Source organism: Spirochaetota bacterium (assembly GCA_017999915.1).
In the GTDB taxonomy this organism is placed as follows: domain Bacteria; phylum Spirochaetota; class UBA4802; order UBA4802; family UBA5550; genus RBG-16-49-21.
Window position 1 is genome coordinate 56,668 of sequence record JAGNKX010000014.1, and the last position, 55,582, is coordinate 112,249.

Consider the following 55,582-nt stretch of genomic DNA (forward strand, 5'->3'; position numbering starts at 1 on the left):
TGGCTGCCACACCGATCCTGACAAACCAGATCAAGAAAGTCACGACTTTCATCTACATACTGATCCTTCTCTATGTCGTCAATGTGATCTTCGTGCTCAAGTTCAAGTGGGACGTCATTCCCATCATCGTGAACGTGTACCTCTACGTGTTCTCTTTCTATCTCATCTTCAACTTTTCCATGATCGATATCGCCCCGCTGAAGGACGAGTACAAAAATATGTACCGGCGCTTCGGCATCCTGATACTGTTCGCCAAAACAAGGGTGTTCCCCTTCGTCATCGTGTACTCGACCACGGTGATATACACGCTCATCAATTACCTCGACAAGGACAATTGGCCGTGGAACCCGATCCTGGAGCTGATGGACGGACGGTTCATCAACACGGTGTTCTATTCGCTCATACTCCTCCTTATCCTGAAGTTCAACCGGCGGCCGAAGATAACGCTCTTTCTTTTCATCGGCGGCGCGGCGATCTACTTCCTGATCTACCAGCTGGTCTTCTATTTCACCCCCAGCGGGGCGGTGATGTCCGCGCTCAAGATATTCCAGATAACCATCGGCCTGATTCTGGTCATTTACGAATTTATCACCGATAAAATCGTCGTCGATACGGCGAAGATCCGCAAGGCGATCGTAACGGGCGTCCTCATGGGCCTGCTCTTCTATGCCTCGATCGTGGCGACCCTTACCGTGATGTACAGGTTCGCCTCCTTCGCTTCATATCCCCAGGCCCGGTCCGCCCAGATCCTGATGCGGCTCGGGTATTCCTTTCCGCTGGACAATTTCAAGTCCATCGTGACCGAGACCTCGAACCCGTTCTATTTGTACGACTATATCTATTATTCACGGGCTTATCGTCGACCGGTATTGATCACGCCCACGGAATGGGAAAACTTCATGCTGTCCGGATCGATGGAAGTGTCCAACATCATCGCCTTCTACATCAAGTACCTGGGTATCTCCATTCCGTACCAGCAGATGATCTCCTACGCCGAGCGCCGCTCCGTCGATTCCGGCGAGGCCCTTGTCAACTCCGCTTTTTACACGCAGTACGCGTCGCAGTACTGCGCGGACAATATCGCGGACATGGTAGAGCGCTACGGCAAGGGGAACCGCTATTTCAAGATCTGGACCATACGGGTCGCCGCGGAATCGAAGAGCCTCTCCGCGATTCCGTTCCTGGTGTCGATCCTCACGGACATCAATCCCGTTTTTTCACAGGAGGCGTACCTGTCCCTTACCAAGGTGACGGGCAATGACCCGGCGAAGGATCTGGACGACCGCGTCAACAGCCCGCGGGTCATCGCCGCTTTCATGCAGTTTTATCGGGACTCGCGCAAAGCCCGCTGACGGGGCACGCTCCGCAGAGGGGCTTCCGCGCCCTGCAGGTGGCCCTGCCGTGGCGGATAAGAAGGAGATGGGCGTGGGTCCAGAGCCGCTCCGGGATGAGGTCCGTGAGGGCCTGCTCCACCACGCGGGGATCGCGGGAGTCTGCGTAGGCGAGGCGGTTGGCGATCCGGATGATGTGGGTGTCCACAGCCAGGGCCTGTACGCCGAAGCCGATGGAGAGGATGACGTTGGCCGATTTCCTGCCTATGCCCGGAAGCGTGACCAGCTCCTCCCGTGTGCCGGGGAGCCTCCCGTTGAAATTTTCGATCACTCCCTGCGCCATGTCGACGATGTTCTTCGCCTTGTTCCGGTAGAACCCGGTGCTTCGCACGATCCTGCGCACGTCCGAAAGGCGGGCCCGGGCGAGGCTTGCAAAGTCCGGGTAGGCTTTGAAAAGCTCTCCCGTGACGGCGTTGACCTGTCTGTCCGTGGTCTGGGCCGAGAGGATCACGGCCACGGTGAGCTGGTACAGGTTGCCGTATTTCAGGTCCGGCTTCACGTCGGGGTAATGCTTTATAAGAGCCTTGAGGATTTTGTCTGATAATTGTTTTGTCATTTTCACCTCGCCCGCTCCGATAGGCGCGCAAGCGCTTGCGCGCCTATCGGAGCGGATTCGCCATCGATAACGGCGGGTTTAAACCCGCCGCTTCAACAACTCACTCATCGCCTCAAGCGCCCTGGCCCGGTGGCTGATTTTATTTTTCTCCTCCAGGGGCAGTTCCGCCATGGTTTTGCCCCTGTCGGGCAGAAAAAAGATCGGGTCATAGCCGAAGCCATGGGTTCCCTTCATGGCTTCGGTAATCGCGCCCTCGCAGGTCCCTTCGGCGGAAAAGCTCCTGCCGTCGGGGAACACTACGGCGATGACGCAGACGAAACGGGCCGTGCGTTTCCCGGCCGGAATGCCCTTCATTTCCTCAAGTATTATATGATTCTTGGCCCTGTCATCGGTCTCTGCTCCGCCATACCGGGCGGAGAGCACACCGGGCCGTCCGCCCAGGGCGTCAACAACGAGGCCGGAATCATCGGCCATAGCGGGAAGACCGGTATAAGCGGTGATGGACGTCGCCTTTTTTGAGGCGTTTTCAAGGAAGGTTACACCGTCCTCGATCACCTCCGGAGGATCGGGGAATTCGCTCAGGGGGACCAGTTCTAATCCTTCGATTTCGGAGAATTTATCCTGGATCTCCCGTATTTTATTCTTATTGCCCGTGGCAATGACCAGTTTGAGCCGGCCCTGTTTTATAATATCTGTCATAGGTGCACATTCCTGTCGGTTTTCTTGTGCCGGTGAAACCCTGTTCCGGTATCGGCGCTTTGCGTTTGTAATTTTTTACAATCCTCAAAAAAAACAGATTGAAATACCCGCCGAATTTTATCAAATATTATTTAACAGACCGGTATCGCACAGGATGGCATGAGACTCTATTTTATCAAATTCATTATCCTCGTCATTTCCGACAGCGCCGTCATAGGTGCCCTGTTTTTCCTCTATACCCGGTATCATATCATCCATAGTAAAATGGTCTACATCCTCGCCGGATGCATCATATTGATGCTCGTTGTCAGGGCATTCCTCTTTTTCATGGGTAACTGGGTCTATTACCGCAAGGCGATCAATAACATCAAGGAGATCGTCTCGGATTTCAAGAAGGGAAAGTTCGCCCAGACGTACCGGGAGGTCAAGATCGTAAGCGATCTTGATGACATACAGCGGGAGCTCGTGACAGCCGGAAGGCACCTGGACAGCATCATGACGGCCCAAAAGAAGGAGATTGATAATTTCATCGAGCTGTACAACAGCATCATCTTCTCGATAAGCTCCTATTTCATAGTTCTGGATGACGATGACCGGGTCCTCTTCGCCAACGAGGGCTTCTACAAGAAATTCCAGTTCCAGAGCGATGAAGTGTACAGCAAGAAGATCGAGGACATCTTCTATTTCGTCAATGCGCGGCTCAAGGGGGGCATCACCCAGGTGAGGCAGACCGGAAAGACCGTCGTGCTGGAAAAGACCCACCTTCTCACCCTGAACAAGATTTCCATCATAGCCGACATCAAGATATCCAACATCGTCGTCAAGGACGCGAGCCAGATCATTATCATTATCGACGACGTTACCAAGAAGCTCAGGAACGATTACCAGATATCCCTCATGAGCCAGATATCCGAATCGATCCAGAAGGACGATGAAATCGATCGGGTCCTCTTCACGATCCTGACCGGCGTCACCTCGGGGACCGGCCTTGGCTTCAACCGCGCCATGCTCTACCTCGTCGAGGACGGCGTGCTGGTGGGGAAGATGGCGGTGGGCCCCGATTCCTTTGAAGAGGCGATCGAGATCTGGACCGCGGCATCGACGGCCTCGAACGAGAAAACTTTCGTCGAGACCAAGAGCGCCGAGATGAAAGCGGGCATCAACCTGCTGACCCGGGTCCTGGCGGTGCGCTATCCCGTAAAGGCGGCCAATGTCTTCACCATTGCCCTGAACGGTAGGCGGAGCGTCCATGTCGCCGATTCGTGGAACGATGAGCGGGTGGGAGAGGATATCCGGACACTGATGGACGTCAAGGAGTTCATCGTCACGCCCCTGGTGGTCGTGAACAAGGGCATCGGCATCATCGTCGCCGACAACAAGTTCAACAACGCGCCGATCATGAAGGAGAATATAGAGCTTCTATCCATATTCGCTTCCCAGGCCGCCATGTCCATCGAGAGCTATTCGAACCTTGACACGGCGCGCAGCGAGATGCAGAAGCTTTCAGAACGTCAGGAGGCCATCGTGGAATCGGAGAAGCTCGCGGCGGTGGGAAGGATCGCCGCGCACATGGCCCACGAGATACGGAATCCCCTGGTTACCATGGGCGGGTACGCCCGGCGGATCATACAGATGCCCAAGGAAAAATCGAAGACCGCCAAAAAGATCGACACCTCCGCGGAGATAATCCTCAAGGAATGCGAGCGGCTCGAAAAGACCCTCTCCAACGTGATGGACTTCTCCCGGCCGGCGAAGTTCATCCGGGAATTCAACAACATCAATGAGATCATACGCGACACGGTCAATCTCCTCAAAAACCTGTTCCAGGAGAAAAAGGTCGAGATTTATCTGGAGCTTGCGGAGGAGATCCCCCTGGTGAAATCGGACTTCAACCAGATGAAGCAGGTCATGCTGAACCTCCTCCAGAATTCCCTTGACGCGACTCCGACCGGCGGCAGGATCACCGTCAGCTCGGCCAGCGACGGGGCTGTCATCGACATCACTATCAGCGATAACGGATCGGGTATCAGCGATGAGGATCCCAATATCGTTTTTGAGCCGTTTTTTTCTACAAAGGTCACCGGCGTGGGTCTTGGCCTGGCCATCGTGAAAAAAATCATCAAAGACCACAACGGCAGTATCCGCGCGAAAAACAGGGAAGAGGGTGGAGCTGAATTCACCATACGGCTTCCGGTACCGGGCTGATGCGCGGGGATCGCGATTCCCGCGGACGAATCAGGACCGGGCCATGAAAAATTAATTGATTGAAAAAAAGCGCCGGTGAGTGTACATTATTATTAGCACAAGGATGATACAGCGTGGAGGGGACTATGGCAAAATTGTTAATAGTCGAGGACGAAAAGCACCAGCGCGAACTGTATGCGATGGAGTTTGAGGATGAAGGCTATGAGGTGGACCAGGCCTCCAACGGAAAAGAGGCCGTCGACATGGTGAAGAACAACAAGTATGACCTGGTCATCATGGATATCCGGATGCCTGAAATGGACGGCATCGAGGCCCTTGGGAAAATTCTCTCCCGGGACAAGAAAATCCCGATCATCATCTATACCGCCTATTCCAATTATAAGAGCAATTTCATGACCTGGACCGCCGACGCCTATGTGACGAAATCCTCGAACCTGGACGAGATCAAGGACAAGGTGGGCGAAATCCTGGCCTCCCGGGCATAATACCCCGGAATCAGGCAATTTTTAAGCAAAAAAAAAGGATGCTCGATAGCATCCTTTTTGTTTCTGGTTTGAAAAAAATTACTTCTTGGCTTCTTCTTTCTTTTCTTCTTTTTTCTCTTCGCCAGCAGGTGCAGCTTCTTCAGCTTTTTGTTCTTCGACTGCGGGCTCTTCGGGTTTGTCAGCTTTTTTGCAAGCAACAAAGCCAGCGCTGAAAGCGAGAGCAAAGATAGATACGAAGATCAAAGTAAAAATTCTTTTCATACTATGTACTCCTTCTGTTTGTGTAATAAATTTTGTGCATCATGATTATAATGCCTTTAAAAAATCAATAAAAAAATAAAAAAACTTCAAATTAATATTTACCATGTAAAATAATTTGAAATTCTTTTATCAATTTTGACTTTGTCATATAAAACAAAAAAAGTATATAGCGTCAATATATTTTATTAATTTTTTTATATTTTTTTCAATGACCCTCGGGCGATTAAATAAAGCCCGCGATATTTTTCGAAATTTTTTCAACGTCCTTTCTGCTCAATGTCGGATACAGGGGCAGGGAAAAAAGCTTTTTCGAGAGGCGTTCGCTGTTGGGATACTCTGGTCCCTGGTAGCCTGCAAGCCTGTGGAGGGGACAGGCTATGGGCCTGTGCACTTCAATGCGGCTTTTCCTCCAATAGGTCTCGATTTTATCATTGGACAGGTTGAATAATACGGGAAAGGCCTGGTATGCGAATTTTTCATTAAACTGGAACGGTGTTTTATGGGGGGTTATGCGGATCGATTCGTGGTAAATTCTGGCTATTTCACGCCTCCGGTGGAGGAGATCGGGGAGCTTTGCCAGCTGGGAAATCCCCATGGCGCCCTGAAAATCGGTCATGGAATAATCAAAATGCAGGTGCTCCTCGCCATTGCCGCGGAAATCTCTCATTACGGAATAATTCTTGGAATTGTTGGTGAAAACCATCCCGCCGTTTCCGGTCGTGATTATGCCGGCCGGATCAAAGGATGCCACGGTAAAGGCGCTGTTCCTTCCGGCAGGTATCTCGTCGATCTCGGTGCCTATGGCATGGGAAATGTCTTCGATGACGGGGATTGAAAGATCTTCCAGGCCCCGAACCTGGAAATGGAAGCCAAAGAGGTGCCCGGTCACTATGGCCCTTGTCTTATCTGTTATTCTGCCCTTTATGTCATCCAGTGAAGGGAAAATTGAGTCATTTTCAATATCCACCAGGACCGCTTTCCCTCCCGTCATGGACAGGGCGCTCAGGGGAGCCTGCGAAAAGAAGGATGGCATGATGATCTCGTCGGAACCGCCGATCTCAAGGGACTTGAAAACAAGATGGTAGGCCGCCGTGAGGGAACTGGTCGCCACCGCGTATTTGAGGCCTATCATTTTCGCCAGGGAGGATTCGAAAGTTTTGACCGATTCGCCCGCCACCAGGTCGTCGTTGATGAGACAGTCCAGGACCGCCTCGAGCTCTTTCCGGGTAATGGTGGGTTTGCTGGATACGATCTTCATACCCCTGCCTTTTACGTGTGTTTCCGGTATAATAACTGATGGATTGTTCATGGGATATTCTTTTTTCTCCAATAACTAAATTTATCCAATATGGTCAAGAATGTTTTATGTCTCATTTAAAAAAATCCCTGCGGGGCTTGCAAGGGGCTCCGCCCCTTGACCTCACAGAAAAAATATTACATTTGAATCTATTGACAGGGAGCTGTCCTGCTCGTCCGCCTCGTATAACATCCTGTTGACTCGGCGGAAACGGCGACATCCATGTCGCCTTCTCGCAGGACAGCTCCCTGTCAATCATGACTTTGATAAAAATAGTTTATTTTGAACATGGAATTTTCTTATAAAGCTTATTTTTTTTATGTCCGATAAATAATAGAGAATATTATATAGTGCGGCAGGTTGGAGGTAAACCATGAGATCAATAGCGAGAAATTGCGCCTTCGGAGCGGTGGGGATTCTGGCGCTCTTTTTATACGGGAGCTGTGCAACGGACAATTCCTACGCCAAAGAGCGTGATTACCGTAATGTCAAGGCCGGCGATTCCATGGAAAACGCTGATTACGATGAAGAAAGCAATGAGTTCAGCTCCGCTGACAGTGGGAGCGATAAGGGAGTATCGAATAAAAAAGCAGGCGCAGGCGACGAGGTCGATTCTTCGTATAAAAAGGGGAAATTTTTTCAAGTCGGCAAGGCCTCATGGTACGGCCGGGAATTCAATGGAAGAAAAACCGCCTCCGGCGAGCGTTTTGACATGAATGGATTGACGGCGGCACATAAAACGCTTCCCTTCGGGACGATGGTGAAAGTGAAGAATTTTGAGAATGGTAAGATCATAACCGTCCGCGTCAACGACCGCGGCCCGTACAGGGGAAACAGAATAATCGATCTCTCCTATGGCGCCGCTAAGAAAATCGGCATGATCAAGGGCGGTGAGACACAGGTGGGTCTGCAGATAGTTAACAAAGGCGGCGGGGAGGAGATCGAACGCGAGAATGACGGCGACATTGAAGCGGTATCGGATGACACGAGCCATGAGGATTCCAGCCCGTCAGGGGGCTATGCCATTCAGGCGGGCGCCTTTTATTCTAAGCGCAATGCCGATCAGCTGAAAGTCAGAATCGAGGGTATGACCAATAAGCCCGTTACCATCATTAATGACGGGGATATGTATAAGGTACGGATTGAGGGCCTCGGATCAAAGAGTGACGTAAACAGGCTGAAACGAACGCTTTCAGATGAGGATATTCCGTCATATCTTGTAAAATAAGCATTTTGATAGAAAAAAATCAGATTAAAAAACGGCACTGCAGTGCCGTTTTTTATGTTATCAGCCATATCGGCTTGCATTTGGGGAAGCTTGGTTTTTAGAAGCACATGCCATATTTTTCATATTATTCAAAAAAATCCCAGAGTTAAGAAAATATCAAAATTTTATTGACAAAAAAAGGGTGGTTTCTATGATTTCCACCTACCTCTGCCCACGTAGCTCAGTCGGTAGAGCATTTGCATGGTAAGCAAAAGGTCACCAGTTCAATTCTGGTCGTGGGCTCATTGTGTGCGTTGATGGCTGAGCTCACAGTGTCCAAATCCGCAAGGGGTAACTCCAATTTTTTTAATAATTGGTTGACTGCAGGGTAACTGCAACTTTTTTGTAACAATTTGTCATTAAGCCGAGGAACGGGATATGCGCGAGATCATACTGTTGGCGTGCCAGGAATGTAAACGACGGAATTATTCCGTCACGAAAAACAAGAAGAACCAGACCGGCAAGCTGGAAGTGAAGAAGTACTGCAAGTTCTGCAACAAGCATACGAATCACAAGGAAACAAAGGCGTAGGTCCGACGTGAACAAGATCCTTGATCCTATCCGCCGGTTTATCGCGTATGTCCGTGACGCTAAAGATGAATTGAAAAAAGTCACCTGGCCGACGAGGGATGAGGTAACGAGTTTTACGATGGTCGTAGTGGTGGCCCTGCTGGTCATCTCGATTTTTCTCTGGGCCGTTGATGCCGGTCTCATGTATCTGATAAATTCCGTAGTGAAGTAATTTATGGCGAAAGAGTGGTATGTCGTTCATACATATTCGGGCCACGAGAACAAGGTAAAGCTTGCTCTCGAAAAGGAAGCTGAAAAGCGCGGCCTGCAGGAAAAACTGATCCAGGTGAAGATACCGACCGTCGAGGTTCCCGAGGTAAAAGACGGTAAAAAGCGGGTCAGGTCGAAGAAATTCTTTCCGGGCTATGTCCTGGTGGAGATGGAATTCGATGACGAGACCTGGGGCCTGGTGAAGGGCATCACGGGCGTCACTAATTTTGTGGGCGCCTACGGATCTAACAGGCCGAAGCCGCTTTCCCGGGAGGAGGTCAATTCCCTCTTTGACCAGATGGGCGAGCAGAAGACGAAGGAGAAGATTTCCACGGTGGTGGACTTCTCCGTTGGAGAGCATGTCAAGGTCATTGACGGGCCCTTCAATAACTTCAGCGGCGTCGTCGAGGAAGTGTATCCTGAAAAGGGGAGGCTCCGGGTGAAGGTCGAGATTTTCGGACGCGGTACGCCGGTGGAGCTTGATTTTTTACAGGTTGGCAAAATTTAGCGATATTATAATATTAATGGGTAAGTAAACGGTCTCCGCGTTGCTTTTTGCGGCCGGGATCATTAGATTCTACTATTAAATAAGAATTTTCTTTTTGGTTACTGTAGAGGAATATCATGGCAAAGAAAGTCAAAACCATTGTTACTGAAATCAAGTTGCAGATTCCCGGCGGCCAGGCGAACCCGGCCCCCCCGGTAGGTCCGGCCCTGGGTCAGCACGGCCTGAACATCATGGATTTCTGCAAGTCCTTCAACGAGAAGACGAAGGACCAGATGGGGACGATCCTCCCGATCATCATCACGGTCTATGACGACCGGACCTATACGTTTGTCATTAAAACGCCGCCGGCGGCCGTTCTCATTAAAAAGTCGCTGAAGATCGAGAAGGGCTCATCGGAGCCGAACAAGACGAAAGTCGGCACCATTAACCGGAAGCAGCTCGAGGAAATAGCAGGCATCAAGATGCCTGACATCAACGCGAATGATATTGACGCGGCCGTCAACATCATAGCCGGGACCGCCCGGTCTATGGGTGTGGACGTTGTCGAGTGACGCGGCCGCGTGACGCAGATACAAATTCGAGGTACGTAAGAAATGAAACGTGGTAAAAAAATAGCGGCGGCGAAGACCAGGGTCGACAGGAACAAGCTGTACAATGTCGATGAAGCGGTCAAGCTGATGAAAGAGTGCAAGTATTCCAAATTCGATGAAACGGTGGACATACAGATCAAGCTGATACACAAGAGCTTCCAGAATATTCGCGGCTCGGCGAGCCTTCCCGCGGGGACCGGCAAGGAGAAGAAGGTCCTGGTCATCTGCAAGGGAGATAAGCAGCGGGAAGCGCAGGAAGCCGGCGCCGATTATGTTGGCGCCGAGGATATGATCGAGAAGATCAAGACCGGGTGGATCGATTTCCAGGCGGTCGTGGCGACGCCCGACATGATGAAGGAGGTCGGCAAGCTGGGGCAGACGCTCGGCAAGAAGGGCCTCATGCCGAAGCCGAAGTCCGGGACCGTGACCGAGGACATCAAGGGCATCGTGAAGGAGCTCAAGGGCGGCCGGGTCGAGTACAAATCGGACAAGACCGGAGTCATCCACATGGGCATCGGCAAGATATCGTTCACCGACGATGCGATCATCAGCAACGTAAGCGCTTTTTTCAATCAGGTGATGAAGGACAAGCCCTCCGACGCGAAGGGCAATTACATAAAATCGGTGTTTATCAGCTCCTCCATGGGGCCCGGTATCAAACTCAACCACAAGGGGATTGAAAAATAATGGTAAAGCAATATAAAATCGATGAAGTTTCGTCCATGGTCGCCCAGCTGAAGGAGAAGGGCAACATCATCCTCACGAACTATTCCGGGATCAGGGTTAAGGACCTGAGCAAGCTTCGCAAGACCCTCAGAGGCAAAAACGCGGATTACCGCGTTGTCAAGAACACGCTTTTCAAGCGGGCCCTGAAAGAAATGGGAATCGATGGCCTTGACGAGTACCTGAAGGGGCCCGTTGCCGTCGCCTTCGCAAAGGATGATGCGGGAGAGGTCGCCAAGGCGCTTAAGGATTTCGCCAAGGACGTGGAGAAGTTCAGTTACTCCGCCGGCTACCTCGACAATGTCCTCTATAATCAGGACCAGATCAAGACAATAGCCGATCTTCCGACTAAAGAGGTCGTTCTCGCCCAGTTGATGGGCATGATCAACGGGCCGGCACGGGGCGTTGCGGTGGGCATGAATCAGATCATGGCTTCCCTGGCGCGGGGCATCAAGGCGGTAGCCGAGGTCCAGAACAAGCAGTAGCATGTGTTTTGCATAATACCGCTTTCGGGCGGAAAATTATGTTTTAAATTATTATTTTAATAGAAAAGGTTCTGTTTCCAGTGTATATATAATATGCGGATACAATGCCTTTATAGGTTTTTACGATTCATTCGTATTAACTTGAAGAAATTCACTAAGTATAAAGGAGATTCACAATGGCAAAGGTTCAAGAATTACTGGACGCGATCGGCTCTCTGACTCTTATCGAAGCCGCTGAGCTGGTCAAGGCGATGGAAGAGAAATTCGGCATTTCTGCCGCGGCGCCGGTCGCGGTGGCCGCTGCAGCGGGTCCCGCTGCCGCCGAGGCAGCCGACGAACAAACCGAGTTTGACGTGATCCTCGCGGGTTTCGGCGACAACAAGGTCGCGGTCATCAAGGAAGTCCGGACCATAACCGGGCTCGGCCTCAAAGAAGCGAAAGAACTCGTCGAAGCCGGCGGCAAACCGGTCAAAGAAAAAGTTTCCAAGGAAGAAGCTGAGAAAATCAAACAGCAGCTGGTTGCGGCAGGCGCGACAGTTGAGGTAAAATAATCTGGCGAGTGATAATCATTTTTTTCCACAAAAAACGAGCAACAGGTTTGGTTGGCGACAATCAAACCTTTTGGCGTTTTTAAACATCTCGGTAAAGGTTTAAACATCCATGCAAGAGTCAAAAAAAGTCGTTAATTTTGGCAAGATTAAGACGGGGCTTGAGCTGCCCAATTTGATAGAAATCCAGCTGAAGTCCTATGACTGGTTTCTCCAGCCCGGTGCGGTCAAGAAGAGGTCGCAGGGACTTCAGGCGGTGTTCGAGGAGATATTTCCGATAGAGAGCCCCCACGAGGACGTGGTCCTCGAATACCTCGATTACGAGATCGGGGATCCGAAATATTCGGAGCTCGAGTCGAAGGAGCGCGACGTCACCTATGCCGCGCCCCTGAAAGCGACCATACGGCTCATCAGGAAGGACAGCATGGAGGTGCGGGAGCAGTCGGTGTACATGGGGGATATTCCCCTCATGACGCCCCGCGGCACCTTTATCATCAACGGGGCCGAGCGGGTCGTGGTAAACCAGCTGCACCGCTCTCCCGGTATCTTCTTTTTCTACGAAGAAGCCGAGCGGATCTACAATTACCGCGTCATTCCTGACCGGGGATCGTGGCTCGAGTTCGAGATGGACCCGAAGGGCTACATCATCGCCCGGATCGACCGGAAGAAGAAGTTCCCGGTGACACTCCTCATAAAGGCCCTCGGGTACGAGACCGACGAGGAGGTGGTGAAGCTTTTCTACGGCACGAAGACGATCCGCCTTAAGAGCGATGAGGATTTCGACGTGCTCAACGGCAAGCGCGTCGCCCGCGACGTGGTCAGCAAGCAGACGGGCGAGGTCATCATCGAGGTCGGCGAGCGCATCAGTATGGACATGATCGACCGTCTGAAAGAGGAGAAAGTCCATGACGTCGAGGTGATCGAGTTCCCCAACAACAAGGAAGATTCGTACCTGAGCACGACCCTTGAGGTGGAGAAGGAATTCATCAACAAGCACGTGAAATCTTCGGCCGCCGGTGAGCTGAAGAAATCGGAGCTCGCCCTCCTGACGATCCACGCCATCATGTGGCAGAGCGAACCGACCAACCTCGAAAACGCCTCGGATCATTTCAAGCGCCTCTTCTTCGATCCGAAGACCTACAGCCTGGGAGCCGTCGGGCGTTACAAGATATCGAGCAAATTCGGGATGGAGGATTTCGCCACCCAGACCCTGAAACCTGAAGACATCATTTTTTCACTGAAATACTTTTTATATCTCATCGCCGAGGCTGATGGATACGAGATTGACGATCCCGATCCGCGCTCCAAGACGCACAAGAAGATGATCCCCACGGTCGTCGACGACATCGACCACCTGGGGAACCGGCGTGTGCGTTCCGTCGGCGAGCTGATCATGAACCAGATCAAGATCGGCTTCCAGCGCATGGAGCGCGTCATCAAGGAGCGGATGACCATCCAGGACCTGGACGTCATCACACCGCAGGCGCTGATCAGCATCAAGCCGATCACGGCCGTCATTAACGAGTTCTTCGGCTCGAGCCAGCTTTCCCAGTTTATGGATCAGACCAACCCCCTGGCGGAGCTCACGCACAAGCGGAGGCTGAACGCCCTGGGGCCGGGCGGCCTCTCCCGCGAGCGGGCCGGATTCGAGGTGCGGGACGTGCACCCCTCCCACTACGGGCGGATGTGCCCCATCGAGACCCCTGAGGGACCGAACATCGGCCTCATCGTGTCCCTCAGCACCTACGCGCGGATAAACGATTACGGTTTCCTGGAGACCCCGTACCGGTACGTGGACAGCGGCAAGCTGACCGACCAGATCGAATATCTCACGGCTGACCGGGAAGACCTCTATTTCATCGCCCAGGCGAACCAGGAGCTGGACGACAAGGGTAATTTTGTGAAGACCATGATCCCCTGCCGGCACCGGGGCAACTTCCCCTACAAGCGGCCGAAGGAGATCCAGTACATGGACGTCGCACCGCAGCAGATCTTCTCGGTGTCGACCTGCCTGATTCCCTTCCTGGAGCATGATGACGCGAACCGGGCCCTGATGGGGTCCAACATGCAGCGCCAGGCGGTGCCGCTCATGATCGAGGAGGCGCCCTACGTGGGCACCGGCGTCGAGCCGAAGGCGGCCTATGATTCCGGCGTCCTCATGATATCGAACCATGGAGGCACGGTCGAGTCAGCCGATGCCGCGACCATCAAGATCAAGACGAGCGCCAGCGAGACCATCAGCTATGATATGATGAAGTTCAAGCGGACCAACCAGGGCACCTGCTTCAACCAGCGGCCCGTGGTCAAGGAAGGGCAGAAAATCAAGAAGGGCGACGTCCTCGCCGACGGCCCGGCCACCGACAACGGCCGGCTGGCCCTGGGCAAGAACATCCTGGTTGCCTTCATGCCCTGGATGGGCTACAACTTCGAGGACGCCATCCTCATATCTGAAAAGCTCGTCGAGAACGATACCTACACCTCGATCCATATCGAACAGTTCGAGGTGGAGGCGCGCGAGACCAAGCTCGGCCGCGAGGTGATCACCCGGGACATCCCGAACCTGTCGGAAAAAGCCTTCCGCGACCTCGACCAGGACGGCATCGTTCGCCGCGGTGCCTACGTGCAGCCCGACGACATCCTGGTGGGCAAGGTCACTCCCAAGGGCGAGCAGGACCTGACGCCGGAATACAAGCTGCTCCACTCGATCTTCGGCGAAAAGGCGCGGGAAGTCCGCGACACCTCGCTCAGGGTCCCCAACGGCGTTGAGGGCATAGTCATAGACGTGAAGCGTTTTTCCCGCGAACAGGGTGACGAGCTCGCCCCCGGCGTGGAAGAACTGGTGAAGGTATATATAGCCGACAAGCGGAAGATATCGGTCGGCGACAAGATGGCGGGTCGCCACGGAAATAAGGGCGTTATCTCGAAAATCGTTCCGATTTACGACATGCCCTACCTGCCCGACGGGACGCCGATGGATATCGTGCTGAATCCCCTTTCTGTTCCGTCACGGATGAACCTGGGACAGCTCCTGGAAACGGAGTTGGGCTGGGCCGCTGAAAAGCTGAATACGCTTTTCGAGACACCGATATTCGACGGCGCCAAGGAGAGCGATATCCGCGAACTTTTGAAGAAGTCCGGGCTGCCGGAGACCTCCAAGTCGGTGCTGTACGACGGCCGCACGGGCATACCCTTCGAGCAGGAGGTCATGGTGGGCCAGATCTACATGCTGAAGCTCGCCCACATGGTGGACGACAAGATCCACGCCCGCTCCACCGGCCCGTACTCCCTGGTCACCCAGCAGCCTCTGGGCGGCAAGGCCCAGTTCGGCGGACAGCGCCTGGGAGAGATGGAGGTGTGGGCCCTTGAGGCGTACGGCGCGGCCTATACCCTGCAGGAGCTCCTCACGGTCAAGTCCGACGACATGCTCGGACGGGCGCGCATCTACGAGGCTATCGTAAAGGGCATAAATACGTCATCGCCGGGCATACCGGAGTCCTTCAACGTTCTCATCCAGGAGCTCCGCGGCCTCGCCCTTGACGTCCGGATCTACGACGATAAGGGTAAGGAAATAAGCCTCTCCGAATGGAGCGAGGGCTACGGCAAGACCAAGAAGAGGATCAAGATAGACTCATTGAAGAATATCTGACCTCACCCGCGCTCTGCGCACCCTCTCCCATGATGCTCGGAAAAAAGGAGAGGGTTTCCGCACTAAGCGCTTAATCTTACCCCCTTTCCTTTCTTCAATTCTTAATGGGAGAGGGGCCGGGGGTGAGGGATGATAGATGGAATTTAGAAGTAAACAACTCTTTCAGAGGATGCAACATGAGAGATTTTAACGATTTCAGTTCAATCCAGATTAAATTAGCTTCGCCTGACCAGATACGCGAGTGGTCCTACGGCGAGGTTAAAAAACCTGAGACCATAAACTACCGGACCCTGAAGCCGGAGCGGGACGGGCTGTTCTGCGAGAAGATTTTCGGAACGACCAAGGAGTGGGAGTGCTACTGCGGCAAGTTCAAGTCGATCCGGTACAAGGGCGTCATCTGTGACCGCTGCGGCGTCGAGGTAACGCACTACAAGGTCCGCCGCGAGCGGGGCGGCCATATCGAGCTGGCCTGTCCCGTGGCCCACATCTGGTACTACCGCTCGGTTCCCTCGAGGCTGGGACTCCTCCTAGACCTCACGGTCAATACGCTGAAATCGGTCCTGTATTATGAAAAATATATCGTCATCGATCCCGGTGACGCGGCCGAGGAGGACATAAAGATCGGCGACTCCCTTGACGAGGAAGCCTTCCTGGCCATGAACGAAAAATACGGCGATACCCTGGTCTGCGGGATGGGCGCCACGGCTATCAAGGACCTCCTCACCAGGATCGACCTTGACGAGGAATCGCGTCAGATCAGGGCCACGATCCAGGCCAAGGCGAAAAAAGAGAAAGACGCGAAGATAGACAAGAAGCTGATCAAGCGGCTTGAGATAATCGAGGCCTTCAAGGAATCGGGAAACGAGACCGACTGGATGATACTGGACACCATCCCCGTCATACCCCCGGAGCTCAGGCCGATGGTCCAGCTCGACGGCGGGCGCTTCGCCACCTCAGACCTGAACGACCTCTACCGGCGCGTCATCAACCGGAACAACCGCCTGAAGCGGCTCCTGATGCTCCGCGCGCCGGAGATCATCGTGCGGAACGAGAAGCGGATGCTCCAGGAAGCGGTGGACGCCCTCTTTGACAATAGCCGGCGGAAGCGCGCGGTCAAGGGAAAGGGGAACAGGCCCCTCAAGTCGCTGTCGGACATGCTCAAGGGCAAGCAGGGCCGGTTCCGCCAGAACCTCCTCGGGAAGCGGGTCGACTATTCCGGCCGGTCCGTCATCGTCATAGGCCCCGAGCTTAAGCTGTACCAGTGCGGCCTCCCCAAGAAGATGGCCGTCGAGCTCTTCAAGCCCTTCATCATGAAGCGCCTTGTCGATAAGGACTATGTCCAGAACATCAAGTCCTCCAAGAAGATGGTCGAGAACGAACGCCCCGAGGTATGGGAAGTCCTCGAGGAAGTCATATCCGAACACCCGGTGCTCCTGAACAGGGCCCCGACGCTGCACCGGCTGGGGATCCAGGCCTTTGAGCCGATCCTGGTGGAAGGGAAGGCGATCCGCCTTCATCCCCTGGTCTGCCACGCCTACAACGCCGACTTCGACGGCGACCAGATGGCGGTGCACGTGCCGCTGTCGCCGCGGGCCCAGATGGAGTGCTGGACCCTGATGCTTTCGTCGCACAACCTCCTGTCGCCGGCCAACGGCCACCCGGTGGTGTCGCCGACGCAGGACATCGTCCTCGGTATTTTCTATCTCACCTCGATCCTCGAGGGCGCGCCCGGCGAGGGCAAGCTCTTCGACGAGGAGTCGGAACTGCTCAGGGCCGTTGATTACGGCCAGGTGAAGATGCGTTCCAAGATCAAGTTCGTCAACAAAAACAATGAAATCATTGAGACTTCGGCGGGACGCCTTATCTTCAACGGCCTGCTGCCCGCCGGCCACCCCTTTGTGAACCGCGTCATCAACGACAAGGAGCTCTCGCACCTTATTTCCGTGATCCTGCGGCAGTACGGGCCTAATGTCACGGTGAAGATGCTCGACGACATTAAGGAGGCCGGGTACAAGTATGCGACGATATTCGCGCCGACCATATCCATGTCGGACATCATCGTGCCGACGGTGAAGCGCGAGATTATCGTCGAGGAAGACAAGAAGCTCGAGAAGATAGAGAACGAATACCGCAACGGCTACATCACCAACGAGGAGCGTTACAACCGCGTTATCAATCTCTGGACCAACGCCAACGAGATCATCGCCGACAAGATGTTCGAGGAACTGTCGGCCAACACCAACGGTTTTAACCCGATCTATGTCATGGCCCAGTCCGGCGCCCGGGGAAGCAAGCAGCAGATCCGCCAGCTGGCGGGGATGCGCGGCCTCATGGCGAAGCCGTCGGGGGAAATTATCGAGGTTCCCATCAGGACCAACTTCAAGGAGGGCCTCACGGTCCTGGAATACTTCATCTCGACCAACGGCGCCCGGAAAGGCCTCGCCGACACGGCCCTCAAAACGGCCGACGCCGGTTACCTGACGCGGCGTCTCGTGGACATCGCCCAGGATGTGGTCATTTCCACGGTAGACTGCGGCACCACCATCGGCATTGACATTTACGCCATCAAGGAAGGCGACGATGTGATCGAATCCCTCGGCGACAGGGCCCTGGGACGCACCCTCCTCTACGACCTGCTTCACCCGGTCACGGGGGACGTCATCTGCAAGGCGGACGAGATCGTCACCGAGGAAATAGCGGAGCTCATAGATCAGCTGGACATCGACTCCATCGAGATTCGGTCCGTCCTCACCTGCGAGGCCAAGCACGGCGTGTGCAGCAAGTGCTACGGACGCAACCTGGCCAACGCGATGCCGGTGGACATCGGCGAGGCCGTCGGGATCATCGCCGCCCAGTCGATCGGCCAGCCGGGAACGCAGTTGACCATGCGTACCTTCCACATCGGCGGCATCGCGTCGCGGGCTGTCGAAGAGAGCGAGATCAAGCTCAGCTATCCCTCCTACGTAAAGGAAATAACGTCGAAAACCATCAGGACCGAGGATGAGAAATCCGAGGAAAAGAAGACGATCTCGGTCCGGCGTGGATATCTCATCATACAGAGGGTCGTATCCGAGATGACCCTGAAGGGCGAGCCGGAACTTCTTGTCGGCGAAAACGAGAAGGTCTACGCCGGAGTGAAGATAGCCAAGACCGAAGACGGCGAGGACATCATCGCGAAGAACTCCGGCCTGGTTAAACCCGTAAAGAACAAGGTGTACATACTGGGCGATCCCCACTCCATTCCGATCAACGTGGGAACTGAGATTAGGGCGAAAGCGGGCAGGTTCTACGACAGGAACGAGATCCTTGCCGCCTTCGACCCGTGGTTCGAGCCGATCCTGACGGAAGTGACCGGCAAGGTCGAGTTCGTCGATGTCGAGCTCAACAAGAGCCTCCGGGAGGAGATAGATCCGTCGTCGAACGTAACCAAGCGGGTCATCGTGGAGTACAAGACCGAGAAGCTGCAGCCGCGCGTTGACATCGTCGGGCCGTCGAAGCAGGTCATCACCTACCTCCTGCCGAAGGGGGCCAACCTGATGGTCAACAGCAACGACAAGGTGACGGCCGGAACTATCCTCGCGAAGATTCCGCGGGGCGCTGAGAAAACCAAGGACATCACCGGCGGTCTGCCGCGGGTCGCGGAGCTCTTCGAGGCCAGGGCGCCGAAGGACGCCGCCACGCTTTCAGAGCTCGACGGCACCATAGAGATCGGCGACACCGTGAAGAACAAGCGCAAGATCATCGTCACCGGCGAGGACGGAACGGTGAAGGAATATTCGATTCCCGTTTCCAAGTTCCTCCGCGTCCAGGACCGCGACTTTATAGCCAAGGGCGAGCAGGTGGACGACGGCGCCGTGGATCCCCATGAGATCCTCAAGATCAAGGGGCCGCGGGAGCTGCAGAAATTCCTGGTCAACGAGATCCAGGAGGTGTACCGCCTCCAGGGCGTCTCGATCAACGACAAGCATATAGAGGTCATCGTTCGGCAGATGCTCCGGAAGGTCAAGCTTACCGATCCGGGCGATTCGACCTTCGTCATAGAGCAGATCGTGGACAAATTTGATTTTGTCGATGAGAACGAGCGGGTGCTCAATGAGGGCGGGAAGCCGGCGACGGCCATCCCGATCCTTATGGGGATCACCAAGGCAGCTCTCAACACCGAGTCCTTTATCTCCGCGGCCTCGTTCCAGGAGACGACGAGGGTCCTCACCGATGCCGCGATCAAGGGGAAAGTCGATAATCTCAGGGGCCTCAAGGAGAATGTCATCATAGGACACCTGATCCCGGCCGGAACCGGTGTTCGCCAGTACGGCAACATCAGCGTATATGAAAACGAGATCGGCGACCTCGAGGGGCCGCCTCCGGGCGAGGCCGAACAGATTGCGTCCGATGAAGAGGTTGTAGCGGATAACGAGTAGGGAACAGCGGCTTCCCGGGATTCCATGGGCGCGGGAAGCCTGCCTTACACGATTAATCAAATTAATAACTTGACAAAAAATATCATAATTCGCAAATACCATTTTATCGTTCAAGAAATCCCGGCGATGGTATGAATATACGATATTATATGTAATCAGGAACAGGAGTACTAATGCCAACAATCAATCAGTTAATTCGTCAGGGACGGGAAATGAAGAGAAAAAAGACAAAATCCCCCGCCCTCAAGAACTGCCCGCAGAAGCGCGGCGTATGCACCAGGGTAATGACCTTTACCCCGAAGAAACCGAACTCGGCCCTGCGGAAGGTGGCGCGGGTGCGCCTTACCAACGGCATTGAAGTGACGGCTTATATCCCCGGCATCGGCCACAACCTGCAGGAGCACAGCGCGGTGCTTATCCGGGGCGGCCGTGTCAAGGACCTGCCGGGCGTCAGGTACCACATTATCCGGGGGACCCTGGACACCCTCGGTGTGGACGATCGTAAAAAGAGCCGGTCAAAATACGGGACCAAGCGGCCCAAGGCATAATCATTGATAGCGAGGAACTAATATGCGGAGAAGAAGACCAGTCAAGCGGGAGCAGTTACCCGATCCCAAATACGGAAGCAAGCTCGTTTCCAAGTTCATCAACTGCATGATGATGCAGGGAAAGAAGGGCGTTTCGGAGACAAATTTCTATAAGGCGATGGACATCATCCAGAAAAAGACCCAGAAGGATCCCATCGAGGTGTTCGTCCAGGCCCTTGAAAACACCAAACCTCTGGTGGAGGTCAAGTCCCGCCGGGTCGGCGGCGCGACCTACCAGGTTCCGGTCGAGATCAGGCCGGAGCGCCGTCAGGCACTGGGCATACGGTGGCTCATCACGAACTCACGGGCCCGTTCCGAAAAAACCATGTTCGAGAAGCTCGCCGGCGAATTGATGGATGCGTTCAACAACACAGGAACATCGATCAAGAAAAGGGAAGACACGCACAAGATGGCCGAGGCCAACAAGGCCTTCGCGCACTACAAGTGGTAAGTTGAAGTCAATCACATGCCCCCGCCGCTGGCGGGGGCATGTTTTGTATAATATGAAATTGTTCGAAATACCAGGCTTTCCTGGTATTTTTACATCTGGTGAATCTATCATTTTTTTGCATAAAAGGGATTCATTTGAAATGCCGCAATTGCAAACGCGGCAGATATCTCACTTGTTCCGCCTCGTAGTTACGTCCCTGTAAGACTCGGCTGTCGACCTCATCCGTGACGCTACTACTGCCAGGATGGCAGGAGTGCCGCGAAGGACAGGAGGTCCGAGAGCGGCCTCGTTGAGATATCATGCCGCTTTTACACGCAATCACATCGGCCAGGCTGCTCTGATGCTTTTCACGGCATCTACATGAATACTGAAGGTATATATGCCACGGGAACTGCCCCTCAACAGAACGCGCAATATCGGCATCATGGCCCACATCGATGCCGGCAAAACGACGCTTACGGAGAGGATCCTTTTCTATACCGGCAAGACCCACAAGTTGGGGGAAGTGCACGAAGGGACCGCGGAGATGGACTGGATGGTGCAGGAAAAGGAGCGGGGCATCACCATCACGGCGGCTGCGACCTCCTGTTTCTGGAAGAACACGATCATCAATATCATCGACACGCCGGGCCACGTCGATTTCACCATGGAGGTGGAGCGGAGCCTGCGAGTTCTCGATTCGGCCATCGCCGTGTTTGACGGCGTAGCCGGAGTCGAGCCGCAGTCGGAGACCGTGTGGCGCCAGGCAGACCACTACCACATTCCGCGCATCTGCTTCGTGAACAAGATGGACCGGGTGGGCGCCGATTTCGAGCGGTGCCTGGCCATGATCCGGGAAAAGCTTCACGCGGTTCCGCTGCCCCTCCAGATCCCTATGGGCACCGAGGACGCGCACCGCGGCGTCGTGGACCTCGTAACGATGAAGGCCCTTGCCTGGACCGATGAGCTGGGCAATGAAATCGCGGAAGCGGCGATCCCCGCCGAGTTAGCCGAAAAGGCCCGGTCATACCGGGAAGCGCTCATTGAAACCGTGGCGGAGCACGATGACGCGATCATGCACAAGTACCTGGAAGGCGAGGAGCCGGCCGAGCAGGAAATAAGGGACGTCATAAGGAAAATAACCGCTGAAACAGCGGTGTTTCCCGTGCTGTGCGGATCAGCTCTCCGCAACAAGGGGGTGCAGCCGGTCCTTGACGCCATCGTGGAATATCTTCCCTCGCCCCGTGACATCAAGCCCGTCGAGGGCCATAATCCTAAAAATACAGAAGAGATCGTCACGCGGGAGGCGAGCGACAAGGCCCCCTTCTGCGGCCTGGTGTTCAAGCTGATGAGCGATCCCTACGTGGGCAAGCTGTCCTACCTGCGGGTCTACTCCGGGCACATCAAGACCGGCGATCAGGTATTCAATGTCACGACCGGCAAGAAGGAGCGTCTCCAGCGGTGCCTCCGCATGCACGCCAACGACCGGGAGGACATCAAGGAAGTCTACACCGGCGACATCGTCGCGGTGGTGGGATTGCGGAGCGCCCGCACCGGCGATACGCTGGCCGACGAATTCAACCCGGTACTCCTTGAAAAAATGGAATTCCCGGATCCGGTCATCTCCGTGGCCATCGAGCCGAAGACGAAAGCCGACCAGGAAAAGCTGGAAGCTGCCCTGCGGCGCCTCGAAGAGGAAGATCCCACCTTCCATGTCAATGCCGACCCGGGATCGGGTCAGACCCTGATATCGGGCATGGGGGAGCTCCACCTTGAGATAATCGTGGACCGGATCACCCGCGAATTCAACATACAGGCAAACGTGGGGAAACCACAGGTGACCTACAAGGAGACCATCACCAGGGGCACCGAATCGGAATACAGGTACGAGAAACAGATCGGCGGCAAGGACCAGTTCGGCCACGTGGTTATACGCATGGAGCCGGGACAGGCCGGGACCGGCCTTGTCTTCAAGAACGAGCTCAGGGGCGATGAGATCCCGGCCGCTCTGATCAAGGACGTCGAAGCGGGCCTGGGTGACGCCATGCAGGCCGGCGTAATAGCCGGATACAAGATGGATGACGTTGCCGTGTCCCTGATCGGCGGGTCCTACAATGAGACCGCGTCGATTCCCATGGCGTACCGCATCGCAGCCAACAACGCCTTCAAGGAGGGGGCACGCAAGGCCGGGCCTGCCCTCATGGAGCCCATCATGAAGCTGGAAGTCGTCTGCCCCGATGAATACACCGGGGACGTCATCAATGACATCAATTCGCGGCGGGGCAGGATCGATAATATCAACATCAGGGGCATGCTGAAGGTCATTGACGCCTTCGTTCCCCTCTCGGAAGTGTTCGGCTACGCCACCAGCGTTCGGTCCATGAGCCAGGGAAGGGCGACCCACACATTGCAGGTTTCCCATTACGAGATCGTCCCCAAAGAAATAACTGATAGGATTATCGGGAGGATGAGCGGCATTTTTTATTGATCGTGCATGCCAAAACGGCAGAAACACGGTTTTTGGAAAAAATTTTTAAATATTCGAAAATCCGGTATTTTCATTAAAAATGCCGGAAGGGCAACACCTGAAAATAGTTTGGGTACCAGTAAACGATCTGAAATCTGATTTTTTTATCGATAAAACATTAATTTAGAATAATTTTTTATTAATTTGTTGACAGAATAAGCACATTTTTTTTAATTCTAAAACTCGCAATTTGTATGGGCAAAAATTGAACGGTACGCATAAAATTTGTATTTTTTTAATGTTTTAAATAAAAAATGCAATTTTTAACCTGATATGAGTACCAAAAAAGGAAACAACCTAATTCGTTTTGTCAAAAGTTTCCTTATAACAATTTTATTCTTTATTGTTATACATTAATATCATCCTTTTTGTGGGTAGATATTTTACTTAATGTTGTGCAGGAAAAATAATTAAGGAGTGAAATCCAATGGGTAAAGAAAAATTTCAACGGACCAAACCTCACGTTAACGTTGGCACGATTGGTCACATCGATCATGGCAAGACAACTCTGACATCGGCTATTACAAAATGCCTGTTTTTGAAATATGGTCTTGGCAAGCCTATTGAATTTGATCAGATCGACAATGCTCCGGAAGAGAAGGCGCGGGGTATAACGATTGCCACGTCACACCAGGAATATGAAACGCCCAAGCGGCACTACGCCCATGTCGACTGCCCGGGCCATGCCGACTATATCAAGAACATGATCACCGGCGCCGCCCAGATGGACGCAGCCATTCTCGTTGTCGCCGCCGGCGACGGCGCCATGCCGCAAACCAAGGAGCACGTTCTCCTGGCTCACCAGGTCAACGTTCCCTACATGGTCGTTTTCCTTAATAAAGTAGACATGATAGACAAGTCCGAGCGGGACGAGATGATCGAGCTGGTCGAGATGGAAATCAGGGAGCTCCTCTCCAAGTATGAATTCCCCGGCGACGAAGTTCCTATAATCCCCGGTTCGGCCCTCAAGGCTCTTGAGGAAGCCGATGCGAAGAAAACCGACGGCGAATGGTTCACCACGGTTATCAAGCTTGCCGAAGCCCTGGACGAGTACGTTCCCGAGCCGAAGCGCGCCACCGACAAACCCTTCCTGATGCCGATCGAGGACGTCTTCTCCATTACCGGCCGCGGCACTGTCGTGACCGGCAGGATCGAGCGTGGCATTGTCCACACCGGCGACGAAGTCGAGATTATCGGCTTCACCGAAACGAAGAAAACGGTATGCACCGGCGTTGAGATGTTCCGCAAGATTCTTGATGAAGGCCAGGCCGGCGACAATGTCGGTTGCCTCCTCCGCGGTACCGGAAAAGACGAGGTTATGCGCGGCCAGGTCCTCGCGAAGCCCGGCTCAATCACACCTCATAAGAAATTTACCGGGAAAGTGTATGTCCTCAAGAAAGAAGAGGGCGGACGCCATACTCCGTTTTTCGGGAATTACCGGCCGCAGTTTTATTTCAGAACGACCGACGTTACGGGTATAGTGACCCTTCCGTCGGGAGTCGAGATGGTTATGCCCGGAGATGATATAGATATGACGATTGAGCTTATCACCCCGGTGGCAATGGAAGAAGAACTCCGTTTCGCCATCCGCGAAGGCGGCAGAACCGTCGGCGCGGGGGTCGTTACAAAGGTTATAGAGTAGCATATTCTGTTAAGGACGCGAATATAGCACTTTATGGTCAGACCATCATACTGATGGTCTGACCTGTGTATTTTGATGATATAAAAATTATTTCAGGTAAGTGAAGTGGCAAAGTCTACTGGACAACGTATAAGGGTTAAGCTAAGATCATTTGACGCAAAGTTGCTGGATCAATCAGCCGAGAAGATCGTCGCCACCACCAATCGGAGCGGCGCCAAGGTTGCGGGTCCCATACCTCTGCCGACAAAGATCGAGAAGTTCTGCGTGCTCAAATCACCTCACGTGAACAAGAAGGCCCGTGAGCAGTTTGAGATCCGCACGCACAAGCGTTTGATTGACATCATTGATCCGAATTCTGATACGGTCGAGGCTCTGATGAAGCTGGAGCTGCCCGCCGGTGTTTCGGTTGATATTAAATCCTGACCTTGCATAGTTCTTTATCTTAGTTTCCTTATCATCTAATATTTTTTGGATAGGAATGAGTGATGAAAAAGGCGCTTATTGGCAGAAAAATCGGGATGACCCAGTTTATACATGAGGATGGTACGGCGACGCCCGTTACCGTGTGCGAGCTCGGCCCCTGCGTGGTTGTGCAGAAAAAGAACGTAGAGAAGGACGGCTACTCGGCGTTGAAGCTCGGCTTCAGGGATGTCAAAGAACAGCGGTTGACCAAGCCGATACTTTCTGATTTGAAGAAAAAGAGCATCAGGCCCCTCGGGACTTTCGGCGAGATTGCCGTATTCGACGAATCCCTTGATGTGGGCAGCGAGATCAAATGCTCCATCTTCGCCGAGAATACGGTCGTCAACGTTACCGGCGTATCAAAGGGCAAGGGCTTTGCCGGCGTTGTCAAGCGGCACGGCTTCGGCGGCGGCCGCGAGACCCACGGTTCGACCTTTCACCGCGCCCCCGGCTCCATCGGCGCCTGCGCTTTCCCGAGTGAAGTGTGGAGGGGCCAGCGCATGCCGGGAAGAATGGGTTTCAGGACCGTCACTGTCAAGAACCTGAAAATCGTAAAGGTCTTCGAGGATAAGAACATTGTGCTGATTTCCGGGGCCATACCGGGCAGAAAAAACACACTGATTACAGTGTGCGAACGATAGGCAGGCGGACGATGAAAGTTGATAAATATTCCATAGACGGCAAAGTCGTAGGCTCGATCGAGCTGTCCGACAGTGTCTTCAGCGCTGAAGTAAACGATATACTGATATACGAACTCGTTAAATCGGCAAACGCGAACCTGCGCCAGGGAACACATAAGACGAAGGAGCGCTCCGAGGTGAGCGGCGGCGGCGCAAAGCCGTGGAAGCAGAAAGGCACGGGCCGTGCCCACTCGGGATCGAGCCGGTCGCCCATATGGCGGGGCGGCGGCACCATTTTCGGGCCCGTACCGCGCAGCTACCGGATAGATCTTCCGCGCACCATCAAGCGATCCGCATACCGGGCACTTTTTTCTCTAAAGGCAAAGCAGGGAAGCATCAAGGTGGTTGAGGATTTCAAGGTTAACGGGAAAACAAAGGAAGTCGCAAAAATCGGCAAGGCCTTCTCCATTTCGAAGGGGATCATCATCGCCGACAGCGACGATATGATGCTCAAGCGGTCGGTGAAGAATATTCCATGGCTGACCTACAATAATGTTAACAGAATTTCAGGCAAGGATATCTTTTATTCGAAGGAACTCATCATTACGGAAAGCGCGGTGATGAAGCTGAATGAACGATATGCCGAGGGCGGCAAATAATGAACGCGAATGATATCATTTTAAAGCCGGTTATTTCGGAAAAGACTACCGAGCTTATGGGAATAAACAAGTATGTATTCCGGGTGTCCATGAAGGCCAACAAGCTCATGGTGTACGGCGCCGTGAAGGAGCTGTTCGGCGTACAGCCGGAGAAGGTGAATGTTCTCGTCATGCGGGGTAAAAACCGAAGGCTCCGTTACCGGACCGGCAAGAGGAGCGCATGGAAGAAGGCGATCGTAACGCTCAAGCCGGGCGAAAAGATAGAGCTTTTCGAAGCGCAATAACAGCCGGTGATGCCCGGTTTGCACAGTTGAAGAGGAACCAGATATGGGACTGAAAAAATTTAGACCGATAACTCAGACGACACGATACAAGACGGTTCTCGATTTTTCCGAGATTACGGAAACCGAACCGTATAAACCCCTGACCAGGGGCAAAAAGGAAAACGCGGGCCGCGGCAACAAGGGTCATATTTCCGTGCGGCGTCGCGGCGGCGGCCACAAGCGCCTGTACCGCATCATCGATTTCAAGCGTGACAAGCACGGCATCGCGGGCCGTGTTGATACGATCGAGTATGATCCCAACCGTTCGGCCAACATAGCGCTGATCACCTATATTGACGGGGAAAAAAGATATATCGTCGCTCCGGATACGCTCAAGGTGGGAGACTCGATAATGTCCGGCGACAATGCCGAGATCAAGGTCGGGAACGCTCTTCCCCTTAAGAGCATACCGCTGGGCACCAACATCTTTAATATTGAAATGAGCCGCGGCAAGGGAGGCCAGTTGGTCCGGTCGGCCGGCGCGTCGGCGGTAATCACCGCCAAAGAAGGAACATACTGTCTGATCAAGCTCCCCTCGGGGGAGATTCGCAAGATACACCAGGAATGCTACGCCACCATCGGCGAAGTCGGCAACAAGGACTTCGGTCTCGTGACTATCGGCAAGGCCGGCAGGTCCCGGTGGATGAATAAGAGACCCAAGGTGCGGGGGGTCGCCATGAACCCGGTCGATCACCCACTAGGAGGCGGTGAAGGAAAATCGTCCGGAGGCCGTCACCCTTGTTCGCCGACGGGCGTTCCCAGCAAGGGATACAAGACACGAAAGAAGTATAAAGTAAGCGACAAATATATTGTTAATCGAAGGAAGAAGTAATGGCTCGGTCAGTAAAAAAAGGTCCGTACGTTGACATTAAGTTGTTCAAAAAGATTGAGGACATGAATTCCTCGAACTCGAAGAAGGCCATCAAAACATGGTCGCGCAGATCGACGATTTTTCCGGAAATGATAGGCCACACGCTGATGGTTCACAACGGGAAAAACTTCATCCCTGTGTATGTCACGGAAAACATGATCGGCCACAAGCTCGGTGAGTTCGCGCCGACGAGGACCTACCGGGGCCATAGAACGAAAGACGATAAAATTGCCAAGAGGAAGTAGCAATGGAAGCGCAAGCTTTTTCGAAAAATAACAGGATTTCCGCCTCAAAAGCGAGGCTGGTCGCCAACGAGGTACGGGGCGAGGAGCTTCTGTACGCGATAGAAATTCTCAAGGCGATGCCGCAGAAATCGGCCCGCCTCATACTGAAGACGCTCTATTCGGCCGGGGCGAACGCGAAATACATCAAGCCCGATATCATGGACAAGGATCTCTACATTAAAAAGATCGTCGTCGACGTTGGGCCGACCATGAAGCGGTTCCGCCCCAGGGCGCGGGGCCGGGCGAACCGGATCAAGAAAAGAACAAGCAGCATTCGGATTGTATTATCTGACGAAAATTAAAATATAAGGGTATCCATATATGGGTCAAAAGGTAAATCCAATAGGACTGAGGGTGGGCGTCAACAGGACGTGGGATTCCATCTGGTATGAAGATAAAAAGAATTACGCGAAATATCTTCATGAAGACCTTGCTATAAAGGAATATGTCGAGAAGGAGAAAAAATCAGCCGGAATATCCAGAGTGGCCATCGACCGCTTCCCTGACAGGGTCAATGTAAATATCCACGCTTCCCGTCCCGGCGTCCTCATCGGCAAGAAGGGGTCCGATATCGAGGCCCTGAAGGAAAAGCTCCAGAAGATTGCGTCGAAAAATGTATATATAAACATTATCGAGGTGAAGAAGCCAGAAAAGAATGCGAGCCTCATCGCCCAGCAGATAGCCCAGCAGGTCGAGGGGCGGTTCCCCTACCGGAGGGCCGTCAAGCAGGCCATTACCAACGCGATGCGGACCGGCGCCCTGGGGATCAAAGTGGTCTGCTCGGGACGATTGAACAACGCCGAGATGGCGCGCCAGGAAGCTTACAAGGAAGGAAGGATACCCCTTCATACGCTGCGCGCCGAAATTGATTATGGGTTTGCCGAGGCGCTGACCACCTTCGGCCTGATCGGAGTGAAGGTGTGGATATACAACGGCGATGTTCTCACGAAAGACGTCGAGGACGAAGAAGACAAATATACCGTAAAACGCAAAACAAAGTGAGTAAGGGATAGCTGCCATGTTAATGCCGAAACGACAAAGATTCAGGAAAGTGCAGCGTGGACATATGCGGGGCGCCGCCCATCGCGGCTCCACGATAGCCTTCGGTGAAATCGGCCTCAAGGTCATTGAACCGGGCGAGATTACAGCGCGCCAGATTGAGGCCGCTCGGGTCGCCATCACCAGGAGGGTCAAGCGGGGCGGAAAGCTCTGGATCAGGATTTTTCCGGACCGTCCCTTCACCAAGAAGCCGGCTGAGACCCGGATGGGCAAGGGCAAGGGAAATCCCGAGGGTTTTGTGGCCAGGGTAAAGCCGGGCAAAATACTTTTTGAAATAGCCGGTATCGATGAAATCCTGGCGAAGGAAGCGCTGCTGAACGCGGCGTTCAAGCTTCCGCTCAAGACTAAAATTGTGAAAATAAACGAATAGCAGACGCGAGGATTGATTCATGAAAGGGAAACTGGAAGAATTGACGCTTGAGGAACTGGATCGAAGCCTCAATGAAACGAAGGAAATCCTTCGGAAAGAGCGGTTCAAGGCCGTCACCAGCAAGGTTGAGAATCCGAAGAAAATCAAGGAATTGAAAAAGCATATCGCCCGCGTATTGACCCTGAAAAAGGAATATGCCCTGGGCGTCAGACAGACTAAGGCATCTCGATAACCGTACGAAGGAAATGGTCGGACCATGGTAAAAAAAAGGAAACAGTTAATCGGAAAAGTAGTAAGCGACAAAATGGACAAGACGATCGTTATTGAGATCGAAAACCTTGTCATGCATTCTCTATATAAAAAGTCGGTACGCAGGACCAAGCGGATCAAGAGTCACGACGAGAAGAATGAATGCGCCGTCGGCGATATCGTCAAGATCGAGGAAGCCAGGCCGTTATCTAAAGAGAAGAGATACCGTTTAATTGAAATTGTAGAAAAAGCCAAATAGAGGAATAGCGATGATTCAAGTTCAAACAATGCTGGAAGTGGCTGATAACAGCGGCGTGAAAAGGGTCCAGTGCATCAAGGTGCTGGGCGGAACGAGGCGGCGGTACGCCACGGTCGGCGATATTATCGTCGTTGCCGTCAAAGACTCGCAGCCCTCATACGGGCTGAAGGATTCGATGGGGAAAAAAGTTCATGGCAAGGCCGTATTGAGGGCGGTCGTGGTTCGCACGACGAGTCCGGTGCGCCGCAAGGACGGTTCATACATCAGGTTCGACGATAATGCCGTTGCCATCATTGACGCCAAGGGCGAGCCCCGGGGTTCGCGTATATTCGGGCCGGTAGCACGGGAACTGCGCGACAGGAATTTTCTCAAGATCGTATCGCTGGCTCCCGAGGTCCTTTAAGGGTGAATTATATGAAGCAGGATACTACCACAACACGGATAAAGAAAAATGACAATGTTGTCGTGAACGCCGGCGCGGACCGCGGCAGGCGCGGCAAGGTCCTGAAAGTCGGGACTAAGTCCGGCAGGATCATCGTCGAAGGAATCAACAAAAGGAAGAAGTACCTCAAACCGGGTCCGGAACAGCCCAAGGGCGGCGTCGTGAACATGGAATTTCCCGTTGACATATCCAATGTCATGATTTTCTGCGACAAATGCAAGAAGGGAGTACGCATCGGGATCCAGTTCAAGGACAAGAACAGGGTCAGGGTCTGCAAGAAATGCGGAAAGAGCCTGGATTAGTACTACATTTGGATTAAAAAGGACAGTAGCAATGGCTGCAAGATTGAGAGAAGAATACGACAAGAATATAAAAAAGAAGCTGATGGACAGTTTCAAGTTTACGTCCATCATGCAGGTTCCTAAGCTTGAGAAAATCGTTCTGAATGTGGGCATGGGCGACGGTCATGCAAACCCGAACGGCATGAAGGCCGTTGTGGAGGAGCTTTCCAACATCACCGGGCAGCGCGCGGTAAAGACGCTTTCCAAGAAATCGATCGCCAATTTCAAGATCAGGGACGGCATGGACGTGGGCGCCCGCGTGACACTGCGCGGAGACCGGATGTACGAATTCCTGGACCGCCTCATCAACGTGGCCCTTCCCCGGGTGCGCGACTTCAAGGGGCTGTCGCCGAAATCCTTCGACAACTTCGGCAATTATAACTTTTCCGTAATGGAACAGATCATTTTCCCGGAAATAGATTTCGACAAGGTAGAGAAAATACACGGCATCAACATCACAATCGTCACAACAGCGAAAAAGAAGGAATATGCTAAAGCGCTGCTGGACGGGTTTAAAATGCCTTTTAGATCATAGGAGATACGACTGTGGCACGAACAAGCTTGTGGGCAAAACAGGAAATCGGTCCCAAATACAATGTGCGGTGGCACAACAGGTGCAAGATATGCGGACGCCCCCGCGGATACTTGAGAAGGTTTGAAATGTGCAGGATTTGTTTCAGAAAACTGGCGAGCCAGGGGAAAATTCCCGGCGTTGTGAAATCATCGTGGTAAAAAATTAATCAGGAAAAGAACACATGAGTGCTATTACAGACCCCATTGCAGATATGCTGACGAGAATCAGGAACGCCGTTAAGGCCGGTCATTTGATCGTCGATGTTCCATCGTCCAAGATGAAGGTTTCCATCGCCAAAATTTTGAAGGACGAGGGCTTTATAAAGAATTACAAGTTGAATGACGACAATCGGCAAAAGATCTTACGGATCTATTTGAAGTACTCCGAGGAAAATCAGCCGGCGATCCTGAACCTGACGCGCATCAGCAAGCCGGGCCGGCGAGTATACATCAAGGCCGAGGAACTTATCCCGATCTACAATAATATCGGGATCTGGATCATATCCACGTCAAAAGGAATAATAACCAATAAAACCGCGAAGAAGATGAACGTCGGCGGTGAAATTTTGTGCGAAATATCATAACAGGATAGTAGCGGCAATGTCACGAGTAGCTAGGAAACCGGTCATAATACCGAAAGGCGTAACAGTAGATTATACAAACAGGATCATATCGGTCAAGGGCCCCCTGGGCGAAGACAAGCTGACCCTCATGGACGGTATTGACCTGGAAGTTAAGGATAATGCTATTTCCATAATAGCTAAAAACTCCAAGGAAGATAAAAAGATTGCTGCGGCTTCGGGCCTGATACGGTCCCTCGTGAGCAATATGGTGACCGGAGTCTCCCAGGGCTTTGAAAAGCAGATGGAGATAATCGGGGTTGGATACCGGGTTCAGCAGCAGAACAAGGATGTCCAATTCCAGCTCGGATACTCGCACCCGATCCTTTTTTCCCCACCCGCGGGAATTACCATCGAAGTACAGGAAGCCACAAAGTTTAAGATAAAAGGCTCCAATAAGCAGGTAGTAGGCCAGGTCGCGGCTAATATCCGCAAGCTCAGGCCGCCGGAACCATACAAGGGAAAGGGAATCCGGTATAAAGACGAGCATGTAAGGAAAAAAGCAGGCAAGACAGGTAAATAGAAATGGATAAGATCGCATTAAAAAAGAAACGGATTACCAGAAGACGGTTCATCATAAAGAAAAAGATAGGCGTCAACAAGGACGTTCTGCGGCTCTGTATCAGCAAGTACAACAGCAATATGTACGCTCAGATCATAGATGACCGGAAGCAGCACACGGTGGTGGCCATGTCGACCCTCTCCAAGGAATTCCCCGCGATGAAGAACAAGGCCAACAAGGAAGGGGCGGCTATGCTTGGCAAGATGCTGGGAGAAAAGGCCGTAAAGGCGGGCATTAAAAAAGTTGTCTTTGACAGGAACGGCTACATATACCACGGCAGGGTCAAGGCCTTCGCCGACGCGGCGCGCGAAAGCGGCCTTGAGTTTTAGGAGACGCGATAATGAAACTGAAAAGAAAGAAAACATCTGCCACCGAACTGGAACTTTCGGAAAAAATAGTCACCATCAACCGTGTCGCCAAGGTCGTTAAAGGTGGCCGGCGCTTTTCATTTAACGCACTGGCGGTCATCGGCGACGGCAAGGGTCACGTCGGCATAGGCTTCGGTAAGGCCAATGAGGTTCCCGACGCTATCGATAAAAGCAAGGAAGACGCCAAGAAAAACATTTTCAGGGTGAATCTTCATAAAAATACGATTCCTCATCAGGTTATCGGCAAGTTTAAATCCGCCAAGGTCATCCTCAAACCGGCGGCCCCCGGTACCGGTCTTATCGCCGGAGCGTCGGTCAGGGCAGTCCTTGAGCGTGCAGGCATCAGCGATGTGCTATCGAAAGCACAGGGGTCCAGAAACCCGGTCAACCTGGTAAAGGCGACCCTTGACGGATTGCTCCAGTTACGGAGCTTTGAGGAAGCCGCGAAGCTGCGGGATGTGCCGATGAGCAGGTTGTGGGAATAGTTGGGTGATGATATGGCAAAAAAACTGGTAGTTAAGCAAATAAAGAGCAATATCGGCATCTTGCCGAAGCAGAGGGCGACCCTCAGGGCGCTTGGCCTGCGGAAGATTTCCGCCGAGCGCGTTCACGACGATACCGCGGTCGTGCGGGGCATGATCGACAAGGTGAGTCACCTGGTAACCGTCAAACATATAGATCAGTAGAGAGATGGCATTATGGAAGAAATATATTTGCTGAAAAAGCCTGATTGTATTAAGCGCAGAAAAAGGGTCGGCCGCGGCAACAGCAGCGGTCATGGCAGCCAGAGCGGTAAGGGCCATGACGGGCAGCTCTCAAGGGCTGGCAAGAAGCACTATGCCTGGTTCGAGGGCGGCCAGATGCCCCTGCAGAGGCGCATACCGAAGCGGGGCTTCAATAACTATACCAAGAAGGAATTTCAGGTTGTCAACATATCCCTGCTCGAAAAGCTGGGGCTTTCAGAGATCAACCCGGAAATCTTGAAGAAAGAAGGGGCTATCACCAGGGTAGATAAGCTGGTAAAGATCCTCGGCAAAGGTGATATCACCAAGGCTGTCAAGGTGACGGCCGATGCCTATTCCGGTTCGGCCATTGAGAAAATAAAAAAGGCCGGCGGCGAAGCAAACATCCGCAAGGCATCGGCCAAGAAAGAGAATTGATAGCAGATATTTATTTAAGGGTCCAACAAGGTAGATAATGTCCAACGTAGTCGTTAACATATTCAAGATTCCCGATCTCAGGAAGCGGATATTTTTTACCTTGGCCATATTGATCGTGTATCGGGTCGGCGCCCATATTCCCATACCGGGCATCAATGTTGACGCTCTGTCTGAATACTTCACCCAGGCTCAGAGCGCCGGCGGAATGCTCGATTTCATCGATCTTTTCTCGGGCGGCGCATTCAAGCGGTTCACGATCTTCGCGCTGGGCATCATGCCCTATATTTCGTCGTCGATTATCATAGACCTGCTGAAGGTAGTGTTCCCGGCCCTGGAGCGACTCGCCAAAGAGGGCCACGAGGGCCAGAAAAAGATCACCCAGTATACAAGGTACGGCACGGTGTTTCTCTGCGCCGCCCAGTCCTTCGGCCTGACTTTCTGGATGAAGAGCATGCGGACGACAACGGGCGGCTCGGTCGTTCCGGAAGACTCTGGTATATGGTTTGTCATCATAGCGGTCGTGACCATAACGACCGGCACCATGGTGCTGGTGTGGCTTGGCGACGTTATTACTGAGCGCGGTATCGGCAACGGTATCTCCCTTATCATCATGGCCGGAATCGTTGTCAGGGCGCCCCAGGCATTCACTGCCACCATGAAGAAAATAGGCGATTCCGGTGAGCCCATCATCGGAATAATCCTCATAGGCCTTTTCCTGGCTGTCGTGGCGGCGTCTATCCTTCTGACCCTGGGCCAGAGGAGGATACCGGTCCAGTACGGTAAAAAACAGACGAACCGCGGCACGGTGCAGCGAAGCGCCCAGTACATTCCGCTCCGGGTCAACGCTGCCGGCGTTATTCCGATCATTTTTGCCGCCGCGATTATTACGTTCCCGACGCAGATGATACACATGATCGGCGGCACCAGCTCCGGTATATTGAACAAGCTGCAGTTCTGGCTGTCGCCCGGCCAGATTCCCTATATGATTCTGTACAGCGGCCTTATCATTTTCTTTTGCTTTTTTTATACCGCAATCAGGTTCAACCCGACGGAGATCGCGGACAACCTGAAAAAGTATGGCGGTTTCATTCCCGGCATCAGGCCGGGCCAGAATACGGCTGAATATATCATGGCCATCCTGAACAAGATCAATCTTTCGGGATCCATTTTCCTGGCGTTCATCGCCATTATACCAGACTTGATACTGAGCATCTGGCCGGAACAGGTATCGGTTGAAATGGCCCACCTGTTCGGCGGGACGTCGCTTCTGATCATCGTCGGTGTGGCTCTGGATACGCTGCAGCAGATCGAGTCGCAACTTCTCATGAGGCACTATGACGGTTTCATGAAGGGCGCTCGCATGAAAGGGCGGCATTGATATCCGGAGTATTTTAAATTATATGTGGTTATATGGCAAAAGAAGAACCAATTGAAGTTGAAGGCGTTGTAGTGGAACCGCTGCCCAATGCGATGTTCAGGGTAAAACTGGATAATGGTCATGTCGTTCTCGCCCATATATCCGGTAAAATGAGAATGCATTATATCAGGATACTGGCGGGTGACAAGGTAACAGTTGAATTATCGCCCTACGATTTAAGCCGGGGCAGAATCATATACCGCTCGAAAAACTGAAAAAAGGGTGTCGGGCGTTGAAGAGAACTGAAGCCGTATAAAGAGGTACACGATGAAAGTGAGAGTTTCGGTCAGGAAAATATGCAATGATTGCAAGGTCATCAAGCGGCATGGCGTGGTGCGGGTTATTTGTACGAATCCCCGTCACAAACAGCGCCAGAAGGTGAGGACCGTTAAAAAACATTAATGTAATAGCACCACGAGGAGCATATGGCACGTATAGCTGGCGTTGATTTACCAAATAATAAAAGAGTAGAAATCGCTTTGACCTATATCTTTGGAATCGGTTTGACGACATCCAAGAAAATTCTGGCCGAAGCAAAGGTTGATCCCGACAAGCGGGTCAAGGATCTCGCGGACGAGGAGATCAACGACATACGGAAAACGATTGAAAAAACGGCGAAGGTCGAGGGTGATCTGAGGACTGAAGTCGCCATGAATATAAAACGGCTGATGGACATCGGCTGTTATCGGGGAATCCGCCATCGGAGAGGCCTGCCGGTGCGGGGACAGAATACTAAGAACAACGCCCGGACACGGAAGGGCAAACGGGGCGCCCCGGTCGGCGGCAAGAAGAAAACTCAAGCCAAGTAAGGAGTGAATAGTGAAAGGGAAAAAAGTAAAAACACGAAAAAAGGAAAAAAGGGTTATCCCCATAGGGAAAGCCTATGTCCAGGCCACCTATAATAACACCATCATAACCCTGACCGACATGCAGGGGAACGTTATTTCGTGGGCGTCCGCCGGCGGTGAGGGATTCAAAGGCTCACGTAAGTCTACTCCTTTCGCGGCGCAGATGGCGGCGAAAACAGCGGCCCAGAACGCCATTACCAATGCGGGGCTGCAGAATGTGGAAGTGTTTGTCAAAGGTCCGGGGATCGGAAGGGAAGCGGCGGTACGCTCCCTGTTCCAGTCCGGGCTGAATGTGACTAAGATAAAGGATGTGACCCCGGTGCCGCATAACGGATGCAGGCCTAAAAAGAGAAGAAGAGTATAATGGAGTGATGTGCTATGGGAAGATATACCGGTCCACGGTGTAAATTATGCCGGCGTGAAATGACGCCGCTCATGTTGAAAGGCCAGCGTTGCCTGACCGATAAATGCCCTATCAAGGGTAAGAAAAAATATCCTCCGGGACCCCCGCGGAAAAGGCGCGCGAAATTGTCCGATTACGCCGTCCAGCTACGCGAAAAGCAGAGGATCAGAAGGAGCTACGGCCTGCTGGAGAAGCAGTTCAGGCTCTTGTTCCATGACGCGATGCGCATGAAGGGCGTTACCGGCGACAATATGATGTCGCTCCTCGAACGCCGCCTGGACAACGTGATCTTCAGGATGGGTTTCGCCTCTTCCCGCAGCCAGGCCCGCCAGCTGGTCATGCATAAGCATGTCATGGTGAACGGCAGGATCGTCGATATCCCGTCCTTCAGGGTCACGGAAGGCGCCGTGGTCGCTGTAAGGGAGAATTACGCGGGCAATGTCATGGTCGAGGATTCGATTAAGCTCGCCAAGGCTATTGACTCGATACCCGGATGGATCGAAGTGGATTTTGAAAAAAGAAGCGGCAAGATTTTACGTCTGCCGTTGCGTGAAGATTTAACATCGAATTTTAACGACCAGCTTGTTGTTGAGCTATACTCGAAATAACATGTAGTGCGGGTCTATCGGTGCGCCGGAGCGGCAGCAGGCTGCAATATGCCCGGCATTATCCGATAGGCTCCGGAGGGAACACCCGTATAACAGAGAGGTTCCCTTATTTGTTTTGTACTGTAAATGGAGGTGAAAATGGCCCCACGTAACCTGCTCAAGGGCTTTAAGAGACCAAGTAAAATCACATTCGAACATGATGAATTACAGCCGAATTATGGTCGTTTCGTAGCTGAGCCGTTTGAAAAGGGCTATGGTTTAACAATCGGGAATTCCCTGAGACGCGTATTGCTGTCTTCCATAGAAGGCGCCGCAATTACAGCCATAAAAATTGAGGGCGTACCCCATGAATTTTTTACCATCCCCGGCGTGTATGAGGATGTGACAAGGATCATTCTGAACCTGAAAAAACTGCGGTTCAAGTACAGCGGAGAGCTGCAAAAGGTTCTTCATATCAAGAAAACGGGATCCGGCGATCTGACCGGTTCTGATTTCAACGTGGATCCGGAAATCGAGGTGATGAATCCGGAGCAAGTGGTCGCGACATTGAACGATTCGGCCGATATAGACATGGAAGTGCAGATCGAGCGCGGTCGCGGATATATTCCGGCCGAAGTCAACAAGTCGAACACGGAAACCGTCGGTGTCATACCGATAGATTCCATCTTTTCACCGATAAAGAAGGTGAACGTAAAGGTGGAGGATACACGGGTAGGACAGCGGACCGACTTCGACAAGCTGGTCCTCGAGATATGGACCGATGGCTCGATATCTCCCGATGACGCCCTGGCGCACGCGGCGAAGATTATCAAGGACCACATGACGATCTTCATCAACTTTGAAGAGGAAGTCGAAGCCGAGATCGAGGAAGTCGATGAAAATCTTGAGAAGATGAGAACGCTCCTCGCCAAGTCGATCGATGAGATCGAGTTGTCGGTACGGTCGTATAACACGCTTAAGAGCCAGGACGTTTCAACGCTTGAACAGCTGGTGAAGAAGACGGAAGACGAACTGAAGAAATCGAAGCACTGCAGTGATCTTGTGCTGCATGAGATAAAATCAAAGCTCGAGTCATTGCATCTTAGCTTGGGATTAAAGGATTAACGAGGACGCATATGAGGCATAGAAATAGCGTAAAACAACTAGGCAGAACCCATGCCCACCGGAAGGCGATGTTCGGTAACATGGTGACATCGCTTTTCAGGCACGAGCGCATCGTGACTACGAAAGAAAAAGGCAAGGAGCTGAAGCGGATATCTGAGCGTCTTATCACCAGGGCGAAGCATAACATGGATATTCCCGAAACCGACGGTGGCCGGAAGCTCCACAACAAGCGCGAAGTGATGAAGGTCATCAAGGACCGTGACATCCTCAAAAAGCTTTTTGAAGATATCGCGCCTCGTTTTAAGGACAGGAAAGGCGGATATACGAGGATATACCTCCTTGGAAAAAGATCGGGCGACGCGGCGGAGATGTCCATTATTGAGCTTGTTGAAAAGAAGGTTGTCGTTAAGAAGACCGAGGATAAGGAAGAGAAGAAAGATAAAAAGTCGAAAGAGAAAAAAGAATTAAAGAAAGAGAAAAAAGAAGCCAAAGAGGCAAAAGCAAAAAAGAAGAAAGAAGAAAAGTAGCTATTGCGAGCATATAAAAAAAGCCGGGTTGATGAACCCGGCTTTTTGTGTCTAATACTGCGGAGTGTTTCATCCCTGCTTGTTGCCACCCTGGTTCTTCCCGAGTTTCTTCATCTCCACCGCGTGTATGAACCTGATATTGTCGTTGGCATCGACCTTGTACTGTTCCGGTATCCTGTCGTCGAAAATCGGGATGATAGAGCCATGGGAAACATTGTACTTTACCATGCTTTTCCCGAGCTCATTCATGTTTTTAACCCTGTGGATTTCTATGCCGCATTCCTTGGCTTCCCGGCAGAGCGTCACAACATTCAGGTAACTGGTAATGATAAAGTTGATGTTCTTAAAGGTCAGGGTTGTTTTTTTTCGCAGCAGTGCTATCTCCGGATCTTCGAAAATGGTCTTTGCCTTATGATATTTCTTATAGCCTTCACGAAGGTAGGAGCTGATCTTCTCCCTGTCGTGAAACAGGTGGTATTTAGTTGCATCGTAAGGTTTCACGTCTTTCAAGGGATCATAAGGGCGGGCAAAATATGCCGCCAGCCCGCTCTGCTTGCTGTATTCAATAAGAGAGTCAAAGGTGTCCTTGGAGGTTGAGTCGAGAATCTCCTTGGTCCTCTTGAGGTACATGTCGCCGAACACTTCGAGAATGGATATGAGTTCAAGTTTAACTTTTTTGAATTTCGACGCGGACGCGGTAAAATCCTGGCCGTAATAGTTTTCACTGGCGTCCTGAAATTGCTGCCGGATATCCGCATACCGTTTTTTCAGCTGGTCATCGCCGAAGTTTTCCACCATAACACGGAGGCTCCTGAGCGTATCCAGGGCCATTGCGTAGTCTTTGTACGATTTTTCAATGGGTGATATGGGGTAAACGCTGCCGGCTCCTATGGTCAAGAGAAGCAGGGTAAATAGGGCAACATGCTTTTTCATTTCAACACCATATTCCTTGAAGATTTTACCTTTAAATACGCGTATACATTAATCTATTGAATTGCAGCGCTCAATATATAATACTTATAACCATTCATATGATCGACAATAAGCGGTCATTTCTTTATTAATATATTGCAGCCAGCTATGATGCGATGCGGATTGAATCATGATAAGGATGCGTTGCTCATCAGGCATGGGATAAGGATTTTCATCGGGATTAACATGGACGGTATTCGGCTGCGATAATATGGGACGGCATGTCATGGTTATTAAAAGAATTAATGGTATCCGGCAAAAATAATAAAAAAGGTTATTGATTTTTTTTTAAATAAATCAAAACATGAGGCAAATGTCCAATGTGGGAAAAATTCGGAGATGGTCATGGATAAAGATCTAAAGGTATCATACCGCCAGAAGAATGTTACAATCTGCCCCGTGTGCTCCTTTGAATTCCACCGCGAAGAACTCTTTACGGGCGGTGGAAGATTGATAGCGGGCAAGTTGACCGATGAGCTGAGAAGAAATTATGAGGCCAGCAAGAAATTCGGCACAATTCATCCCCTCATATATGTGCCGACGGTATGCCCGAGCTGTCTCTATACGGCTTTCCCGAAAGACTTTGAGAGTCTGGAGGAATCCGAAATTGATAAAATGCGCGAGCTCACAACTGCCCGCAAAAATGTCATAAAAAAATTTTTCGGCAATCTTGATTTCAACGGCGATCGCGACCTGAACACGGGGGCGGCATCGTATATGCTTGCGGTGGACAGTTACGGATACCGCAATAAAAAAGTCGCTCCCACGTTCAAAATGGCCCAGGCGTCGATTCGGGCCGCGTGGCTCTTCACGGACCTGGCGAAGGAGAATCCCGAGACTCCATACGGTAAAATTGCGACCTTTTTTTATAAGAAGGCCTACCAGACCTATGTAAAGGTGCTTGATCTGATGCAGACCGGCGGGGAGCCGATCGAGGCCGTCGGCAACATGGGGCCCGACACGGACAAGAACTGGGGATATGAGGGTGTACTGTATCTGACTGCCATATTGACCGTCAAAATCGGATCAAAAGAATCCGATCCTGCTAAAAGGATGGAAAACCTGGAGAAATGCAAGCGGTATCTCAGCAGATTGTTCGGGTCAGGCAAAACTTCAAAATCAAGGCCATCGGAGCTGCTCGATAAAACAAAAGATTGCTATGACAAAATCAACGAGATGATCGAAGAATGGAACAAGGAACATGCGCCCAAGACAGAAGAATAGCTCTCGAGGTGCAGTATGACGGGACCCGGTTCAACGGCTGGCAGATCCAGAATGGCGGCACGACGGTGCAGGGGGAGCTTGAAAAGGCGATCGAAGTTTTAACACGGCACCAATCGAGGACCATTGCCTCGGGAAGGACCGATTCCGGTGTCCACGCCCTGGGGCAGATCGTTCATTTTGATATACACAGCGCCACTACCCTCCAGCGGATCTGCATCGGCCTCAACGGAATTCTACCCCGGGATATATCAATTATAAATGCCTATGAGGTCGATGGCGGGTTTCACGCGCGTTTTGACGCGGTGGAGAGAACGTACCGGTATTGCATTTACAACCATCCGTCGCGGTCGCCCTTCATGATGTACCGGGCCATGTGGGTCCATGAACGGCTGGACGTCGAATATATCGACCGTGTCATGCGGCTGCTGATAGGTGAAAAGGATTTTTCATCGTTCTGCAAAAAGCGGGAATCAAAAAAAATCAACACCGTAAGAAGGATCATGGATGTTTCGGTGCGGAAGGTCGGCGATCTGATTGAGATCGAGATATCCGGCAACGCGTTTCTCCATAACATGATCAGGATCATCGTGGGTACTGTTGTGGAAATGAACAGGAAAAAGACCGATCCGGACGCGCTGGTTGATATTATAGCGAAACGGGACCGCGATTGCAGCGGCGTCACCGCCCCCCCCTACGGCCTGTATCTGGTCAAGGTTCGATACGAACCGAGCCTTGACACGGTCAGGTCGGCATTTTGATTGCCCCAGGATCACGGAACGCGGCGTCATATTTATTTTATTGACATAAATGTGATGGAATAATCTATTTACACTAATCTTCTGTAACAATATTGATATGCATATTTCAAATAGATAATACATTTTATATGAAACTATTTTCCCTCTATTGTGCAATTATCGGCCTGGCTCTTCTGCTCGTCACGGCGAATGCCTTTGCCTACAAGGAACGGAAAGATTATTTTTCGAAGCCTCAGATCGGAGCATGGTTCGGGCCCGTTACTCCTCTCGATGACCTGGGCAAGCGCGTTGAAACCAATTTGGGCGGCGGGGCGTTCATCAGGTTTACCTTCCCGTGGCAGTATCTTAAATTCGGCATTGACTCGTCATACCAGCAGTTCAAATCCAAGGGCGTGAACGAGCTTCAATTTGTGCCGCTCTACGGAAATCTCTTGTTCCAGATCCCCGTTGAGTTTCCCGTCAGGTTCCAGTTCAAGGGCGGCATCGGCGGGGCATGGCTGTCCATAAAGCCCGACAACAAGAACGGTTGGGACCCGATATTCATGGCCGGTTTCGAGGTTTCGTTTCCAGCAGGAAGGATCGTCAATATCGGTCTCCGCATTGATTATATTTACATATATGAAGGATACCTCAAGGGATCAAAAGCCGGCGGTCACATCATTAATACCGGAATTCAACTCTATTTCAATATATGATCCTGGCGTGACGGATAATGAAACGTTATAAATACTTTTATAGGCATCTTATGAGATCGCTGAAACAATGCGCGGCTGCGGCGGGCGTCCTTCTGGTGACAGTTGCCGCGGGCTGCAATACTGATCCACTCCTGACGGAGATAAAGACGAAAAAGCTTCTTGTCGTCCTCAAGGGCACCTACGAGACCAACAGCCCGCAACCGTGGAACATGCCTACGCTGTGCGCGAACTATGATTCCACGGGCAAATGCACCCAGTATACGCCTGAGTATCTCTCCCTGATGCAGGACGATTCTGTATATGAATGCGCTGCCACGGAAGACAAGCTACCCACGTCGTTCATGGTCGATATCGCTGAAATCAGGCTGTGGGATACCCGCGGTAAATCGTATAAATATGCCAATTATCGCCAAACATTCGCTTCCGGACTGAATGATATTGATCCGCTCTTCAACGGTATCGGCTATCCGTTGAATAATGACGATATTCCGTCAAAGCTGTATCCCTATGCTCTTCTGTATATCCGTAAAATGCTCACGGATGGAGCCCAGACGTACGTGGCACGGGCGAACGGATGGGCATCCTCCCCGACATGGGATGTCTATCGTGAAGCTGAATTCCCCATTTACAATTTTAACGGGTTACAGATACATTCCTTTTATGATACGATACGCCTTGAAAGCACCTCTATCAATCGGGTGTATCCGCTGGTGGTGCCCATCAATGACATGCTGACCGGCGGCGTCGGCATGGTGTATAATGGCAAGTTTTCCACGACCGTGCTGGAGATACGCATTCTCGTGAAGAATTACATCAAGAAATACGAGCAGAGAACGTCTCTTCTCACCGATTACGGAGTGACCCATTTCTACGCTCTCTCCGATTGGGTCAATGACGTGGAAAGAGGGGATACGGTCATAGGGGGGAATCTCCACGCCACGGCTCGCACCTATATTCCGGAGCTTGTCGGCAGGATAAGCGGTACCGTTCCGGCCGCCGCGGCCACCCCGGGAGTCCATGTGATCGCGATTCCGGCCGCGTCGGATATTCGATCCTATACCCTCAACAGGGACCCGTACTATTATTCAACAACCACGAGCGGCACCCTGCGCAGCAACAATCCGTGCAATCTGCCGAGAGCGCCCACGCAGTACACCGGCACCAGTATATATCAGGCCCTTGATTTTTTCCTGGAGACCGAATATTATAAGTACTCCTGGAACCAGAAGATCCCGGGCCCCTCGAATGTCTGTTCAAGCTATTCGCTGTACACCGCTCAATGGGACAAGTTTGCCGGCCTGGCCAACAGTTTCACCCTGCCCCAGCTGGCGGTGTATGTGCCGACCCAGGACGCCGGCGGCAATGCCACGAGCAGGCAGTTTGTGATCGAGAATGTCATGCCCGGCACGTATAAGGTGTATTATGCGAACAGAGCCCCGGTCTATGGGACGCTCTATTATTATTACTATACCGACAAGGCAAGCGACGCATACGTGTGCGAGTTCAATCTCCTCGGCACGGTGACCGTCAGCATGGGATCCACGACCGCCGTCCCCTGATGCTCTTCCGGTTCCGCGAAAATAAAAAAAAGCCCCAATCAGATTAATTTAATTGACCACACCAGGCATCTTCTTTAATTAGGATTAACACGTGTCCTGTGCGCGGTGTCGTCGGCGGTGTCAGCCGCCGTGCAATGAATTGTTGGGGAACCACTATGTCAGATCTGAAAATTATCGTTCAAAAGTATGGCGGGACCAGCGTCGGCACGCCGGAAAGGATCAAAGCGGTAGCCGAGCGGATCAAGAGCTACATGGACAAGGGCTTTTCGGTCGTTGTGGTCGTGTCGGCAATGGGTAAAACCACGGATGAACTCATCACCCTTTCAAAGAGCATCACCCTGAAGCCGAGCGAGAGGGAAATGGACATGCTTCTGTCAACGGGTGAGCAGGTATCGATAGCTCTTCTCGCCATGGCCCTCCATGAAATCGGGATAGACGCCATATCATATACCGGCTCGCAGATCAAGGTTCTCACCGACGGTAATTTCAGCAAGGCCAAGATCGAGAGCATATCGACAGAACGGATAATCAAGTCCCTCAAGGAAAAAAAGGCGGTCATCGTCGCCGGATTCCAGGGCATCGACAGCGATGAGAACATCACCACGCTCGGCAGGGGAGGATCGGATACGTCTGCGGCCGCGCTGGCCGCAGTCCTGGGCACCAGGGACTGCGAGATCTATACCGATGTCGACGGCGTGTACACCGCCGATCCGAGGATCATAGCGCAGCCGGTCAAGCTGAAAGAGATCAGTTACGATGAGATGCTGGAGCTGGCCCGACTCGGAGCGGCCGTTCTGCACTCGCGGTCGGTCGAGTTTTCGAAAAAGTATAACATCCGGTTGCACGTTCGGTCAAGTTTTAACTACGAAGAGGGCACGGTCGTAATGCCCAAGGAGGAGATGATGGAGAAGTATGTTATCAGCGGTGTGACCGCAAAACGCGATGAAGCCAAGATTACCATTCGAGATATACCGGACCGTCCGGGCATAGCGGCGCGGCTGTTCAGCATCATGGGCGAAAACAAGGTTTATGTAAACATGATCGTGCAGTCGACCGGAAAGGACAACAAGGCGTCCATATCGTTCACCGTACTGAAAAACGATATGGATAAGGCCCTGAAGCTGTCGGAAGTACTGAAAAAGGAGCTCGGCGCCAGTTCCATAGAGTCGAAGCAGGATATCGCCATCGTTTCAGCCGTGGGCGTCGGGATGCTATCGTCCTACGGCGTGGCAGGAAAAATCTTCCAGATGCTCTCGGACCAGAATATCAACATCGAAATGATATCCACGTCGGAGATAGGCATCTCCTGCGTCATCGACGATATTTACGCCGAGCTAGCCCAGAAGGTTATCCATAAGGCCTTTATCGAAACGGAGCAGAAATAATGCTCACCGTGGGAGTCCTTTTCGGGGGGCGGTCGGGCGAACATGACGTCTCCCTCTGCTCGGCCGCGTCAGTGGTCGCGGCCATGGACCCCCGGAAGTACAAGGTGGTGGCCATCGGCATCGACCGGGACGGCCGGTGGTACGTGCAGGAACGCCCCGCCATTGTCGACGACAAGGATTTCGGCCGCATCCTGAAGCTGGAAAAAAAGGGTACCTGGTTCGTCAATCACTTCGAAGATAAGAACAAGCTGGTCCTGCATAATGCCGATGACAACACCACGGTGTCCGTTGACGTCGTCTTTCCCGCGGTCCACGGCACCTACTGCGAGGACGGCACGCTCCAGGGGCTCCTGGAGCTGGCCATGGTCCCCTACGTGGGGGCCGATTCTGTAGGCTCCTCGGTCGGGATAGACAAGGACATCACCAAGCGTCTGTTGCGCGACATCAGGATTCCAGTGGTGCCGTGGAAAACCATCTTCCGGGAGGAGTGGGAGCGCGATTCGGCGGCCGTTATGCGGTCCATCAGGGAAGACATCCCGCTGCCTCTCTTCGTGAAGCCGGCGCGGACCGGTTCGTCGGTGGGTGTGAAGAAAGTGAAATCCGATGCCGACCTGGCCGACGCCATAACCTTCGCTTTCCAGTACGACACCAGGCTTCTCATCGAAAAGGGGATCAATGCCCGGGAGATAGAATGCGCCGTACTGGGCAACAATGATCCGCAGTCCTCCGTACTCGGCGAGGTTAAGACCCGCCACGAGTTTTATTCCTACGAGTCCAAGTATATCGATCCGGAGGGCGCAGAGCTGGTGATCCCGGCGGTCCTCGATGAAGAGACCGCCTCCTCAATCCGCAAGTCCGCCGTCGAAGGATACCGGGTCCTCTGCTGCGGGGGCATGGCCCGCGTGGACTTCTTTCTGGACAAAGATACCGGCGCGTATTATCTTAACGAGATCAACACGCTTCCCGGGTTCACCAGCATAAGCATGTACCCCAAGCTGTGGGCTAACACCGGCATTGACTATTCCTTACTCATCGATCGGCTGATCGATCTCGCACTCGAACGTCACCGCGCCAGGATGAGCATCCGGACGGAACGATGACCGTGGACGCCATTCTCTTCGACATGGACGGCGTCGTCGTCGATTCCATGCGCGTTCACGCCGACGCGTGGAAGAGCGTCCTCTCCGAATATGGCCTCGAATGCGACGACATCGACATTTTCCGGCGGGAGGGGATGTCGGGCCGCCAGTCGGTCGAGGATATTTTCATTGAAAAGCAGCGTCCCTTTCCCGGAGAGGAAGAATTCGCGGAGCTTCTCGCAAAAAAGCACCATTTCTTCGAGCAGCACCGAATAACCCTCTTCCCCATTGTCGAGGAAATACTGGCATGGGCGGCAAGCAGGGGCATGGGCCTGGCCCTGGTGACCGGTTCACTGATGCGGTCTGTCCGGCACCTGCTGCCCACTGATACGCTTTCGCGGTTCGGCGCAGTCATAACCGCCGAGGATGTTATAAAGGGAAAGCCGGACCCGGAGCCTTACCTCAAGGCCCTTGACCGCCTCGGTGTCAGTGCGGAGCGCTCGCTGATCATAGAGAACGCCCCGATGGGCATCCGCTCGGCACGGTCCGCCGGCGTGGCGTGTTACGCCATTACAACAACGCTTCCGGCAAGTTTTCTCTCCGAGGCCGATAAAATATTCGGTAATCACGACGATCTCTTCAAGTATTTGAAATCGACGATCCGGTAACAGCTCTGTCGAGAACACGAATCATTCCATCCTGATTTTTTAATTGACAGTGCCACTTTTATCCCATTGTTTTGATTAAAAGTCGGAATGCGGCGGTACCATGAGTACCCATTAATCGGGCCCTTCGCTGACCGGTCATCTCCACCTTCAGGGGACTCTATGGCAACAAATAGTTCAGAAAAGCGGAACGCGAAACGGGCCGAGCGCCGGATCAAACGCGGTGAAAAAAGGGCAGCCAGGGGAAAGGGCACCGGAAAGACACGCAGGGCCATCGGCGATTTCATAGTTAAAAAGCGTTCCATTGTTCCCAACATGATCACTATGTCGAATATGACCATGGGTTTTTTCGCCATCATTCTGGCCGGGAGGGGCGACGCGAAGTCCCTGGCTGTGGCCGGCATTATGGTGTTCCTGGGTACCCTCTTTGACGCAGTGGACGGCGCAGTCGCCAGGGCCATGCACGTTGAAAGCTCCGTGGGGGTGCAGCTGGATTCACTGGCTGACGGCATCGCCTACGGCATCGCTCCCGCCGTCATTGCATACCAGGCCTACCTTTCGAAGCTCCCATCGGGCGCCTCCATGATCGATTTCGGCATGTTCATCGCCCTGATCTATCCCATATGCGCCATATACCGCCTCGCGCGGTTCAATATCGGGGCCGAGGAGGATGACCACACTCGTTTCAACGGGCTTCCGTCGCCGGCCGCGGGCATCGTCATTGCGATGATCCCGGTCGTTGAAATCCCGGATTTCCTGTCTGTCATGAAAATAACGCTTACACTGCCATGGCAGGCTTTTATCGCGATCTACGTGGTTATCAGCCTGCTTATGGTGTCGTGGGTCGATTACAGCAAGGTCTTTCCCGACATTTACCGTATCGGAGGAAAACCCTTCCTTGTGCTGGCCATTATCATTTCGATTCTCGCCATCGGTCTCATGAGTGCATGGGCGATTTTCGGCTTTATGTGCTTCTATACGGTGGTCGGCATTGTTCTGTACGTGATTAAACTGGTGAAGGGCGGCGGGTCCAAGGTATCGGTGTAATTAATAGAGGTGGTTACCATGAGCAGTGATTCCATAGTCATTATCGGCGCGTCAGCCGCCGGCATTTCCGCGGCCCGCGAGATCCGCGGCATCAATAATGATATTCAAGTGGATATATTCTCAGAGGAGACGCATTTCCCCTATTACAGGCCCTATTTAACAGAGTATATCGGGGATGAGGCCATTGAAAAGAGGAGCAATTTCTACTTGAATCCTGAAAGCTGGTATGCGGAAAAGAAGGTGTCACTCCATCGCGGGGAAAGAATCGCCGCCGTTGATGCCGGGGCCGGAACGGTGGAGACGGAATCGGGAAAGAAGCATCCCTTCGGCAGACTTATCCTGGCCAACGGGAGCTCGCCTTTTGTGCCGGACCCTGAGGCCATCAAAAAGAAAAACGTGTATACGGTAAGGACAATCAGTGATGCGCGGAACGTTCACGCGCGGGCGCTGCAGAAGGGCCCGGCCATAATCCTCGGCGGCGGGCTCCTGGGGCTTGAGGCCGCCTATTCGCTCTCAAAGATGGGCCTGCAGGTCGCGGTTGTCGAAAGGAACGACCGTATACTGCCTCGCCAGCTCGATTCGGAGTGTTCCGCCATACTGGAAGGGATCATATCGAAAACAGGCGTCAGGCTTATCACCGGCAAAGCGGTTGAATCGATCACCGGCGGTGATCTCGCCGAGAGCGTAATCCTTGCCGGCGGGGAGGAGCTTCCGGCGGGCCTGGTGATATTCTCCATAGGCGTCAGGCCCAATGTGGACCTCGCCAAAACCGGCGGCGCACAGGTGAACCGGGCTGTTGTGGTGAACGAGCGCATGGAGACGTCCGTGCCGGGGATCTACGCCTGCGGCGATGTGGCCGAGTTCAACGGGAAAAACATCGCCCTCTGGATGCCGGCATTGAAGCAGGGAAAGGTCGCCGGCTCCAACGCGGCCGGGAAGGAGGCCGTTTTTATAGACGAGGTATACCCGGCCATACTCAATTCCTTCGGGACCAGGATATACTCGGTCGGCGATTTCTGCGTCGACAGGAAGGAAGGCGAGTTCAGGGTACACGAGGCCAGGGACGAGGAACGGGGGAATTTTAAGAAAATGTTCTTCGTCAATGACAGGATCGTCGGCCTGATTCTGATAGGCGATATTTCCGAGTCTCAGAAGCTGACCGCCGCCATCAAGAATGGAACGGCCTACGGGGCCCTGGTGAATTGAGCAGGTGAAGCCATGAATGAGTTTTCCCATTATTCCAAGGACGGGACGCCGGTGATGGTCGATATTTCGGATAAGAAGATCACCATGCGCACCGCCAGGGCCGCGGGGTTTGTCCGGCTCCGGAGAGATACCCTCGACCTTATCGAAAAGCGCCTTCTCCCCAAGGGGGACCTCTTCCAGATCGCCAAAATAGCCGGCATCATGGCAGCCAAGAGAAATGCCGAGCTGATTCCCATGTGCCATCCCCTGGCCCTATCCTATATAGACGTTGTAATTGAACTGGATTATGAGGGCTGCGGTGTCCGGATACGATCCGAGATACGCCTGGAAGGCAAGACCGGCGCCGAAATGGAAGCCCTCACCGCAGTTACCATTGCTGCGCTGACCGTCTATGATATGTGCAAGGCCGTTGATAAATCCATGGTCATCGAGGATATTAAGCTGATTGAAAAAACCGGCGGAAAATCAGATTTCTTAATCAATGACGGTAAATAGATACTTTCGGCCCCATTTTCATCATTATTACCAATTACAATCATTTTATAAGACATAATCCTCACAAATAGTAAATATTTATATAAAACTTCTTATTTTTAATTCATTTGATTTGATTGCTAAAATTAGCTGAATTTTCAATTTATTTTAAAATAAATTTTAATAATTGACAAATACAGGCTGTAATTACATTTGATTATCTGTGAAAATTTATATATTAATAAATTGTTAGCACTCGATTTAATGAGTGCTAACAAATGAACAAAATTATTGTAATTAATATATTAATTATCATATTAATATTTTTTTAATCTGAATACTTCTATACTCCTCCTGGATAGATAAAGGGAGGTGTTATAGATTTTTCAGGTTTCAATAATATGTTCAAAATTGGGAACCTTAAAAATTTATTTTTCAAGGCTACCTGAAAATCAACTTCTAATATGCAGATTTTTTCTTCTGATTTAATTAAGAAGAAAAAAATAATCACTTATGTTTTTAAGGAGGACGGAAGTGGCATTAAAACCTATAGGCGATCGTGTCGTTATCGAATTAATCGAGCAGGAAGCTGAAAAAGTCGGCTCCATCTTTGTTCCTGATACGGCAAAAGAAAAACCCCAGCAGGGTAAAATAATTGCCGTCGGCCAGGGGAGGCGTGACGGTAAGGATCTCATCCCAATGACGGTGAAAGTCGGTGATACGGTTCTGTTCAGCAAGTATGGCGGAATGGAAGTAAAGCACGACGGAAAAGATTATTTGATCCTGTCGGAAAGCGATGTTCTGGCAGTGGTTGATTAGCCGTCATAGCGTGGAATAATCACAACAAATCATAAAAGAGAGGATTTGAAAATGGCTAAAATTTTACAGTACAGCGAAGAAGCAAGACGGTCCGTACTGGAAGGCGTTAAGAAGCTTGCCGACGCCGTCCAGGTGACCCTGGGGCCGAGAGGAAGGAATGTCGTTATCGACAAGAAATTTGGAGCGCCGACGGTAACCAAGGACGGCGTCACCGTTGCCAAGGAAATCGAGCTGGAAGATCCCTTTGAGAACATGGGCGCCCAGATGGTAAAGGAAGTTGCGACCAAGACCAACGACGTGGCCGGCGACGGCACTACCACAGCCACGATCCTGGCCGCGGCCATATACAAGGAAAGCTTGAAAAACGTCACGGCCGGCGCGAACCCGATGGACCTGAAGCGCGGCATCGACAAGGCCGTTGAGGCCGCCGTCGCCCACATCGCATCGGTGTCCCGCGAGATCGTCGATAAGAAAGAGATAGCCCAGGTGGCATCGATTTCCGCGAACAATGACGAAGAGATCGGCAACCTCATAGCTGACGCCATGGACAAGGTCGGCCGCGACGGCGTCATCACCGTCGAGGAAGCGAAATCGATCGAGACGCACCTGGAAGTGGTCGAGGGTATGCAGTTTGACCGCGGCTATCTTTCTCCCTACATGGCGACCAATCCCGAGACCATGGAATCAGTGGTCGACGACGCCTACATCCTCATCCATGACAAGAAGATATCGACCATGAAGGACCTTCTCCCCATTCTCGAGAAGGTCGCCCAGGCCGGAAGGCCGCTCCTCATTATAGCGGAAGAGGTCGAGGGCGAGGCCCTGGCCACTATCGTGGTCAACACCCTCCGGAAGACCATATCCTGCGTGGCCGTCAAGGCCCCCGGCTTCGGCGACAGGCGCAAGGCCATGCTCGAGGACATCGCGATCCTCACCGGCGGACAGGTGATCTCCGAGGAGCTCGGCATGAAGCTCGAGAACGCCACCATGCAGATGCTGGGACGCGCCAAGAAGGTCATCGTGGACAAGGAAAACACCACGATCATCGAAGGCGCCGGTTCCCAGAAGGACGTTAAGGGCCGCATCACCCAGATACAGAAGCAGATCGAGGATTCAACCTCCGATTATGATATCGAGAAGCTCCAGGAGCGGAAGGCGAAGCTGGCCGGCGGCGTCGCCGTCATCAATGTCGGTGCAGCCACCGAGATAGAGCTGAAGGAAAAGAAAGCCCGCGTCGAGGACGCCCTCGAGGCGACCCGCGCGGCGGTGGAAGAAGGAATCGTGGCGGGCGGCGGAAAGACTCTTATCAACTCGCAGAAAGCCGTCAAGGCCGTTGCGGACAAGCTCGGCGGCGATGAAAAAATTGGCGCGAACATCATCGCCAAGGCCATCGAGGACCCGATGAGGATGATCGCGTGCAACGCGGGCCTGGAAGGCTCCGTCATCGTCGAGAAGGCGAAAGGCGAGAAAGAGAATATTAGCTTTGACGCTAACAAGCTCGAGTGGGTGGACATGATCAAGGCCGGGATTATCGATCCGGCGAAGGTCGTCAGGTCGGCCCTGCAGAACGCCGCCTCCGTGGCCGGCATGCTCTGCACCACCGAGGTTCTCATTACCGATAAAGCGGAAGAGAAGGCGCCGATGATGCCTCCGGGAGGCGGTATGGGCGGCATGGGCGGGATGTACTAATATCTTCCCAGCAGAGAAATTCGCATCTCCCAATGGCCGGGTCATTCTACCTGGCCATTGTATTTTATAACGCGGCGGCAGCGCCGCGTTTTGTCTCATGAGACAGGCGTTTCAGCGGTGACAAAAAGAAATAATACAGGTATCGATACATTGTTCCGATCATAGAAGAGGGCGAGTAGCCTCAGGTCCGCGGGAAAATGCATGCCCGCCGGCCCGACAATAACGCGCTGGTGCCTATGACAAACAATGTAATAGTCGTGCCGAACCGTTGCAAGGACCAATATGAGTTCGAGTACCTGATCGACCTGCAGGAGAAAATACTGAAGGACGCCAGGGAACTGGACCTGTCGCGGATCTCCTTTATCGAGCCATATTCGATGCTATCGCTGCTGCTGATGGGAAGGAACTATCTGCGGAAAAGCGGCAACAGGCTCAGGCTCACCGGCATCCCCATCAACATTCACCAGTACCTGCACCGGATGGATTTCTTCGAGACCGGCGTGTTCGACGTGCCCGAGCGGCTCAACGAGAAAATGCTCCTCAAGCGAAGCTCCTTCAGCAACCGCATACTGGAAATAACCGAGATTCCCAACAAGGAGCGCGAAAGCGTCCGCGTCATTACGGCCATCGTGGGCGTGTTCAGGAAGCGCGCCGCCCATATCCTCAAGTACTGGCTCACGGACCGCATTATCGATTATTTTGTCACCGTCATATCCGAGATATGCCAGAACATCTACGAGCACAGCCTCGATTCGGGATACCTTGCCATGCAGACCTATACCATAGGCAAGGAAAACATCGTGAGGCTTTCAATCGGGGATTCCGGCATAGGGATACAGAAAAGCTTTGAATCAAGCGAGATCAGGTATGAGTCGCCGGCCCACCTCATCGAGATGGCGCTCACGACGCCCCTGTCAAGCAAGAGGGAATTCGGGTACGGTCTCTGCCAGGTTAATGCCATCGTGGAGAAGCTGAAGGGTTCCATCTTCATCAGATCGGGCAACGCCTCCGTATCGACGCTGTACCACAAGAAAAGCGCCGGCGCGTCCTTTATCTTTCAAAAAAATGATCTGAGTCCCTTTGACGGAACACAGATTTCAATATCATTAATGGGATAAGAAGGGACCATGGTCATCAATATTCAAAAAAAAGCGGAAGAACTGAAGATAAAGACGCCGGACCTGATCACGCGGCCCTTGGGAAGGCGTATGTACAATTCCGTCAAGGGTGTGGTTGAGCATGTCGATGGGGGGGAGACGGTGGTCCTTGATTTCAGCGGGATCAAGGTCATCGATTCGTCGTTCATAGACGAGATGATCGTGAAGCTGATCCTTGATTCGAAGTCATTGCCGCGGGCGTTCTACATAAAGCTTAAGAACATATCGGAGATCGCGGAGACGAATATCGACCTGGTGTTTCGCTCCTATTCCAATTATAAAAATAAAAAAATTGTTGTAATTACCGAAAACATCTGCCAGAATAATGTCTTCTTTATCGGTCCCCTCTCGGACCGTGAGCGTGACGTTGTGGAATTCCTGAGGGTGAACAAGTCGATCACCGTGGATGATATCGTCAAGTTTACGGGACAAACACGGGAGCAGGTGATGAAAACAATGGAAGACCTTGACGCCATGCGGGCCGTCAAGAAAGTGAAGAATGATGCTTTTTTTCCCGTATAGTCCGCCGGTGCTGAACGAGTCCGGGCGGGGAAGGAAATCGCGGCGGCCATGAAACCATCGGCAAAAAATGTTACCAGGACAAAAGATGACACCCTCTACGGCCTCCTATCCTCGTATAAATCGAGCTATACCTATATCCGGGTTCTCATGTCAGAGGACGATGATTCGGTCATTCTCCAGCTGACGGGAAATCCTAAGAATTTCGAGGCCCTTGCGCAGGATAGATACGCACACTACCGGGCACTTCGGAGGCTTGAGATCGGCGCACCTAAGGTGTTTTTGAAATATATCGTGCCGGAAAACCTGATTGCCATCCTGGGGCCGATGCTTGATTTGAACATACCCGCCGACAAGGTGGTGATAACGGACAGCCTGAAAAAAAACGGCATCTATGCCATTGAAACGGCCCTCAAGTATAAAGTGAGAATGGTCCAGGGGGTCAGGAAGATACTCAACATGAGTCCGCAGAAGCGCTATGAGGTCATAGAAAAATACTTATCGGGATATCAGGAATAGGGACATGACTGAAGAATTCGATTCACTGGGTGATAAGACAAAACAGGTCGACATCGCAATGAAGTACACGAAGGGCGATATCCTCAAGGCCAAGGAAATGGCCTCGGGGCAGTACCTTGATGTCATGGTCGTCAAAGGGAAGTTTCTGGTGGATACCAAGGGCACCTCGGGTTTTTTTCTCGCCTTTTTCAATTATATCCAGGAATACATAGCCAATGTAACGCCAATCATATCGTCGCGGCCCGTTCTTTTCGAGAAGACGAGAATATTCGACGACTGGAGAACCCTCTACAACGATCTCCAGGCTTTCAAGGACAGCAGCGACATTGTGGATTCGCAGAACTTCGCCTATTTCCTCATAGATTCGTTCGTGGGGTATGACGTTTTTCCCGACGTGCAGGAGCATAACCTCGACGATTTGACGAGAACCATCACCGAGATCATCGGCAAATCCTTCAACGCGGCCTCGGTGAAGTGCCAGATCGAGATGGAGGCAACCAGTTCACTCGCCCTTGAGACGGCGGGTGTAAGGATCGATATGCCCGGATCGGAAGGGCAACCCGGCGCTCAGATCCCCGCCGGGCCTGAGGATGAGCGGATCAAGGCGATCGAAAGGGAAGCGAAATACGTGATCGAAGGGG

Annotated in this window: 67 protein-coding genes and 1 tRNA gene (2 of these 68 running past the window's edge); 63 read left to right on the top strand and 5 right to left on the bottom strand. The window is 52.4% G+C overall.

Annotated features, from left to right (window positions below; genetic code table 11):
- Positions 1–1,352: the 3' portion of a hypothetical protein gene (locus KA369_18600; protein MBP7737994.1), read on the top strand. 1 nt of this gene lie to the left of the window's left edge; the window shows 1,352 of its 1,353 coding nt (coding positions 2–1,353); the start codon is cut by the window's left edge — 2 of its three bases fall inside, at positions 1–2; it ends in the stop codon at positions 1,350–1,352.
- Here KA369_18600 and nth read toward each other — a convergent pair.
- Entirely contained in the window at positions 1,315–1,947 is a 633-nt protein-coding gene (nth, locus tag KA369_18605) for an endonuclease III (protein MBP7737995.1), read from the bottom strand. The two genes, KA369_18600 and nth, sit on opposite strands and share 38 nt — an antisense overlap.
- Positions 1,948–2,025: 78 nt before the next feature.
- Positions 2,026–2,646 (bottom strand): XTP/dITP diphosphatase, encoded by a 621-nt coding sequence (locus KA369_18610; protein ID MBP7737996.1) that lies wholly within the window; start codon positions 2,644–2,646, stop codon positions 2,026–2,028.
- A 159-nt stretch (positions 2,647–2,805) separates the two neighbouring features.
- Here KA369_18610 and KA369_18615 point away from each other — a divergent pair, with 159 nt between their 5' ends.
- Both KA369_18615 and KA369_18620 read left to right on the top strand, forming a co-directional pair.
- Complete coding sequence (locus tag KA369_18615) at positions 2,806–4,851, top strand: GAF domain-containing protein (protein ID MBP7737997.1); 2,046 nt, start codon at positions 2,806–2,808, stop codon at positions 4,849–4,851.
- A gap of 125 nt (positions 4,852–4,976) precedes the next feature.
- The gene (locus KA369_18620; GenBank protein MBP7737998.1) at positions 4,977–5,336 is read left to right on the top strand and encodes a response regulator; all 360 of its coding nucleotides are present in this window, start codon (positions 4,977–4,979) and stop codon (positions 5,334–5,336) included.
- A gap of 78 nt (positions 5,337–5,414) precedes the next feature.
- On the opposite strand, the gene KA369_18625 is transcribed toward KA369_18620, so the two are convergent.
- Both KA369_18625 and KA369_18630 read right to left on the bottom strand, forming a co-directional pair.
- Positions 5,415–5,597 carry a hypothetical protein gene (locus KA369_18625; protein ID MBP7737999.1) on the bottom strand — a complete coding sequence of 61 codons (183 nt, stop codon included), beginning with the start codon at positions 5,595–5,597 and terminating at the stop codon, positions 5,415–5,417.
- 223 nt (positions 5,598–5,820) lie between these two features.
- Positions 5,821–6,855: a DegT/DnrJ/EryC1/StrS aminotransferase family protein gene (locus KA369_18630; GenBank protein MBP7738000.1), complete on the bottom strand. Its 1,035-nt coding sequence runs from the start codon at positions 6,853–6,855 to the stop codon at positions 5,821–5,823.
- Positions 6,856–7,267: 412 nt separating this feature from the next.
- Here KA369_18630 and KA369_18635 point away from each other — a divergent pair, with 412 nt between their 5' ends.
- The 44 genes from KA369_18635 (at position 7,268) to rplQ (ending at position 39,174) form a co-directional block, all read left to right on the top strand.
- On the top strand, positions 7,268–8,122 hold the full coding sequence (locus tag KA369_18635; GenBank protein ID MBP7738001.1) for a septal ring lytic transglycosylase RlpA family protein: 855 nt from the start codon (positions 7,268–7,270) through the stop codon (positions 8,120–8,122).
- 209 nt (positions 8,123–8,331) lie between these two features.
- Positions 8,332–8,404, top strand: a tRNA-Thr gene (locus KA369_18640).
- A gap of 135 nt (positions 8,405–8,539) precedes the next feature.
- On the top strand, positions 8,540–8,692 hold the full coding sequence (gene rpmG, locus KA369_18645) for a 50S ribosomal protein L33 (GenBank protein ID MBP7738002.1): 153 nt from the start codon (positions 8,540–8,542) through the stop codon (positions 8,690–8,692).
- A 7-nt stretch (positions 8,693–8,699) separates the two neighbouring features.
- Entirely contained in the window at positions 8,700–8,903 is a 204-nt protein-coding gene (secE, locus tag KA369_18650) for a preprotein translocase subunit SecE (protein ID MBP7738003.1), read from the top strand.
- 3 nt (positions 8,904–8,906) lie between these two features.
- Positions 8,907–9,449: a transcription termination/antitermination factor NusG gene (gene nusG / locus KA369_18655; protein MBP7738004.1), complete on the top strand. Its 543-nt coding sequence runs from the start codon at positions 8,907–8,909 to the stop codon at positions 9,447–9,449.
- A 116-nt stretch (positions 9,450–9,565) separates the two neighbouring features.
- A complete protein-coding gene (rplK, locus tag KA369_18660) occupies positions 9,566–10,000 on the top strand; it encodes a 50S ribosomal protein L11 (protein ID MBP7738005.1) in 435 nt (144 codons plus the stop codon).
- Between the two features lie 42 nt (positions 10,001–10,042).
- Positions 10,043–10,726, top strand: coding sequence for a 50S ribosomal protein L1 (locus KA369_18665; GenBank protein ID MBP7738006.1), 684 nt, complete (start codon positions 10,043–10,045; stop codon positions 10,724–10,726).
- Entirely contained in the window at positions 10,726–11,247 is a 522-nt protein-coding gene (gene rplJ, locus KA369_18670; protein ID MBP7738007.1) for a 50S ribosomal protein L10, read from the top strand. The genes KA369_18665 and rplJ overlap by 1 nt, the downstream gene beginning before the upstream one ends.
- 176 nt (positions 11,248–11,423) lie before the next feature.
- On the top strand, positions 11,424–11,798 hold the full coding sequence (rplL, locus tag KA369_18675; protein ID MBP7738008.1) for a 50S ribosomal protein L7/L12: 375 nt from the start codon (positions 11,424–11,426) through the stop codon (positions 11,796–11,798).
- 109 nt (positions 11,799–11,907) lie between these two features.
- On the top strand, positions 11,908–15,441 hold the full coding sequence (rpoB, locus tag KA369_18680) for a DNA-directed RNA polymerase subunit beta (protein MBP7738009.1): 3,534 nt from the start codon (positions 11,908–11,910) through the stop codon (positions 15,439–15,441).
- Between the two features lie 176 nt (positions 15,442–15,617).
- The gene (gene rpoC, locus KA369_18685) at positions 15,618–19,859 is read left to right on the top strand and encodes a DNA-directed RNA polymerase subunit beta' (protein ID MBP7738010.1); all 4,242 of its coding nucleotides are present in this window, start codon (positions 15,618–15,620) and stop codon (positions 19,857–19,859) included.
- Positions 19,860–20,032: 173 nt separating this feature from the next.
- Entirely contained in the window at positions 20,033–20,407 is a 375-nt protein-coding gene (gene rpsL / locus KA369_18690; GenBank protein ID MBP7738011.1) for a 30S ribosomal protein S12, read from the top strand.
- A gap of 22 nt (positions 20,408–20,429) precedes the next feature.
- The gene (gene rpsG / locus KA369_18695; GenBank protein ID MBP7738012.1) at positions 20,430–20,897 is read left to right on the top strand and encodes a 30S ribosomal protein S7; all 468 of its coding nucleotides are present in this window, start codon (positions 20,430–20,432) and stop codon (positions 20,895–20,897) included.
- A 379-nt stretch (positions 20,898–21,276) separates the two neighbouring features.
- Entirely contained in the window at positions 21,277–23,364 is a 2,088-nt protein-coding gene (gene fusA / locus KA369_18700; GenBank protein ID MBP7738013.1) for an elongation factor G, read from the top strand.
- A gap of 466 nt (positions 23,365–23,830) precedes the next feature.
- Positions 23,831–25,045, top strand: coding sequence for an elongation factor Tu (gene tuf, locus KA369_18705; protein MBP7738014.1), 1,215 nt, complete (start codon positions 23,831–23,833; stop codon positions 25,043–25,045).
- Positions 25,046–25,150: 105 nt separating this feature from the next.
- Entirely contained in the window at positions 25,151–25,468 is a 318-nt protein-coding gene (rpsJ, locus tag KA369_18710; protein ID MBP7738015.1) for a 30S ribosomal protein S10, read from the top strand.
- A 62-nt stretch (positions 25,469–25,530) separates the two neighbouring features.
- On the top strand, positions 25,531–26,148 hold the full coding sequence (gene rplC / locus KA369_18715) for a 50S ribosomal protein L3 (protein MBP7738016.1): 618 nt from the start codon (positions 25,531–25,533) through the stop codon (positions 26,146–26,148).
- Positions 26,149–26,159: 11 nt separating this feature from the next.
- The gene (rplD, locus tag KA369_18720) at positions 26,160–26,786 is read left to right on the top strand and encodes a 50S ribosomal protein L4 (protein ID MBP7738017.1); all 627 of its coding nucleotides are present in this window, start codon (positions 26,160–26,162) and stop codon (positions 26,784–26,786) included.
- Complete coding sequence (gene rplW / locus KA369_18725; GenBank protein ID MBP7738018.1) at positions 26,783–27,070, top strand: 50S ribosomal protein L23; 288 nt, start codon at positions 26,783–26,785, stop codon at positions 27,068–27,070. The genes rplD and rplW overlap by 4 nt, the downstream gene beginning before the upstream one ends.
- A 43-nt stretch (positions 27,071–27,113) precedes the next feature.
- Positions 27,114–27,941, top strand: coding sequence for a 50S ribosomal protein L2 (rplB, locus tag KA369_18730; protein ID MBP7738019.1), 828 nt, complete (start codon positions 27,114–27,116; stop codon positions 27,939–27,941).
- Positions 27,941–28,225, top strand: coding sequence for a 30S ribosomal protein S19 (gene rpsS / locus KA369_18735; GenBank protein MBP7738020.1), 285 nt, complete (start codon positions 27,941–27,943; stop codon positions 28,223–28,225). Before rplB ends, rpsS begins: the two co-directional genes overlap by 1 nt.
- Before the next feature lie 2 nt (positions 28,226–28,227).
- Entirely contained in the window at positions 28,228–28,566 is a 339-nt protein-coding gene (rplV, locus tag KA369_18740; protein MBP7738021.1) for a 50S ribosomal protein L22, read from the top strand.
- Between the two features lie 19 nt (positions 28,567–28,585).
- Positions 28,586–29,266 (top strand): 30S ribosomal protein S3, encoded by a 681-nt coding sequence (gene rpsC, locus KA369_18745; protein MBP7738022.1) that lies wholly within the window; start codon positions 28,586–28,588, stop codon positions 29,264–29,266.
- 16 nt (positions 29,267–29,282) lie between these two features.
- Positions 29,283–29,693: a 50S ribosomal protein L16 gene (gene rplP, locus KA369_18750; protein ID MBP7738023.1), complete on the top strand. Its 411-nt coding sequence runs from the start codon at positions 29,283–29,285 to the stop codon at positions 29,691–29,693.
- 19 nt (positions 29,694–29,712) lie between these two features.
- The gene (rpmC, locus tag KA369_18755) at positions 29,713–29,925 is read left to right on the top strand and encodes a 50S ribosomal protein L29 (protein ID MBP7738024.1); all 213 of its coding nucleotides are present in this window, start codon (positions 29,713–29,715) and stop codon (positions 29,923–29,925) included.
- A 24-nt stretch (positions 29,926–29,949) separates the two neighbouring features.
- Positions 29,950–30,201: a 30S ribosomal protein S17 gene (rpsQ, locus tag KA369_18760; protein ID MBP7738025.1), complete on the top strand. Its 252-nt coding sequence runs from the start codon at positions 29,950–29,952 to the stop codon at positions 30,199–30,201.
- A 10-nt stretch (positions 30,202–30,211) separates the two neighbouring features.
- Entirely contained in the window at positions 30,212–30,604 is a 393-nt protein-coding gene (rplN, locus tag KA369_18765) for a 50S ribosomal protein L14 (GenBank protein MBP7738026.1), read from the top strand.
- A gap of 11 nt (positions 30,605–30,615) precedes the next feature.
- A complete protein-coding gene (gene rplX, locus KA369_18770) occupies positions 30,616–30,945 on the top strand; it encodes a 50S ribosomal protein L24 (GenBank protein MBP7738027.1) in 330 nt (109 codons plus the stop codon).
- 31 nt (positions 30,946–30,976) lie between these two features.
- Positions 30,977–31,519 (top strand): 50S ribosomal protein L5, encoded by a 543-nt coding sequence (rplE, locus tag KA369_18775; GenBank protein ID MBP7738028.1) that lies wholly within the window; start codon positions 30,977–30,979, stop codon positions 31,517–31,519.
- An 11-nt stretch (positions 31,520–31,530) separates the two neighbouring features.
- Positions 31,531–31,716, top strand: a complete 186-nt coding sequence (locus tag KA369_18780) for a type Z 30S ribosomal protein S14 (GenBank protein ID MBP7738029.1) — start codon at positions 31,531–31,533, stop codon at positions 31,714–31,716.
- A 23-nt stretch (positions 31,717–31,739) separates the two neighbouring features.
- Positions 31,740–32,141, top strand: a complete 402-nt coding sequence (rpsH, locus tag KA369_18785) for a 30S ribosomal protein S8 (protein MBP7738030.1) — start codon at positions 31,740–31,742, stop codon at positions 32,139–32,141.
- A gap of 16 nt (positions 32,142–32,157) precedes the next feature.
- Complete coding sequence (gene rplF / locus KA369_18790; protein MBP7738031.1) at positions 32,158–32,700, top strand: 50S ribosomal protein L6; 543 nt, start codon at positions 32,158–32,160, stop codon at positions 32,698–32,700.
- Between the two features lie 2 nt (positions 32,701–32,702).
- Positions 32,703–33,068, top strand: a complete 366-nt coding sequence (locus KA369_18795; protein ID MBP7738032.1) for a 50S ribosomal protein L18 — start codon at positions 32,703–32,705, stop codon at positions 33,066–33,068.
- Positions 33,069–33,079: 11 nt separating this feature from the next.
- On the top strand, positions 33,080–33,592 hold the full coding sequence (gene rpsE / locus KA369_18800) for a 30S ribosomal protein S5 (protein MBP7738033.1): 513 nt from the start codon (positions 33,080–33,082) through the stop codon (positions 33,590–33,592).
- Between the two features lie 12 nt (positions 33,593–33,604).
- Entirely contained in the window at positions 33,605–33,793 is a 189-nt protein-coding gene (gene rpmD / locus KA369_18805; GenBank protein MBP7738034.1) for a 50S ribosomal protein L30, read from the top strand.
- 12 nt (positions 33,794–33,805) lie between these two features.
- Positions 33,806–34,267, top strand: a complete 462-nt coding sequence (rplO, locus tag KA369_18810) for a 50S ribosomal protein L15 (GenBank protein ID MBP7738035.1) — start codon at positions 33,806–33,808, stop codon at positions 34,265–34,267.
- A gap of 37 nt (positions 34,268–34,304) precedes the next feature.
- Positions 34,305–35,645, top strand: coding sequence for a preprotein translocase subunit SecY (secY, locus tag KA369_18815; protein MBP7738036.1), 1,341 nt, complete (start codon positions 34,305–34,307; stop codon positions 35,643–35,645).
- Positions 35,646–35,677: 32 nt separating this feature from the next.
- The gene (gene infA, locus KA369_18820; protein MBP7738037.1) at positions 35,678–35,899 is read left to right on the top strand and encodes a translation initiation factor IF-1; all 222 of its coding nucleotides are present in this window, start codon (positions 35,678–35,680) and stop codon (positions 35,897–35,899) included.
- Between the two features lie 52 nt (positions 35,900–35,951).
- Positions 35,952–36,086: a 50S ribosomal protein L36 gene (rpmJ, locus tag KA369_18825; GenBank protein MBP7738038.1), complete on the top strand. Its 135-nt coding sequence runs from the start codon at positions 35,952–35,954 to the stop codon at positions 36,084–36,086.
- 23 nt (positions 36,087–36,109) lie between these two features.
- On the top strand, positions 36,110–36,493 hold the full coding sequence (gene rpsM / locus KA369_18830) for a 30S ribosomal protein S13 (protein MBP7738039.1): 384 nt from the start codon (positions 36,110–36,112) through the stop codon (positions 36,491–36,493).
- Positions 36,494–36,500: 7 nt separating this feature from the next.
- A complete protein-coding gene (gene rpsK, locus KA369_18835; protein ID MBP7738040.1) occupies positions 36,501–36,896 on the top strand; it encodes a 30S ribosomal protein S11 in 396 nt (131 codons plus the stop codon).
- 14 nt (positions 36,897–36,910) lie between these two features.
- Positions 36,911–37,543 carry a 30S ribosomal protein S4 gene (gene rpsD / locus KA369_18840; protein MBP7738041.1) on the top strand — a complete coding sequence of 211 codons (633 nt, stop codon included), beginning with the start codon at positions 36,911–36,913 and terminating at the stop codon, positions 37,541–37,543.
- A 138-nt stretch (positions 37,544–37,681) separates the two neighbouring features.
- On the top strand, positions 37,682–38,647 hold the full coding sequence (locus tag KA369_18845) for a DNA-directed RNA polymerase subunit alpha (GenBank protein MBP7738042.1): 966 nt from the start codon (positions 37,682–37,684) through the stop codon (positions 38,645–38,647).
- Between the two features lie 11 nt (positions 38,648–38,658).
- Positions 38,659–39,174, top strand: a complete 516-nt coding sequence (gene rplQ, locus KA369_18850) for a 50S ribosomal protein L17 (GenBank protein ID MBP7738043.1) — start codon at positions 38,659–38,661, stop codon at positions 39,172–39,174.
- Between the two features lie 69 nt (positions 39,175–39,243).
- Here the strand turns inward: rplQ and KA369_18855 are convergent, their stop codons facing one another.
- Positions 39,244–40,107, bottom strand: a complete 864-nt coding sequence (locus KA369_18855; protein MBP7738044.1) for a hypothetical protein — start codon at positions 40,105–40,107, stop codon at positions 39,244–39,246.
- A 384-nt stretch (positions 40,108–40,491) separates the two neighbouring features.
- On the opposite strand from KA369_18855, the gene KA369_18860 reads away from it, so the two are divergent.
- The 16 genes from KA369_18860 to KA369_18935 form a co-directional block, all read left to right on the top strand.
- Positions 40,492–41,370 (top strand): DUF2225 domain-containing protein, encoded by an 879-nt coding sequence (locus tag KA369_18860; protein ID MBP7738045.1) that lies wholly within the window; start codon positions 40,492–40,494, stop codon positions 41,368–41,370.
- Complete coding sequence (gene truA / locus KA369_18865) at positions 41,334–42,128, top strand: tRNA pseudouridine(38-40) synthase TruA (GenBank protein MBP7738046.1); 795 nt, start codon at positions 41,334–41,336, stop codon at positions 42,126–42,128. The genes KA369_18860 and truA overlap by 37 nt, the downstream gene beginning before the upstream one ends.
- A gap of 128 nt (positions 42,129–42,256) precedes the next feature.
- Complete coding sequence (locus KA369_18870) at positions 42,257–42,823, top strand: hypothetical protein (GenBank protein MBP7738047.1); 567 nt, start codon at positions 42,257–42,259, stop codon at positions 42,821–42,823.
- Between the two features lie 50 nt (positions 42,824–42,873).
- Positions 42,874–44,382 carry a hypothetical protein gene (locus KA369_18875; GenBank protein ID MBP7738048.1) on the top strand — a complete coding sequence of 503 codons (1,509 nt, stop codon included), beginning with the start codon at positions 42,874–42,876 and terminating at the stop codon, positions 44,380–44,382.
- 155 nt (positions 44,383–44,537) lie between these two features.
- The gene (locus KA369_18880; protein MBP7738049.1) at positions 44,538–45,767 is read left to right on the top strand and encodes an aspartate kinase; all 1,230 of its coding nucleotides are present in this window, start codon (positions 44,538–44,540) and stop codon (positions 45,765–45,767) included.
- On the top strand, positions 45,767–46,867 hold the full coding sequence (locus KA369_18885; protein MBP7738050.1) for a D-alanine--D-alanine ligase: 1,101 nt from the start codon (positions 45,767–45,769) through the stop codon (positions 46,865–46,867). Before KA369_18880 ends, KA369_18885 begins: the two co-directional genes overlap by 1 nt.
- Positions 46,864–47,514, top strand: a complete 651-nt coding sequence (locus tag KA369_18890) for an HAD family phosphatase (GenBank protein MBP7738051.1) — start codon at positions 46,864–46,866, stop codon at positions 47,512–47,514. Before KA369_18885 ends, KA369_18890 begins: the two co-directional genes overlap by 4 nt.
- Positions 47,515–47,673: 159 nt before the next feature.
- Positions 47,674–48,558 carry a CDP-alcohol phosphatidyltransferase family protein gene (locus tag KA369_18895; protein ID MBP7738052.1) on the top strand — a complete coding sequence of 295 codons (885 nt, stop codon included), beginning with the start codon at positions 47,674–47,676 and terminating at the stop codon, positions 48,556–48,558.
- Positions 48,559–48,576: 18 nt separating this feature from the next.
- Complete coding sequence (locus tag KA369_18900; GenBank protein ID MBP7738053.1) at positions 48,577–49,764, top strand: NAD(P)/FAD-dependent oxidoreductase; 1,188 nt, start codon at positions 48,577–48,579, stop codon at positions 49,762–49,764.
- A gap of 12 nt (positions 49,765–49,776) precedes the next feature.
- The gene (gene moaC / locus KA369_18905) at positions 49,777–50,259 is read left to right on the top strand and encodes a cyclic pyranopterin monophosphate synthase MoaC (GenBank protein MBP7738054.1); all 483 of its coding nucleotides are present in this window, start codon (positions 49,777–49,779) and stop codon (positions 50,257–50,259) included.
- Between the two features lie 492 nt (positions 50,260–50,751).
- Entirely contained in the window at positions 50,752–51,057 is a 306-nt protein-coding gene (gene groES / locus KA369_18910; protein ID MBP7738055.1) for a co-chaperone GroES, read from the top strand.
- 51 nt (positions 51,058–51,108) lie between these two features.
- Positions 51,109–52,746 (top strand): chaperonin GroEL, encoded by a 1,638-nt coding sequence (groL, locus tag KA369_18915; GenBank protein ID MBP7738056.1) that lies wholly within the window; start codon positions 51,109–51,111, stop codon positions 52,744–52,746.
- Between the two features lie 236 nt (positions 52,747–52,982).
- Positions 52,983–53,864, top strand: coding sequence for a sensor histidine kinase (locus KA369_18920; protein ID MBP7738057.1), 882 nt, complete (start codon positions 52,983–52,985; stop codon positions 53,862–53,864).
- Positions 53,865–53,873: 9 nt separating this feature from the next.
- Positions 53,874–54,425, top strand: a complete 552-nt coding sequence (locus KA369_18925) for a DUF4325 domain-containing protein (protein MBP7738058.1) — start codon at positions 53,874–53,876, stop codon at positions 54,423–54,425.
- Between the two features lie 48 nt (positions 54,426–54,473).
- Positions 54,474–54,941, top strand: coding sequence for a hypothetical protein (locus KA369_18930; GenBank protein ID MBP7738059.1), 468 nt, complete (start codon positions 54,474–54,476; stop codon positions 54,939–54,941).
- A gap of 4 nt (positions 54,942–54,945) precedes the next feature.
- A protein-coding gene (locus KA369_18935) for a hypothetical protein (protein MBP7738060.1) crosses the window boundary here: on the top strand, positions 54,946–55,582 show its 5' portion. Its footprint extends 392 nt past the window's final position; the window shows 637 of its 1,029 coding nt (coding positions 1–637); the start codon lies at positions 54,946–54,948; its stop codon lies off the right edge, out of view.

What these genes read in the sequence shown, in the direction of transcription:
- rpsD (MBP7738041.1), top strand. Translation starts at nt 36,911, where the DNA reads ATGGGAAGATATACCGGTCCACGGTGTAAATTATGCCGGCGTGAAATG.
- KA369_18615 (MBP7737997.1), top strand. Translation starts at nt 2,806, where the DNA reads ATGAGACTCTATTTTATCAAATTCATTATCCTCGTCATTTCCGACAGC.
- rplP (MBP7738023.1), top strand. Translation starts at nt 29,283, where the DNA reads ATGTTAATGCCGAAACGACAAAGATTCAGGAAAGTGCAGCGTGGACAT.
- rplE (MBP7738028.1), top strand. Translation starts at nt 30,977, where the DNA reads ATGGCTGCAAGATTGAGAGAAGAATACGACAAGAATATAAAAAAGAAG.
- KA369_18620 (MBP7737998.1), top strand. Translation starts at nt 4,977, where the DNA reads ATGGCAAAATTGTTAATAGTCGAGGACGAAAAGCACCAGCGCGAACTG.
- KA369_18845 (MBP7738042.1), top strand. Translation starts at nt 37,682, where the DNA reads ATGGCCCCACGTAACCTGCTCAAGGGCTTTAAGAGACCAAGTAAAATC.
- KA369_18860 (MBP7738045.1), top strand. Translation starts at nt 40,492, where the DNA reads ATGGATAAAGATCTAAAGGTATCATACCGCCAGAAGAATGTTACAATC.
- KA369_18870 (MBP7738047.1), top strand. Translation starts at nt 42,257, where the DNA reads ATGAAACTATTTTCCCTCTATTGTGCAATTATCGGCCTGGCTCTTCTG.
- KA369_18925 (MBP7738058.1), top strand. Translation starts at nt 53,874, where the DNA reads ATGGTCATCAATATTCAAAAAAAAGCGGAAGAACTGAAGATAAAGACG.
- rpsQ (MBP7738025.1), top strand. Translation starts at nt 29,950, where the DNA reads ATGGTAAAAAAAAGGAAACAGTTAATCGGAAAAGTAGTAAGCGACAAA.
- rpmD (MBP7738034.1), top strand. Translation starts at nt 33,605, where the DNA reads ATGGCAAAAAAACTGGTAGTTAAGCAAATAAAGAGCAATATCGGCATC.
- rpsE (MBP7738033.1), top strand. Translation starts at nt 33,080, where the DNA reads ATGAAACTGAAAAGAAAGAAAACATCTGCCACCGAACTGGAACTTTCG.
- rplB (MBP7738019.1), top strand. Translation starts at nt 27,114, where the DNA reads ATGGGACTGAAAAAATTTAGACCGATAACTCAGACGACACGATACAAG.
- rpsC (MBP7738022.1), top strand. Translation starts at nt 28,586, where the DNA reads ATGGGTCAAAAGGTAAATCCAATAGGACTGAGGGTGGGCGTCAACAGG.
- rpoB (MBP7738009.1), top strand. Translation starts at nt 11,908, where the DNA reads ATGCAAGAGTCAAAAAAAGTCGTTAATTTTGGCAAGATTAAGACGGGG.
- KA369_18880 (MBP7738049.1), top strand. Translation starts at nt 44,538, where the DNA reads ATGTCAGATCTGAAAATTATCGTTCAAAAGTATGGCGGGACCAGCGTC.
- rplC (MBP7738016.1), top strand. Translation starts at nt 25,531, where the DNA reads ATGAAAAAGGCGCTTATTGGCAGAAAAATCGGGATGACCCAGTTTATA.
- KA369_18630 (MBP7738000.1), bottom strand. Translation starts at nt 6,855, where the DNA reads ATGAAGATCGTATCCAGCAAACCCACCATTACCCGGAAAGAGCTCGAG.
- rpsG (MBP7738012.1), top strand. Translation starts at nt 20,430, where the DNA reads ATGCGGAGAAGAAGACCAGTCAAGCGGGAGCAGTTACCCGATCCCAAA.
- secY (MBP7738036.1), top strand. Translation starts at nt 34,305, where the DNA reads ATGTCCAACGTAGTCGTTAACATATTCAAGATTCCCGATCTCAGGAAG.
- KA369_18890 (MBP7738051.1), top strand. Translation starts at nt 46,864, where the DNA reads ATGACCGTGGACGCCATTCTCTTCGACATGGACGGCGTCGTCGTCGAT.
- rpsS (MBP7738020.1), top strand. Translation starts at nt 27,941, where the DNA reads ATGGCTCGGTCAGTAAAAAAAGGTCCGTACGTTGACATTAAGTTGTTC.
- groES (MBP7738055.1), top strand. Translation starts at nt 50,752, where the DNA reads ATGTTTTTAAGGAGGACGGAAGTGGCATTAAAACCTATAGGCGATCGT.
- KA369_18930 (MBP7738059.1), top strand. Translation starts at nt 54,474, where the DNA reads ATGAAACCATCGGCAAAAAATGTTACCAGGACAAAAGATGACACCCTC.
- KA369_18900 (MBP7738053.1), top strand. Translation starts at nt 48,577, where the DNA reads ATGAGCAGTGATTCCATAGTCATTATCGGCGCGTCAGCCGCCGGCATT.
- rplK (MBP7738005.1), top strand. Translation starts at nt 9,566, where the DNA reads ATGGCAAAGAAAGTCAAAACCATTGTTACTGAAATCAAGTTGCAGATT.
- nusG (MBP7738004.1), top strand. Translation starts at nt 8,907, where the DNA reads ATGGCGAAAGAGTGGTATGTCGTTCATACATATTCGGGCCACGAGAAC.
- rplF (MBP7738031.1), top strand. Translation starts at nt 32,158, where the DNA reads ATGTCACGAGTAGCTAGGAAACCGGTCATAATACCGAAAGGCGTAACA.
- moaC (MBP7738054.1), top strand. Translation starts at nt 49,777, where the DNA reads ATGAATGAGTTTTCCCATTATTCCAAGGACGGGACGCCGGTGATGGTC.
- rplJ (MBP7738007.1), top strand. Translation starts at nt 10,726, where the DNA reads ATGGTAAAGCAATATAAAATCGATGAAGTTTCGTCCATGGTCGCCCAG.
- rpmG (MBP7738002.1), top strand. Translation starts at nt 8,540, where the DNA reads ATGCGCGAGATCATACTGTTGGCGTGCCAGGAATGTAAACGACGGAAT.
- nth (MBP7737995.1), bottom strand. Translation starts at nt 1,947, where the DNA reads ATGACAAAACAATTATCAGACAAAATCCTCAAGGCTCTTATAAAGCAT.
- rplD (MBP7738017.1), top strand. Translation starts at nt 26,160, where the DNA reads ATGAAAGTTGATAAATATTCCATAGACGGCAAAGTCGTAGGCTCGATC.
- KA369_18795 (MBP7738032.1), top strand. Translation starts at nt 32,703, where the DNA reads ATGGATAAGATCGCATTAAAAAAGAAACGGATTACCAGAAGACGGTTC.
- rplL (MBP7738008.1), top strand. Translation starts at nt 11,424, where the DNA reads ATGGCAAAGGTTCAAGAATTACTGGACGCGATCGGCTCTCTGACTCTT.
- KA369_18610 (MBP7737996.1), bottom strand. Translation starts at nt 2,646, where the DNA reads ATGACAGATATTATAAAACAGGGCCGGCTCAAACTGGTCATTGCCACG.
- KA369_18885 (MBP7738050.1), top strand. Translation starts at nt 45,767, where the DNA reads ATGCTCACCGTGGGAGTCCTTTTCGGGGGGCGGTCGGGCGAACATGAC.
- KA369_18875 (MBP7738048.1), top strand. Translation starts at nt 42,874, where the DNA reads ATGAGATCGCTGAAACAATGCGCGGCTGCGGCGGGCGTCCTTCTGGTG.
- fusA (MBP7738013.1), top strand. Translation starts at nt 21,277, where the DNA reads ATGCCACGGGAACTGCCCCTCAACAGAACGCGCAATATCGGCATCATG.
- rplX (MBP7738027.1), top strand. Translation starts at nt 30,616, where the DNA reads ATGAAGCAGGATACTACCACAACACGGATAAAGAAAAATGACAATGTT.
- rplO (MBP7738035.1), top strand. Translation starts at nt 33,806, where the DNA reads ATGGAAGAAATATATTTGCTGAAAAAGCCTGATTGTATTAAGCGCAGA.
- truA (MBP7738046.1), top strand. Translation starts at nt 41,334, where the DNA reads ATGGAACAAGGAACATGCGCCCAAGACAGAAGAATAGCTCTCGAGGTG.
- infA (MBP7738037.1), top strand. Translation starts at nt 35,678, where the DNA reads ATGGCAAAAGAAGAACCAATTGAAGTTGAAGGCGTTGTAGTGGAACCG.
- rpmJ (MBP7738038.1), top strand. Translation starts at nt 35,952, where the DNA reads ATGAAAGTGAGAGTTTCGGTCAGGAAAATATGCAATGATTGCAAGGTC.
- KA369_18625 (MBP7737999.1), bottom strand. Translation starts at nt 5,597, where the DNA reads ATGAAAAGAATTTTTACTTTGATCTTCGTATCTATCTTTGCTCTCGCT.
- KA369_18665 (MBP7738006.1), top strand. Translation starts at nt 10,043, where the DNA reads ATGAAACGTGGTAAAAAAATAGCGGCGGCGAAGACCAGGGTCGACAGG.
- rpsL (MBP7738011.1), top strand. Translation starts at nt 20,033, where the DNA reads ATGCCAACAATCAATCAGTTAATTCGTCAGGGACGGGAAATGAAGAGA.
- KA369_18920 (MBP7738057.1), top strand. Translation starts at nt 52,983, where the DNA reads ATGACAAACAATGTAATAGTCGTGCCGAACCGTTGCAAGGACCAATAT.
- rplV (MBP7738021.1), top strand. Translation starts at nt 28,228, where the DNA reads ATGGAAGCGCAAGCTTTTTCGAAAAATAACAGGATTTCCGCCTCAAAA.
- rpmC (MBP7738024.1), top strand. Translation starts at nt 29,713, where the DNA reads ATGAAAGGGAAACTGGAAGAATTGACGCTTGAGGAACTGGATCGAAGC.
- KA369_18855 (MBP7738044.1), bottom strand. Translation starts at nt 40,107, where the DNA reads ATGAAAAAGCATGTTGCCCTATTTACCCTGCTTCTCTTGACCATAGGA.
- rpoC (MBP7738010.1), top strand. Translation starts at nt 15,618, where the DNA reads ATGAGAGATTTTAACGATTTCAGTTCAATCCAGATTAAATTAGCTTCG.
- tuf (MBP7738014.1), top strand. Translation starts at nt 23,831, where the DNA reads ATGGGTAAAGAAAAATTTCAACGGACCAAACCTCACGTTAACGTTGGC.
- KA369_18635 (MBP7738001.1), top strand. Translation starts at nt 7,268, where the DNA reads ATGAGATCAATAGCGAGAAATTGCGCCTTCGGAGCGGTGGGGATTCTG.
- rplQ (MBP7738043.1), top strand. Translation starts at nt 38,659, where the DNA reads ATGAGGCATAGAAATAGCGTAAAACAACTAGGCAGAACCCATGCCCAC.
- rpsM (MBP7738039.1), top strand. Translation starts at nt 36,110, where the DNA reads ATGGCACGTATAGCTGGCGTTGATTTACCAAATAATAAAAGAGTAGAA.
- KA369_18895 (MBP7738052.1), top strand. Translation starts at nt 47,674, where the DNA reads ATGGCAACAAATAGTTCAGAAAAGCGGAACGCGAAACGGGCCGAGCGC.
- rpsH (MBP7738030.1), top strand. Translation starts at nt 31,740, where the DNA reads ATGAGTGCTATTACAGACCCCATTGCAGATATGCTGACGAGAATCAGG.
- groL (MBP7738056.1), top strand. Translation starts at nt 51,109, where the DNA reads ATGGCTAAAATTTTACAGTACAGCGAAGAAGCAAGACGGTCCGTACTG.
- rplN (MBP7738026.1), top strand. Translation starts at nt 30,212, where the DNA reads ATGATTCAAGTTCAAACAATGCTGGAAGTGGCTGATAACAGCGGCGTG.